Below are 54,581 nucleotides of genomic sequence, written 5' to 3' on the forward strand. Positions count from 1 at the left end.
TGCGGAAGACGCTCTCCGCGTCTGGCAGGTTGACGCTGCCGACGAGGTGGGCTCCCTGGATCGCTTGGGTGTTCACCCGCGCGAGTCTACCGGGAGCCCTCCTCGTTGCCGATCAGTACCAGTTGACGGACTGGGAGTGCGACCACGCGCTGCACGGCGTTCCGTACGAGCGGGAGATGTAGTCGAGTCCCCAGGCGATCTGGGTGGCGGCGTTGGACTGCCAGTCGGAACCGGCCGAGGCCATCTTGTTGCCGGGGAGCGCCTGCGGGATGCCCGTGGCGCCGCTGCCGGCGTTGTATGCCTGGTAGTTCCAGCCCGACTCCTTCTGCCACAGGTTGCTGAGGCAGCTGAACTGGTCGTCGCCCCAGCCGTGCTGGGCGAGCTGCGAGCGTGCGACGGACTTGGCGCCGTCGGGGGTGTTCGCGTTGGCGAGTGCTGCCGCCGCGGCCGCTGCGGCCTGACGGTCGGCCTCCGCTGCTGCCGCCGCGAGGGCGTCGGAGGCGGCCTTCGTGCTGTCGATGGTGCTGCGCAGCTTCGAGTCATCGAGCTTCTGGTAGCTGTCGAGTCCGGCGATGGCGGTCTTCGCGGCGGTCGGGTCCGCCTTGGCTGCGTATGCGGCGACGGTGCGGCTGGCGCCGACGATCGTGGTCTTCGCCTCGTCTTCGAGGCGGTTGCGCACGATGCTCTCGTAGACGCCGAGCTGTTCGTGGTGCATCCCCGTCGATTCGGAGAGTTCGCGGGTCTGCTTCTCGCTCTGCTGCTGGGCGAGCGTCGGGGCGAAGAGCGACGCCGTCATGAGAGCGGCGGTCACCCCGGTGACGATGTGGGTGAGCGAGATCGAGGATTTCTTGAGGGTGAAGAGCATCTGGTTCCTGTGTTCGGGCTTCCCCGACCGCATCCGGGCGCACCTGGGCGCCGGATGCACGGGCCGCGATCTCGGGAGGTCACGGCCCTGGGCGGGCTGACGACCGCGCGTGCACATGCGTGATCCACCGGTGACCGTGAGGTCTGATGGCGTGCGGCGTGCAGCGCGGGTGTGCCGCACGAAACGAAGGCGGGCATCCGAAACGATGGGGGTGGATGCGCAGCAGGCGTGCGACACGACGGCGTACAGTGCCGTCGACCCGACTACGTTAGGCGCTCAGTCTGGACGGTTCAGGCACGGAGCCTGGCAAAGTCGTGTGTGCGGAGGTGCCGGTCAGCGGCCGGCGGGGCCGGACGCGGCCTCCTCCGCCGCCTCGGCGCGGTGCGCTTGATCGGCCGCCTCGTCCGCCGCATCCATGCGCTTGTCGGTGACCCAGAGCATCCCGAGCAGCAGGCAGACGACCACGACGCCCATCGTGAGGAACACCGCAGGGAGGCCGAAGAACTGCGCGATCACGCCGCCGAGGGCGGCACCGAGCGGCATGGTTCCCCAGGCGACGAGGCGGTACGCGCTGTTGAGCCTGCCGAGCAGGCGGTGCGGGGTGATGCGCTGCCGCAGCGAGACGGTGATCACGTTCCAGATCGACACGGTGATGCCGCCGAGGAAGAACGCGGCGCCGATGATCACCGGGTTCGTCGTGAACGCGGGGGTGGCGACCGTGAGTACACTGCCGAGGATGGTGAGAGCGAGCGCTTTGGCGCGCCCGAGCCACCGTTCTGCACCCTCCGCGGCGAACGAGCCGAGGACGCTGCCGAGGGCGGAGGCGGTGAGCAGGAGGCCGTAGCCGGGGTCGGTGAGCTTCATCGCGGAGTTCGGTCCGACGGCGTAGAGCACCAGGACGGTGAAGGTGGCGCTCGACGCCAGGTTGAACACGCCGACCATGATCGCCAGGACGCGCAGGACCGTGTTGCTCCAGAGGAACCGCAGCCCTTCTGCGATGTCGGCGCGGATGGTCGTGGCTCCGGTGTGGCCGGTGCTGAACCGCCCGCGGACCAGCAGGAGCATCCCGATGGCGAGCACCCAGAGCAGGACGGGCGCACCGAACGCCACGGCGATGCCGGACGCGACCAGGAAGCCGCCGAGGGGAGGGCCGACGAACTGATTGGTGGTGAGCTCGGCCGCGTAGAGGCGGCCGTTGGCGCGGGAGAGCGCATCCCGGCTGACGAGCTGGGGGAGGATCGACTGCGAGGAGGTGTCGTAGATCGTCTCTGCGACGCCGACGAACAGGGCGATGGCGTAGAGCATCCAGATGGACCCCGCCCCGATGATCGCGACCACGACGAGCACGGACAGCAGGGCAGCGCGGGCCGTGTTCGCCCAGAGCATCAGGCGGCGGCGGTCGAACCGGTCGGCGAGCGCGCCTGCGGTGAGCGCGAAGAGCAGCCAGGGCAGGGTGAACGCGAAGCCGAGCCCGGCGATGAGCGCCGGTGACTCCGTGTAGCGGATCGCGACGAGCGGGAGGGCGACCTTCATGACGCCGTCGGCCAGGTTGGAGAGGGCGGACGAAGTCCACAGCTTCCAATACGGAGCGCCGAGCCGGATGGTCATGAATGTACGATCGCACATCGATTGAGAAAACTCAATCGATTCGAGAAAGCTGGATTCAGCGATAGACTGCGGGCATGAGCGAGAGCGAGACCGTACCCGGCGTGCACCCCGTCGACGCCAAGCGCCGCCCGGCGACCGCCAAGGAGGCGAAGGCGTTCGCGCATCCCCTCCGGGTGCGGATGGTGCGCCTCTGTGGGCAGTACGAACTCACGAACAAGCAGCTCGCCGACCGGCTGGGCGTCGACCCAGGCACCGCGCACTACCACGTGCGCCAGTTGGTGGATGCAGGCTTCCTCGAGCCGGCGCCGGTGCGCACGGGGGAGAGCGGGGCGCTGGAGAAGCCGTACCGCTCCACCGGCCGCAGCTGGTGGCTGTCGGATGCGCTCGACCTGTCGGACACGAGCGAGGGCTTCGCGCCCGTCGAGGCGTTCCAGCAGGAGCTCGCGGAGGCCGGCCCATCGTCGATCGCGACCTACGCGCGCTTCTCCCTGCACCTGTCTCCGGACGACGTGGCGGAGTTGGACCGCCGCATCGTCGCGGTGATCGACGACTACGTCGAGACCGACGACGAGCGACGCGACCTGCCGGTGCACGGCGGGATGTTCCTTCTGCACCGCTCCGCGGACTGAGCGCGCGACGGCGGCCCTGGATGCGCATCCAGGGCCGCCGTCGTCCGTTCGCCCTCCGTCAGCTCCAGGGCGACGGCGCCGGGGGCGCGACCACCGGAGGCCGGTCGTCGCAGGTGATCGTGTTCGGCAGTTCCCACGGCGCCAGCCACGGGCCGGTGGTGCCGCCGCCGTCGTTGCCGCCGAGGTCCGCGATCGAAAACTCCGACCCTGCGGGGGTGAAGTTGAACGACCCGCAGTTGTTCACTCCGACGGCGCCGACGTTTCGCGCATCCACGTTCTGGAACGACGCGCTGCCTGCGCTGCGCGCGCTGAGCACGGAGGTTCCCGTGCCGTCGACGCGGATGTCGCGGAAGTGCACATTCGTGATCGAGTACTGGTCTTTGACGGGGAAGTCGGTGACCAGCATGATCGCGTTGTACGTGTTGTCGAGGAAGTTGTCCCCGACCACCTGGATGTCCGCGTCGATATTGCGTTCGAGCGCGTAGAACCAGATGGCGCCGAGCCCGATGTTCCAGTTGAGCTCAAACGTGCCGGCGCGAACCGTCGTGTTGTTCGTGATCCAGAGGTGTCCGGTGAACGGCTCTGCCCCGAAGCGCGAGCCGACCTGGATCGCGCTACCCTCGCGGAGCGGGTCGGCGACGAGGTTGTTCGAGACCGTGTTGTCCGCGCCGCCGTAGATCGCGATCCCGTTGGCGAGGGTCGGGGTCTGGACGGTGTTGTGGTCGAACGTGTCGCCCGTGTCCGCCGTCTTCTCCGACCACATGGCGAGCCCGTCGTCCCCGGTGTTGCGGATGAGGTTGTTGCGCACCGTGGATGCGGTAACGCCGGTGTGGAAGTTGATCCCGTCGGCGATCTGGTCGGCGATCACGGAGTTCGTGATGCTGAGGTTGTGCATCGGGCCGTCGAGCCAGATGCCGACCTTGGTGTGGTGCAGGTAGAGACCGTCGATCGTGGAGTCGCTGAGCGCGCCGCCGATGGCGTTCACCTGGTCGATGTCGATGCGTTCGCGCACGTCGCCCTGCACGGTGAACCCGGACAGGTGCACGTTCGTCGAGCCGCCGGCCGACGCATCCTTGCCGTAGAAGCCGACGCCGGTGTGGGTGGAGCCGTCCGGCGCGGGCGTGGCGAGAGCGACCTCGTGGCCCGTGATGATCGTGTACCAGCTGCCTGCGCCCTCGATGGTGACGTCGTCCACGATGATGTGCCTGTTCACCTGGTAGGTTCCCGGCGGCACGTACACCTTCAGGTGCGCCTTCTTCGCGAAGGCGATCGCCTTGTCGAACGCGGCGGCGGAGTCGCGGCGGCCGAACGGGTCTGCGCCGAAGGCGAGCACGTTCGAGGCGATGAGCCTGACGTGCGGGGCTCCGACGAGCTGTGAGTCCAGCAGGTCGATCGTGGTGGTCGCGGCCGGCGTGCCTGCCGGCGCGGTGAGCCTGATCCGGTCGCCCGCCTTGTACGTGCGCCCGAGGAGCAGGCGCTGCTCGTCGTAGAAGTGCATCGGCCGGAACGGCTTCTGGACGACAGGGGAGGGCGTCGTGGCGCTCGGGACGCAGGCGCACTCGGTGATCCACCAGTCCGGATGCAGCAGGTCCGCGTTCGGGTCGTTGGTGAACGAATACTGGTTGTAGAGCCAGGAGTACTGCGAGGTGAGCGTCATCGTCTGCTTCGCGCCGCCGTTGACGGTGACGGCGAGCGGCGCGGTGATCCCGCCGCCGGTCGGGGCGTCGGGGATGCTGTACCGCACCGTGATCGCATTGGTCGCTGCGGGGAGGGTGAACTCGACGTACTGGCCGGGGGTGAGCGACACGGCGGAACGGCCGGACGCCTCCGCGGGGAGCGTGTACGCTGCGCGGTCGGGGCCGATGACCGTTCCGGTGGTGGATGCGTTCTCCGCCTCCTGCTCGGAGATGCCGAGATCGGCGCCGCGGCCGGCGCTGAGCGCAGGGGAGAGCGCGGCGCGCGTGACGGGGGTCGGAGCCGCAGGTGCGGTGGGTGCGGTCTGGGCTGCTGCCGGCGCGGTGAAGCCGACCAGGGAGGCGGCGATCGCGACGGCTGCGGCGGAGGCGAGCATGGTGAGTGGTGGGCGCATCCGGTGCGTGCGGGGCGTGCGGGATGCGGTGGAGGTGCTGGTCATCGTCGACGGTCCTCTCGTTGGATTTGCCCGACGATACGACCTGGCCGGTCGCCGTCACAAGAGAAACATGAGAATTGTCTGAGAAAAGTCGAGAACTTGCAGCAAGAGCGCAAACGGCCGCAATTCTTGCGTCGTGATGGGCGTAAACACGAAACCTCCGCGCTGAGGCGGAGGTTTCGTGTTTACTGCGTGGGGTGAGTAACGGGGCTTGAACCCGCGACCTCCTGGACCACAACCAGGCGCTCTACCAACTGAGCTATACCCACCATGTCTTCGTCCGGAACTCGGTCCCGATCAAAGCAACTCGACGATTCTATTACATCTGAGCCGCCCATTTTTCCACTACGCCCGCCGACACGCTTTGGACGTGCTCCGTGGTGGGTCCAGGTTCGCCCACAAAGGCGGCACGGCGGTAGTAATCGAGCTCCCGGATGGATTCGAGAATGTCGGCGAGCGCGCGGTGTCCGCCGTGCTTCTCGGGCGCGTTGAAGTAGATGCGTGGGTACCAGCGGCGGGAGAGCTCCTTGATGGAGGAGACGTCGACGCTGCGGTAGTGCAGGTGGTTGTCGAGGCGCGGCATGAACTTGGCGATGAACATCCGGTCGGTGCCGATCGTATTCCCGGCGAGCGGTGCCGTGCGCGCGGTCGGTGCGAACTTGAGGACGTACTCCAGCACCTCGTACTCGGCCTCGGCCAGGCTCTTGCCGCCGGGGATCTCCTCCAGCAGGCCGGAGGTGGTGTGCATGTCGCGGACGAAGTCGTTCATGTGTTCGAGCGCGGACGGGTCCGGCTTGATGACGATGCTGAGGCCGGGGTCGAGCACATTCAGTTCGAAATCGGTGATGACCACCGCGATCTCGACGAGTTCGTCGACCTCGAGGTCGAGTCCGGTCATTTCACAGTCGATCCAGACCAGACGATCCGAGGAATTTGCCATGCCGAAAGTCTAGTGCTGGCCTCCGACGGGCCGAGGCACCGGCCGTTTGGCCGGCATCCCGTCCCCGGCGGAGATGCGCCGCATCCGCCTGGCCGCCCAGGGGATGGCGTACACGCGCAGCCAGGTGCGCAGCGGGATCTCCTCCGGCGGAGGCGCCGGTTGCTCCGTCGCGGTGGTCGCCGCGGTCTCCGCGTACGGCACGCCGAGCGTGTGCGCAGCGTGCGCGGCGAGCAGTCGGTGGCCGCGCGCGCTGAGGTGCACGCGGTCGCTCGCCCACATGCTGTTGTCCTGGAACTCGCGGACGCCCCAGACGTCGAGCACGATCGCCTGGTGGTCGCGGGCGATGCTCCAGATGTTGGCGTTGAAGACGGCTGCGCGTCCGCGGAACGGTTTGAGGAAGAACGCGAACTGCGGGTCGAACAGGTTCGCGAGCAGCACCGTCGCGCCCGTGGCTCGCAGCGACCGGATGCCGCTGTCGAGCCGGGAGGCGAGCGCATCCGGGTCGGCGGCGGGGCTCATCAGGTCGTTGCCGCCGACCATCACGGAGACGAGGTCGGGGCCGAGGCGCAGCGCATCCGGCACCTGGTCGTCGACCACGTCGGCGATGCGTCGGCCGCGCACGGCGAGGTTGGCGAACTCGAACGGGTGGCCGGCGAGGCGGGCGTCGCCGTCGAGGATGGCGGCGAGGCGGTCCGCCCAGCCGATCCACCCGCTGGTGGGCGCAATGCCCTGCGGCGGCGGGGCGTCGCACAGGCCCTCGGTGATCGAATCCCCGAGGGCGACGTACCGGGTGAAAGCGGTTCGGCTCACCCTTCAGATTCTGCCGACCGTTCCCGGCCGGAACGCGACGACAGCGGTGGATGCGCGCGATGGTCTCCTGATGTTCCCCGGACGTACACTGAGATCGTGGATTCGACATCGCCCGTTGGCCGTCCCGTCATCGACGAGAAGGCCGTCCGGCTCACCCTGTACACCTCGGCGTTCTGCGAACCGTGCATGCAGACACGTGCGGTGCTCGCCGAGGCGGCGAGGCTGGTGCCGCAGGTGACGGTGACGGAGCTCGACGTCGCCCGCAACATGGAGAGCGCGGAAGCCGATCGCATCCGGGTGACGCCGACCGTGATCGTGAGCACGCCATCCGGGGATGAGGTCTTCCGCGCAGAGGGCGTGCCGACCTTGCAGCAGGTGCTCGTGGCTGCCGCCAAGGCGGTGTGAGCGGAACGGGAGCGCACCAGGCGCGACGAACCGTGAGGCTCCCGACGGGACGTGCACAGCGGTGCCCCCGGCAGGAATCGAACCTGCGACCAAGAGATTAGAAGGCTCCTGCTCTATCCGCTGAGCTACGGGGGCGTGGTTTCCACGATACCGTAGCCGCCTGGCTCAGAGCGTCGCGCCGCTTTTGCCCGCCCTGTTCACGATGGCGATGGTCGGGCGGCGTCCGCGGAGACCGAAGCGGAGCCGCAGGCTCGCGCTCCTGGCGATCAGCAGCGCGATCACGATGGCCGCGATCGTGGGGATGATGCCCGAGATCATCATGGCCGTGTGCGGACCGACCTCTTCCACGACCCACCCCATGAACGGGCCGCCGAGCGCCTGGCCGCCGAGCAGTACCAGGATGTAGAGCGAGATGACCCTGCCCCGGATCTGCACGTTCGACGACATCTGCACGAGCGAGTTCGCGGCCGTGATGAACAGGAGGTTGCCCACGCCGATCCCGATCAGGAGCACGCCGAACGCGATCTCCGACGGCGCGAAGCCCGCGAGCGCCTGCACGATGCCGAGGGCGGCCGCCGTGCCGACCACCATGCTGAGCCGCACGCTGGTGCGACGCGTGGAGGCGAGCGCTCCGACGAGCGCACCGGCGGCGACAAGCGCGTTGAACATCCCGTAGCCCTGCGCGCCGACGTCGAACACGTTGTTCGCGTATGCGGCGAGGAACACCGGCATGTTGAACGCGAACACGGCGAGGATCGCGACCATGACCACCGTCCAGAAGATCACCGGCTTGCGGCGCACGTACCGGATCCCCTCCGCGAGCTGCCCCTTGGCGCGGGGCACGGCGGGGGAGTGGTGGAGCTGGGAGCGGTTGAGCGAGAGGAGCGCTCCGACGACGGCGAGGCAGGCGACGGCGTTGATGACGAACGACCAGCCGCCGCCGACGGCGGTGATGAGGATGCCGCCGACCGCGGGACCGATCAGGCCCCCGAGCTGGAAGATCGAGGAGTTGAGGCTGATCGCGTTGCGGAGGTACATCGGCCCGACCAGCTCGTTCACGAAGACCTGGCGCGTCGGGTTGTCGACGACGGTGACGAGTCCGAGCAGGAACGAGATGAGGTAGACGTGCCACACCTGGGTCACCCCGGTGAGGGTGAGGGTCGCGAGGACTCCGGCGAGGATGGCGGCACAGGACTGGGTGACCACGAGGATCTTCTGCTTGTTGTACCTGTCGGCGATCACTCCGCCGTGCAGGCCGAGCACGAGCATCGGCATGAACTGCATGAACACGGTGACGCCCACCGCGGCGACGCTGCCGGAGAGCTGCAGCACCAGCCAGTCCATCGCGATACGCTGCATCCACACGGCCGTGTTGGCGACCAGGTTGCTCGCGGCGAACTTGCGATAGTTGGGGACTCTCAGCGAGACGAACGTCTCCCGCCACGGCGGGCGGGTGCTGAGGACGGGCATAGGGCCGGTTGGTGGGGCTGCTGCGGTGGAGTTGGCCACGTGTATTCCTGCGTATCGAGTTTCGTATGAGGTTTCTGCACCTTCGACGTTACGCAATCTGAGCTATTCTTGCTGCGAATTGAAGCTATAACTCCTATTGGATTACCGAATGGATGCGTGATGTTCGACCCCGTGCTCCTCCGCACCTTCCTCGCCGTGGCAGACACGCACAGCTTCACGAAGGCGGCCGCCAGGCTCGGCATCAGCCAGCCGACCGTGAGCCAGCACGTGCGCAGGCTGGAGTCGGCGGCCAAGCGGCAGCTGGTCGCCCGCGACACCCGGGATGTGCGCCTCACCGACAACGGGGATGCGATGGCGGGGTTCGCGCGGACCATCCTCGCCGCCCACGCCGAGGCCGATCGCTACTTCAGCGGCTCCGCGATGCGCGGGCGGCTGCGGTTCGGAGCGGCGGACGACCTGGCGATCACGACGCTCCCGCGCATCCTGCGGCACTTCCGGCAGCAGCACCCGCAGATCAACCTGGAGCTCACCGTCGACCAGTCCGGCCCGCTGCACAGGCGGCTGCAAGCGGGGCACCTCGACCTCATCTTCATCAAACAGAACCCCGGCACGACAGAGGGCACCGTGGTCGCGACGGACGAGCTGGTCTGGATGGGGCAGGAGAAGACGGTGCTCGAACCGGAGCAGCCGGTTCCGCTGATCGCCTATCAGGGGCCGAGCATCAGCCGTCAGATCACCATCGACGCGCTGGAGGCGGCTGGCCGCACCTGGCGGATCACCTGCAACACGCGCGAGGTCAACGGGGTGCTCGCCGCGGTGCGGGCCGGCATCGGGGTCGCGGTGTTCCCGCGCTCGCTCATCCCGACCGACCTCATCAAGGTCACCAACCGCTTCGCACTGCCCGACCTCGGCCACGTCGACTTCACGCTCCTCTCCAACCCCGCCGCCGCCCGCGAGCCCGTGGATGCGCTCACCACCGCCATCCTCGCCCGCGCCGTCACCCGCATCCCCTGACCCCTGGACCCCTGACCCCTGATCATCGAGTCCGGACTTATGCAGGCGACACGCCGGCGCGAGGCGTGAACAACTCCCGGCTCGATTGCTGCGAGAGGCGGGAGGCGGGAGGCGGGTCAGCCGACGATGGGGATGCGGTCGGGGTCGGCGGGGCGGATGCCGCCGTCCGTGGAGCGCTTGCGGAGCGCGAGCGCGATGATCGGGAAGGCGAGCACGGAGAGCATCCCCGCGCCGACGAGGGCGGTGGCCGTGCCCTTCTGCAGGTCGCCCTCCGCGAGACCGATGTTGGTCACGGCGACGATGATCGGCAGACCCGTGGCGCTGAACAGGGTCAGCGCGCTGCGGTCGGCGAACGTCGACCCTGCCGGCGCGGCGAGCGAGCCGGGCAGGCCGCGCACGATCAGCATCAGCAGGAGGAAGATCGGCAGCAGGAGCAGCGCGTGCGGGTCGGTCACGAGCGCCCGCAGGTCGAAGCCGATGCCCGTGTTGATGAAGAACACCGGCACGACGACGCCGAACGCCACCGCCTCCAGCTTCCCCTCCACGAGCTTCGCGTCCTCCTTCTTCGCCCCGGAGAGCAGCACGCGGCAGATCACCCCGGCGGCGAACGCGCCGAGCAGCATGTCGAGCCCGAGGGCGAGGCTCAGCCCCACCAGGGCGGCGATCACCATCACGATGAAGCGCACGGCGAACTGACCGCTGGTGTGCAGCGTCGCCCGCACCAGGCCGTGGAACCGCTCGTGCCCTCCGCGCGACGCGAACCACACCGCCGCCCCCGCGATCATGGCGAAGCCGATCAGCACCAGCGCGGCGGCGAGAGGCTTGCGTCCGCTCAGGAACAGCGAGATCGCCAGCAGCGGCCCGAACTCGCCGACAGCGCCGACCGCGGTCACGGCGCGGCCGAACGGGGTCCGCAGCTCGCCGGCATCCCGCAGCACCGGCATCAGCGTGCCGAGCGCCGTCGAGGTGAGCGCGATCCCGACGTAGACGCCGGCAGGCACAGTCGGCGACAGCACGATCCCGAGCACGACGCCCGCGACGAGCGAGATCAGCCAGCCGAGGGATGCGCGTTTGAGCGGCCGACCCTTGATCGACGCGAAGTCGATCTCGTTCCCCGCCATGAAGAACAGGAAGGCGAGCCCGAAGTTGGCGAACGAGTCCAGCGCATCCGATTTCGGCACCCAGCCGAGCACCGCGGGCCCGATGAGCAATCCGAGGACGATCTCGAACACCACGAGCGGGATCTTCGCGACCCTTCCGACCGCCGTCGCCAGCAACGACGCCAGCACAGCGAGGACCGGAACGAGGACGATGCTTGCGACGGCAGGCTCCATGCGCCGATGCTACTCGCGGCGCACCTTCGGCGGTCGTTCACACGGTCGAAACGCACCGGGGATATGGTGATGACCATGCGTGAACTCCAGGCCAGAATCATCGACGAACTGAACGTGAGCCCCACCATCGACCCAGCGGCCGAGGTCGAGAAACGGGTCGGCTTCCTCGTCGAATACCTGACGACGACCGGTGCGTCCGGTTTCGTCCTCGGCATCTCGGGCGGACAGGACTCGTCGCTCGCCGGACGGTTGAGCCAGCTCGCTGTCGAGCGGCTGGCCGAGCGCGGCGTCGACGCCGAGTTCATCGCCGTCCGCCTTCCGTACGCCGTGCAGCACGACGAGGACGATGCGCAGCTCGCTCTCTCGTTCATCAAGCCGCAGCGCACGGTGACGTTCAACATCCAGCGCGGCGTCGACGGCATCGAGGACGAATACCTGGATGCGATCGGCGACGACATGTCGGACTTCAACAAGGGCAACGTCAAGGCGCGCGCACGGATGGTCGCGCAGTACGCCATCGCGGGGCAGCGCAAGCTGCTCGTGGTCGGCACCGATCACGCGGCGGAGGCGGTGACCGGCTTCTTCACCAAGTACGGCGACGGCGGCACGGATGTGCTCCCGCTCTCCGGGCTCAGCAAGCGCCAGGGCCGAGCACTCCTCGAGCACTTGGATGCGCCGGCCCGCCTCTACACCAAGGCCCCCACCGCCGACCTCCTCGACCACAACCCGGGCCAGACCGACGAGGACAACCTCGGGCTCAGCTACGCCGACATCGACGCGTTCCTGGAGGGCGAGGACGTTCCGGACGAGGTCGCATCGGCGATCGAGGCGCGCTATCTCGCGACGGAGCACAAGCGCCGCGTGCCCGCCAGCATGTTCGACGAGTGGTGGCACCGGCGAGGCGACTACTCGCGCTGAGGACCGCTCAACGGCGAATGGTGCCGGATTGCCGCGTGCACAGTGTGCGTACGGCGGTCCGGCACCATTCGTTCGTCTGGATCAGACGCGGTGCTGGGTCAGACGGGCTGGTTGAGCTTCGACGTCGGAGCGGTGTCGGAGCCGACCGTGTCCGTGGCGTCTGATCTGTATGCCGGGTCCGTCGTGTATGCCGGGACGGGCGTGGCGGCGGCGGGGGACGCATCCACTGTGCCGGTGGTCGACGCAGGAACGAACTGCTCGTGGTGCTGCTGGGCGACCCACGCGTCCTGCTGCGCGATCAGCGTGCGGTCGGTGTCGGTGTTCTCGAACCGCCAGCGCTCCAGGTCGCCCTGGAAGATCTTGCGGGCGCGGCGCGGCTTGTTCTGCCACTCGATGAGGCGGTCGCGGAACTCCGCGATGGCCGGGTCGAGCTGGTAGCCGAACGTCGCAGACGCGCGCTTCATCTCGGCGAGCTGGTGTCCAGCCCAGTTCGCGGCGATGCCTGAGCCCTTGATCGGGAGGAGCCGAACCATGATGTCGGCCTGGCCGACGGCGCGGTCGGAGAGCACCTGCTCGCCCGGGGTGAGCGAGTTCCAGACGGAGGCCTCCGTCGCAGCGTCGACGAGCGCCGCGATGGCGGACGCCTTCTGCTGGCGGTCGGTGCGGGAGAGCAACCCTTTGACCGCGCTGCGCGCGATCCAGGCGCCCAGCAGTCCGGCAATGATCACGGCGACGGCGAGGACCGCCGCGTTGAAGACCACCGGCTGCGCGTCGGACGAAGTGAGCCAAGCCACGAAATCATTCCACCACTGCATGTCGTGATGTTAACCTCGACGGACTCTCATCTCCGGCACGCCGCTCCGGGTGTCGCGGACTCGTGACGAAGCCCGTGACCGCATCCAGCGCCCGCTGCTACTCGAGGTGTTCCGTGCCGTGCACCGCGAACGGTTCGATCCGCTCGATCTCGTCCGCACTGAGGGCGGGCGCTTCGAGTGCTGCCACGTTCTGCTCCAGCTGCCCGACACTGGATGCGCCGATCAGTGCGCTCGTGACGCCCGGCTGCCGCAGCACCCAGCTCAGGGCGAGCTGCGCGAGCGACTGGCCGCGGGAGGCGGCGATGTCGTTGAGCGCGCGGGCGCGTTCGAGGTAGACGGGACTGAGCTGCTTCTCCGAGAGGAAGTGGCTGGTCGCCGCGCGGGAGCCGGCAGGCACGGTGCCGTCCAGGTAGCGGTCGGTGAGCATCCCCTGGGCGAGCGGGGAGAACACGATGCTGCCGGCGCCGACCTGTTCCAGCGCGGGGAACAGGCCCTCCTCGATGTGCCTGTCGAACATCGAGTACCGCGGCTGGTGGATGAGGAGGGGCACGCCGTGGGCTGCGAGGGCGTCTGCCGCAGCGAGGGTCTGCTCCGGCGAGTAGTTGGAGATCCCGGCGTAGAGCGCCTTGCCGTGCTTCACGGCGGTGGCGAGGGCCCCCATCGTCTCCTCGATCGGGGTCTCGGGGTCTGGCCGGTGGGAGTAGAAGATGTCCACGTAGTCGAGGCCGAGGCGGCCGAGGCTCTGGTCGAGCGACGACAGCATGGATTTGCGGGAGCCCCACTCGCCGTACGGGCCGTTCCACATGAAGTACCCGGCCTTGGTGGAGATGACGATCTCGTCTCGGTACGGCGCCAGGTCTTCGCGCAGGATGCGCCCGAAGTTGGTCTCGGCCGAACCGGCCGGCGGACCGTAGTTGTTGGCGAGGTCGAAGTGGGTGATGCCCAGGTCGAACGCGCGCCTGACGATCGCGCGCTGCGTCTCGATCGCGCGCTCGTCGCCGAAGTTGTGCCAGAGCCCGAGGGACAGGGCGGGGAGTTTCAGTCCGCTGCGTCCGCTGCGGTTGTACGTCATCGTCTCGTAGCGGTTCTCCGCTGCTCCATAAGCCATGTCTTCATCGTAGGAGAACGCCGGGGTTGCTCCTGCACAGCTCTGCACAGGCGAGGATGCGCGGGACTTCTCCACAGATTCGGGACGCCCCAGCCAATGGGGTCACTCCCCGCCCAGACTCGAACCACCAACCGAGCCACCCTCGTCCATCAGGAGCAGCATGAACGACATCATCACGGTCAGCGGCGTCGTCGCGACCGATCCACGCCACCTCGTCACGGACGAGGGGCTCTCCGTCACGAGTTTCCGTCTCGTCACCTCGAGCATCGCCGACCAGGGGGACGCGCGTGCCAGACCCCGCACGAGTTCCAATTGGTACACGGTCACCGCATACCGCCAGCTCGCCTCCAACGTCGCAGGCTGTGTCAGCCGCGGCGATCCGCTCCTGGTGTCCGGCCGTCTGAGAGTGCGCGAATGGTCGGATGACGAGGAGGAGGGCGATTGCGGGGTCTGCGCGGAGATCGAAGCGGATGCCCTCGGTCACGACCTCGGCTGGGGCAGCGCGGCGTTCGTGCGGACGGTCGACGTTTCCTCAGCCACGGCTGCCTAGAATGAGAGATAACGATTTGAGCGCTGCCGTCAGGCAGCGGCCCGCCAGGGCCGACAGTCCAGCGACGGAGAGCGATGCCCCACCTGACCAGTCCCCACTCGGCCGGTCCACACGACATCCGGCGCGTCGGCACGCAGAGGCGGCTTCTCGGCTCTGCGGCGGGCGCCCTGCTCGTCGCCGGTGCCCTCGCCGGGTGCGTCGGCGGCACGCCGGCGCCCACCACCACCGCCCCGTCCGTGTCGCAGACCCCGACCTCCAGCGCACCCCCTGCCGCCGAGCCGGCCCTCGTTCCCGGTGGCACGGCGGAACAGAACCTGCCGTTCTTCGACAAGGTCAACAAGGCCACCCTTGCGGCCAACCCTGCCGCGAAGGGACGTGACTTCGTCGACGCGCTCGTCGCCGCCGGGTTCGACAAGTCGGCGATGCAGCTCACGGTCGACACCACCACGATCGGCCTGGCCGCCAACTCCATCCAGTTCTCGGTCAAGCTCGGCGACACCTGCCTGATCGGCCAGAACGGCGCGGACGCCGGCGGCTACAGCAGCATGACCACCCCGGTGCTCGGCAACGGCGGCTGCCTGATCGGCCAGACCCGCGCGATCGACTGGTAGCGGCGGGCGCCCTGCCCTCACCCTCGTCATCCTCCGAATAGACTGGACCTCATGGCCGAATACATTTACTCGATGGTGCGCGCCCGCAAAGCGGTCGGCGACAAACTGATCCTGGACGACGTCACGATGGCGTTCCTGCCCGGTGCGAAGATCGGTGTCGTCGGGCCGAACGGCGCCGGTAAGTCGACCATTCTCAAGATCATGGCGGGACTCGACACCCCGAGCAACGGTGAAGCGAAGCTCACCCCCGGTTACAGTGTCGGCATCCTGATGCAGGAACCCGTTCTCGACGAGAGCAAGACCGTGCTCGAGAACGTCCAGGAGGGCGTCGGAGAGATCAAGGCCAGCGTCGACAGGTTCAACGAGATCTCCGCACTGCTTGCCGACCCGGACGCCGACTTCGACACGCTGCTCGCCGAGATGGGCACCCTGCAGGAGCAGATCGACGCCGCGGACGCCTGGGACCTCGACTCGCAGCTCGAGCAGGCGATGGATGCGCTCCGCTGCCCGCCGGGCGACTGGCCGGTCAACACGCTCTCCGGCGGTGAGAAGCGCCGCGTCGCGCTCTGCAAGCTGCTCCTGCAGAAGCCGGACCTCCTGCTCCTCGACGAGCCGACCAACCACCTGGATGCGGAAAGCGTGCTCTGGCTGGAGCAGCACCTGGCGAAGTACCACGGTGCCGTCCTCGCCGTCACGCACGACCGGTACTTCCTCGACCACGTCGCCGAGTGGATCGCCGAGGTCGACCGCGGCCACCTGTACCCGTACGAGGGCAACTACTCCACCTACCTGGAGAAGAAGCGCGAACGTCTCGAGGTCGCAGGAAAGAAGGATGCGAAGCTCGCCAAGCGCCTGTCAGAAGAGCTCGACTGGGTGCGCAGCAACGCCAAGGGCCGTCAGGCCAAGTCCAAGGCCCGTCTCGCCCGTTACGAGGAGATGGCAGCGGAGGCGGAGCGCACCAGGAAGCTCGACTTCGAGGAGATCCAGATTCCACCGGGGCCGCGCCTCGGCCAGGTCGTCATCGACGCGAAGAACCTGGAGAAGGGGTTCGGGGAGCGCAAGCTCATCGACGGGCTCACCTTCACGCTCCCGCGCAACGGCATCGTGGGCGTCATCGGCCCGAACGGCGTCGGCAAGACCACGCTGTTCAAGACGATCGTCGGTCTCGAACCGCTCGACGGCGGCGACCTGAAGATCGGCGAGACGGTCCAGATCTCCTACGTCGACCAGTCGCGTGGCGGCATCGACCCGAACAAGACGCTCTGGGAGGTCGTGTCGGACGGGCTCGACTACATCCAGGTCGGCAAGACCGAGGTGCCGTCGCGTGCGTACGTGTCCACCTTCGGTTTCAAGGGTCCTGACCAGCAGAAGAAGGCCGGCGTGCTCTCCGGTGGTGAGCGCAACAGGCTCAACCTGGCGCTGACGCTCAAGCAGGGCGGCAACCTGCTGCTCCTCGACGAACCGACCAACGACCTCGACGTCGAAACCCTGTCGAGCCTGGAGAACGCGCTGCTCGAGTTCCCCGGCTGTGCCGTGGTCATCACGCACGACCGGTGGTTCCTCGACCGCATCGCCACGCACATCCTCGCCTACGAAGGCACGGAGGAGGACCCGGCGAACTGGTACTGGTTCGAGGGCAACTTCGAGGCGTACGAGGAGAACAAGATCCAGCGCCTCGGGCCGGACGCCGCCAAGCCGCACCGTTCCGCGTACCGCAAGCTCACGCGCGACTGACCCGTTCGATCAGCGCCCAGGGCTCGACAAGCGCCCAGGACTCGACCAGCACCCAGGACTCGACCAGCACCCAGGAAAGGCTGCCCGCGATGCGACTGCATGTTCCGATCAAGCTCAGGTGGAGCGACCTGGATGCGTACGGGCACGTCAACAACGCCGAGATGCTGCGCCTCCTCGAAGAGGCGCGCATCGAGGCGTTCTGGATCACGGACGACGCCGAGGAGGCGGTCGGGGGCTCGACCGCCGTCCTCGACGGCCGCCCTGGCGCCGACACGCTCACGCTGATCGCGCGGCAGGAGATCGAGTATCTCGCCCCCATCCCGTACCTGAGGCAGCCGCTCGACGTCCAGCTCTGGCTCGGGCGGCTCGGCGGGGCGAGCCTGGAGGTCTGCTACGAGGTCCGGTCGCCGGTTGGCACCGAGCCGGACACGCTGTTCTCGCGGGCGGCGACCACGATCGTGCTGGTGGATGCGGCCAGCCAGCGTCCGCGCCGTATCAACGAGCGCGAGCGGGCGGCCTGGACGCCGTACCTCGACGAGCCGGTGCAGTTCACCAAGCGCGCCTAGCGCGTCCCTCCCGCCCTACTTCGTCACGGTCACCGTTGTGCCGGACAGCGTGGCGGTGAGCTTCGGCAGCGGCTTCTGAGCTGGTCCGCCCAGCACATCGCCGGTAGCGGCGTCGAAGCGGGAGCCGTGGCACGGGCAGTCGAACTCCGTGCCCTGCGGGGCGACCGTGCATCCCTGGTGGGTGCAGACCGCGCTGAACGCGACGACCTTCCCCTCCGTCGGCTGGGAGACGACGATCGGCGCCGAGCCCATCTTCGCCGAGACCGCGCCTCCCACCGGGATGGAGGAGAGTGGAACCGTCACCTCGCTGTCCGAGCCGGACGCCACAGGATCGGCGCCTGCGCCGCCCGGGGTGCACGCCGTGAGCAGCAGTGCGCCGGCGCCGACGACGGTGGCGCCGCCGATGGAGACGATGGTGCGGCGGGTGAGCGGTGTCGAGTCGTTCATGCGGGGTTCCTCCCGGTCGGCGTAGCTTTCTCTTACGGTATGCACGATTCGGCTGTGCGTTTCGGTTCAGAGGCCAGTGTCGCCGATGAACCTTTTCGCAGCCTGTCCCGTGTCTGTGGTGGAGGTGTTCATGCCGAACGAGGATGCGCGGTTGCTGCGCGAGCTGCACGACCAGCACGCGCAGGCCGTCTGGCGTTACGTCGTCCACCTCACCGGCGACAGGGCCATGGCCGACGACATCGTGCAGGAGACGCTGCTTCGGGCGTGGAAGAAGCCGTCCGTGCTCGACCAGTCGCAGTCGTCCGCACGCGCCTGGCTCTTCACGGTGGCGCGCAACCTGGTCATCGACCAGAAGCGCAGCGCCCACAACCTGCACGAGTACGGCACCGATGTGCTCCCCGAACGGGCGAACGACACCGCGACAAGCGAGTCCGATGCCGTCCTCGACGCCTGGCTGGTGTCCGACGCGCTGGCCGAGCTGTCCGTCGAGCACAGGGCCGTGATCGTGCACGCATACTACGGAGGACGCTCGATCGCCGAGATCTCGCGCGAGCTGGACGTTCCGGAGGGGACGGTCAAGTCGCGCATCCACTATGGTCTGCGAGCGCTTCGTCTCGCCCTGCAGGAAAGGGGAGTGACGGAGCGATGACGAATCACGAGGAGTTCGCCACCTGGGACGGCGCATACGTGCTCGGCGCACTGTCGCCGGCCGACAGGCGCGCGTACGAGGAGCACTTGCGCACCTGCCCGCTCTGCACAGACTCGGTGTCGGAGCTCGCCGGCCTGCCCGGTCTGCTGCGCCAGGTGACGACCGAGGAGGCGTTCGCGCTGCTCGACACGGCCCCGGAGGCGCAACGACCGTCAGCGCCCGTGGAGTCGGCACCGGATGTGCTTCCGACGCTGCTGAGCGCCGCACGCCGTCGTCGCACGCGCACCCGCCGGTGGACGGCCGGTTCCTTCGCGGTCGCCGCCGCGATCGTCGCCGTCGCCGTGTTCGCGCTGCCCGCCGTGTTCGCGCCCGGCGCAGCGGAGAACGGGACGAACGTTGCGATGTCGCAGGTGGAGCCGAGCGCGCTGTCCGCCGACCTCACCCTCGTGACGGAGCCCTGGGGCACACGGATCGAGTCGCGCTGCAGCTACGCCGAGGTGAGCGGCAGCGAGGACAAGACCTGGGCGTACGCGATGGTCGTCACCGACCGCTCCGGCAAGCAGACCCAGGTCGCCACCTGGAACGCCGAGGCGGGAAGCACCGTGAAGCCGACAGGCACGACGAGCGTCGCGAAAGCGGACATCGCATCCATCGACATCCGCTCGGCCACAGACGGCACGGTGCTGCTGAGGAGCACGTTCGGGTAGCCGGCGAACGACGGTCCAGGCGCCCTACGGCGTCGGCACCCGCACCATCGCCTCCTGCGCCACGCTCGCCACCAGGCGGCCGTCGCGGCTGTAGATGCGTCCGAGCGCGAGTCCGCGGCCTCCGCTGGCGCTCGGCGACTCCTGGGCGTACAGCAGCCACTCGTCGACGCGCGCCGGGCGGTGCCACCACATCGCGTGATCGAGACTGGCGGCCTTGAGCCCTGGCGTCGCCCAGGCGACGCCGTGCCTGCGCATCACGGACTCCATGATCGTGTAGTCGCTCGCGTACGCCAGGGCGGCACGGTGCAGGTCGGGGTCGTCCGGCAGCGTACCGATCGACCGGAACCACACCGCCTGGTGGGCGACGTGCTCGCCTTCCACCTTCAGATAGATCGGAGAGGTGATGTGGCGGATGTCGAACGGCCGCTTGCTCGCCCAGTACTGGGCAACAGGATGCTCGACATCCTCCAGAGAATCCGCCGAGTTCGGCAGCGTGTCGGGGTCGGGGATGTCGGACGGCATCTCCACCTGGTGGTCGAGCCCCTCGTCCTCGTCCTGGAAGGACGCGATCATCGACAGGATCGGCTGCCCGCTCTGGTACGCCTGGGTGCGGCGGGTCGAGAACGACCGGCCGTCGTGGATGCGGTCGACAGAGAACGTGATCGGCAGATTCACGTCGCCGGGGCGCAGGAAGTACCCGTGCATCGAGTGGATGGCGCGCTCGTCGGCGACGGTCCTGGATGCGGCCACGATCGACTGCGCGAGCACCTGCCCGCCGAAGACGCGACCGAGGGGCATCCACTGGGAGGGGCCGGTGAAAATGTCCTCACTGGTCCTCGCTCCGGTGTCCGTCAGATCGAGCGCGGTCAAAAGGGATGCCAGCGGCTCGGTCACAGTGCCTCCATCGAGTTCTCTCTTGGTAGTTTAGACAGCAGAATGAGCCAGTCATTTTCTCTCGTGGATTCCCTTGCCGTCGCCGACCTGCAGACATACCTGTCCAGGGCGGCCAGAGTCGAGGAAGGGTCGGTGCGCCTGATCGGTGGGTCGGGGGTGCTCGCCGTCTATTCGGCGATCCTGTATCCGCGCGGTCTGCTCGACCAGACGCCGACGGTCCTCGGCCTGCGCACCTTCGCGATCGTGCAGGGCGCCGACTTCGACGCCGTCGTTCCGATCCGGTCGCTGCTCGACCGGCTGGCGCGCATCTCGGAGGCGATCGAGCCTGCGCCGGGCGTCGGCCCGGTGGAGATCCGGATGCCGCTCGAGGTGTCAACGGTGACCTGGGCAGGCATCTCGCCACCGCGGGGCGGCTGGCGTCCGGTGGGGGAGACGACCGTCGAGCTGCTGCAGCGCACGGCGCGGGACGGCATCGCCGAGGTGGCGGAGTCGATCCCGACGGGCACGGGCGAGCAGCTCGTCCAGCGGGTGAGGGCCGAGGTGTGGGGCAGGCCGATCGACGCGCTGGAGTACGTGCCTGCCGGTGCGGCGTTCGCCGCCGAGAGCCTCGGCTTCCTGGCGGACGGCGAGCCGGTGAGCATCCTCGAGACAGGACCGTGGACACGCCTCACGACGAAGCGCGGCCACACCCTGGTGCGCCGCCAGGCCTGGAGCCTGCGCGCCTGACCCTGCGCGCCGCCCTCCGTGTGGACGGAGGTGGCTAAGCGGACGCCGCCGCGCGCCCGGCCTGACGGCCGCTGAACAGGCAGCCGCCGAGGAACGTGCCCTCCAGAGCGCGGTAGCCGTGCACTCCGCCGCCTCCGAAGCCGCTCGCCTCTCCCGCCGCGTACAGCCCGGGGATGGGGGAGCCGTCCGCGCCGAGGACCCGCGCATCCAGGTCGGTCTCAATACCGCCGAGGCTCTTCCGGGTGAGGATGTGCAGCTTCACTGCGATCAGCGGCCCCGCCTTCGGGTCGAGGAGCTTGTGAGGGCTGGCCACTCGGATGAGCTTGTCGCCCCTGTACTCCCTGGCGCTGCGGATCGCGGCGAGCTGCAGGTCTTTGCCGAAGTCGTTGTCGAGCTCGCGGTCGCGTTCCCGGATGTGCTTGGCCACCAGGTCGACGTCGAGCGGCACGTCGGCGAGCTTGTGCATCCCGGCCAGCAGCTCGTCGACGGTGTCTGCGACGACGAAATCGGCGCCCTTCTCCTTGAACGCCTCCACAGGGCCGGGCGCGCCAGGGCCGACGCGCTTGGCCAGCAGCCGCACATCCTTGCCGGTGAGGTCGGGGTTCTGCTCGCTGCCGGACAGCGCGAACTCCTTTTCGATGATCTCCTGGGTGAGCACGAACCAGCTGTAGTCCGAGCCGACCTTGCGGAGGTGTTCGAGCGTCCCGAGCGTGTCGAACCCGGGGAACAGCGGCACCGGCAGCCGGTCGCCGCGCGCGTCCAGCCACAGCGACGACGGGCCGGGCAGGATGCGGATGCCGTGCTGCGCCCAGACAGGGTCCCAGTTCTGGATGCCCTCGGTGTAGTGCCACATCCTGTCGCCGTTGATGAGGTGGGCGCCGGCCTGCTCCGCGATCCCGAGCATCCGGCCGTCGACGTGTGCAGGCACGCCGGAGAGCATGTGTTCCGGCGGCGTTCCGAGGCGTTCGGGCCAGGCGGCGCGGACGAGATCGTGGTTGCCGCCGATGCCGCCACTGGTGACGATCACAGCGCCGGCGCGCAGTTCGAAGTCGCCCACCTGGTCGCGGTTGCTCGCTGCGCCCCGCGCCGCGCTGTCCTCCGCGAGCACGGCGCCGCGGACGCCGGTGACCCTGCCGCCCTCGACGATCAGCTCGTCCACCCTGTGGCGGTGCAGCACGGTCGCCGCCCCCGTCGCCACACCGTCCGCCAGGCGGGCGGCGAACGGCGCGACCACGCCAGGGCCGGTTCCCCAGGTGATGTGGAAGCGCGGCACCGAGTTTCCGTGGCCGCCTGCGCCTCCGGAGCCGCGCTCCGCCCAGCCGACGATCGGGAAGAAGCGGACGCCCTTCTCGTGCAGCCAGGCCCGCTTCTCTCCCGCGGCGAACTGCAGGTAGGCCTCCGCCCAGCGGCGCGGCCAGTGGTCCTCGTCGCGGTCGAAGCCGGCGCTGCCGAACCAGTCCTGCCTGGCGAGGGCGAGCGAGTCGTGCACGCCCATCCTGCGCTGCTCAGGCGAATCGACGAGGAAGAGGCCGCCGAACGACCACCAGGCCTGGCCGCCGAGGGACGCCGCAGGCTCCTGCTCGACGATCGTGACGGTCTTGCCTGCGTCGAGGAGCTCACCGGCGGCGACGAGCCCGGCGAGACCGGCTCCGACGATGATGGCGTCCGGCTGCGACGGGGTTCGGGTCATCCTGTGTCTCCTTCGGCACGATTGTTCCGAGAGTACCGAATTCAGTCCTCGAAGGTGTTCACCATCGCGTGTGCGGCGCGCTCCAGATACGACCACAGGGTCTCTTCCGCAAGCGGGGGCAGGTCGAGCTCGTCGACGGCGGCGCGCATGTGCAGCAGCCAGCGGTCGCGCGCATCCGGGTTGACCTTGAACGGCATGTGCCGCATCCGGAGTCGGGGGTGTCCGCGCTGCTCGCTGTATGTGCCAGGGCCGCCCCAGTACTGCTCCAGGAACATCGTGAGCCGTTCGGCGGCAGGGCCGAGGTCGTCCTCCGGGTACATCGGCTTCAGCACGGGGTCGTCGGCGACGCCTCGGTAGAAGGCGTCGACCAGGCGACGGAACGTCTCGCGCCCGCCAACCTGCTCGTAGAACGTGGATGCGGTCTCCGCGCCGGGGTCCGACGTGGGACGCGGGGGAGTCGGCTGGATGGGGATGGTCATGTCACTCCGCCGGTGGCTTGGTCTTGGGGGCGTCGTCGTCTGCGGCTGCCGGCGGCCTGGCGGCCCCCGGTGTCTTGGGCGTCTGGCCAGTGGTGGGCTTGGTGGCACGCGGGGTCGTCGGCGTCTCGCCCGTTGCCGGCTTCGGGGTGCCGGACTTGGCGGCGCCAGTGGACTTCGGCGTCTGGCCGGTGGCGGGCTTGGCCGCCTTCGCGTCGCCCGCCGCCTTCGGCTCCGTCGTGGTCTTCACACCGGCGATCCGCAGCGCGCGCGGATCGGCGGGAGCCACACCGGAGCGCTTCGCCGCCGCGCGCGCCTTGCGGCCCTTGAGCACCGGCGCCTCCGGCACCACCGGAGTCGGTCTGGTGCGCGGCGGGTGGGCTCCCGTGACGCTCGCCGCGCTGTCGAAACCGCTCAGCACGATCGCGTTGAGCGACGGCAGCTTCACGTCCATCTCGTCCAGCGCGTTCTTGAGGCGCACGCGCAGCTCGCGGGACACATCGTCCTTCGCCGTCGTGCGGGTCTTGATGACGATGCGGATCACCATCGCGTCGGCCGAGATCGACTCCAGGCCCCACAGCTCCGGCTTCTCCAGGATGCGCGACCGCCACTTCGGGCTCGTCGCCAGCGCCGTCGCCGTCTCGAGCATCTTCGCCTCGACCGCTTCCACATCCACGTCGTACGGAACGGCCAGGTCGATGATGACGCGCGACCAGCCCTGCGACATGTTGCCGACGCGAAGGATCTCTCCGTTGCGCACGAACCAGAGCGTTCCGTTGACGTCGCGCACCTGAGTGATCCGGATGCCGACCGCCTCCACGACTCCGGTCGCCGACCCGAGGTCCACGACATCGCCGACGCCGAGCTGGTCCTCCATCACCATGAACAGCCCGTTGAGCACGTCCTTCACGATGTTCTGCGCGCCGAAACCGAGGCCGGCGCCGATCGCCGCGGACAGCAGCGCGAACGACGTGAGCGCGTTGGGGGCGAGCACCCCGATCACCATGACGATCGCGATGATGCCGATGGTCACATTGACGATGTTGCTCAGCACGGAGCCGAGCGTCCTGGTGCGCTGCACGACGCGCACGGCGGCCAAGGGGGATGCCGGGAGCGCCTGCGTGTCCGTGACGTTCTGGTTCTTCTTGACGCCCGTGACGATCTGCCGCACCACGCGACGGATCACCAGCCGAAGGATCCAGCTCAGCAGGAACGCGCCGACGATGATCGCCGCCACGTTCAGGAGCACCAGCCCGCTCGCGACGGCCCACGTACCGATGTTCGTCCAGAAATCCATCTTCACCATAGGAGTGCAAGCCTACCGAGGCACGCCTTGGCGCCCCCTGGACCCGGACCTGCTCAGCGCTCCACGAGCCCGTTGTCGTAGGCGAAGATCACCGCGTGCACCCTGTCGCGCAGGTGCAGCTTGGCCAGTACCCGGCCGACGTGCGTCTTGACCGTCGACTCGGTGAGGAAGAACTTCGTGCCGATCTCCCCGTTGGAGAGCCCGTCGGCGATGGCGAGCAGGATCTCGCGTTCGCGCGGGGTCAGCGCCGCTGTCGGGTCGACGCCGCCGCTCTGGGCAGTGGATGCGGCCGGCAGCCGGTCCGCGAACAGCTCCAGCATCGACCTGGTCACCCTGCCTGACACCGCGGCGTCTCCGGCGGCGACGGCCCTGATCGCATCCGTCAGCTCGCTCGGTCTCGCGTCTTTGAGCAGGAAGCCGCTCGCGCCTGCGCGGAGACCGCCGAAGGCGTACTCGTCGAGGTCGAAGGTGGTGAGGATGATGATGCGCGCCTCCGGATTGGCCGCCACGATGCGCCTGGTGGCCTCGATGCCGTCGAGGGAGGGCATCCGCACGTCCATCAGGATGACGTCCGGCCTGGTCTCCACGGCAAGGCGAACAGCTTCGAGTCCGTCCGACGCCTCTCCGACGACGTTCAGGCCGCTGTCCGCTTCGAGCACCATGCGGAAGCCGAGGCGTACGAGCGCCTGGTCGTCGACCAGCAGCACGCGGATCGGGTTGTCGTCGGTCACGGAGTGTTCTCCTCGGTCGGGGTGGTCGGGGTGGTCGGGGTGGTCGGGGTGGCCGGGGTGGCCGGGGCGGTCGGCGTGGTCGGGCTCATCCGTGCGGCCGGCGGGATCGCGTCGAACACCGCCAGCAGGCGCCAGCCGCCTCCCTGTTTCGGTCCTGCCTCCAGTCTGCCGCCGTAGAGCGCAACGCGCTCGCTCAGCCCGAGCAGGCCACGGCCGGAGCCCTGGCCTGTCGCGCCGTGCACGGCCGCGTCATCGTCGACCGTGATCTCGATGGTGTCCGTCCCGAACCGGATGCGCACCTCCACCACCGTCGCGAGTGCTGCGTACCGCAGCGCGTTCGTCAGCGCCTCCTGGACGACACGGAAGATCGTGAGCTGCTGCCCGGTGTCCGTCGGAGGAACGCCGTCGACCGTGACGCGCACGGGCAGCCCTGCTGCGCGGAAACGCTCCACCAGTTCGCTCAGCTCGCTCACGCCCGGCTGCGGGGCGCGCTCGTCGCCGTCGCCGTCCGTCGCACGCAGCACGCCGAGGAGTCTCCGCATGTCGCCGAGCGCCCCTCGCCCCGTTTCTGCGACCATCCGCATCGCCTCCGCAGAGCGCTCGGGCGAGATCGCCGCCAGCCCTGCAGAGCCGTCCGCGAGGGTGATCATCACCGTGAGGCTGTGCGACACGATGTCGTGCATTTCTCTGGCGATCCTGTTGCGCTCGGCCGTCGCCGCGATGACCGCCTGCTGGTCGCGCTCGCGAGCGAGCTGCTGCGCCCTGTCGATGAGCGCCACAAGATAGCGGCGCCGGTTGCCGATGTTGTTGCCGATCAGCACGAAGAACAGCGCGAACGAGATCACCGTGAACGCCGAGGGCACCACCGCCGTCTCCAGCGGGGAGAACAGGGCGGCGTGGTCGATGACCACCGACAGGCTGAGCGTCGCGATGGCGACGGCGGAGAGTACTCCGAATGCGATCCAGGCCGCGCGGGCGGAGCGGTAGACCGCGAGGGCGTACAGCGCGAAGAGCGCTGGGACCACATCCACGTCGTGGCCGAGGAAGACGCTGATCGCCATCACGGCGGCGCCGACCGCGAAGACGGCGACGGGATTGTGCCTCCGCAGGAACAGCGCTGCGCCGGCGATGGCGGCGAGCCCGACGCGCACGCCGAGCTGCCAGCTCGGCTCGACGACCATCCCCACCACTCCGGCGAGGAGCGTCGGGACGAGGTAGATGCCTGCCACCACCGCATCCACGGCCACGGGATGTGCGGCCATCGTGCGCCGGATGACGCCGGGGGGCCGGGGGAGCTGCAGATCACCCCCGGCCGGAGTCGTCCGGCCGGGGGTGAGCTGTTCGTCTGTCATGTGGTGGCGTTACCTGTGGAGGTTGCGCGGCTACGCGTCGCGGCGCTTCAGGATGATCGCGCCGACGATGAATGCCACCGCGGTCCAGCCGAGCACGATGAGCACGTTCGCCCACGGCTCGAATCCGCCGTTGTCCGACCCGGCCATTCCGGCGCCCGCAGCGCTGATCAGGTAGTTGCTCGCCTTGCCGATCCACTCGATGTTGGTGAGAGAGTGCACCAGGTTGACGATGATCGGCAGCAGGAAGACGACGCCGAGCGCAGCGGCGATTCCGCCGGCCCCCGCCCGGAGGATCGTGCCGAGTCCGAGCGCGAACACCGACACCAGGCCGAGGTATGCGCCTGCGCCGAGGATCGCCCAGAGGGTGTCGGCCGACCAGAAGTCGGCCGTGAAGCCCTTGCCGGAGAGCACGGGTGCCGCGATGGCCCAGGAGCCTGCCACGGTCACGACGCCGACGACGAACGAGGCGATGAACAGCACGATCGCCTTGGCCGCGAGCACGGGGAGGCGCTTCGGCACGGCGGCGAACGAGGAGCGGATCATGCCCGTGGAGTACTCGCCGCTGATGGCGAGCACGCCGAGGACGGCGACCGCGAGCTGGCCGAAGGTCACGCCGAACGACGCGGTGTTGACGACGAAGGCGGAATGCTGGGCGGCCGGGATCTGCTTCGCGATCGTGTCAGGGATCGAGAACGCGACCAGGCAGGTCATGCCGAGCCCGAGGATGACGACGATCGCGTACGTCCAGAACGTGGAGCGCAGCGAGCGGAGCTTGATCCACTCCGAGCGGATCACGCGGGCGAAGTTCAGGTGCCCGAGCGAAGTGTGCCTGACGGGCATGGTTGCTGTCGCGGTGCTCATCGGGAGACCTCCGTGCGGTATTCGACCTCGTCCTGTGTCAGTTCGAGGTAGGCCTCCTCCAGGGAGGCGTTGAGGGGGGTGAGCTCGTGGAGGACGATGCCGAACTGTGCGGCGGCCTCTCCGACCTGGGCGCTGGTGAGTCCGGAGACCTCGAGGAGGCTGGCTTCGATGCCGGTGATGGTCACGTCGGCTCCCGCGATGGCGCGGGCGAGCTGCTCGGCCTGCGGAGTGCGGACGCGCACGGCGTTGCGGGTGGCGCCGGCGAGGATGTCGGCAACGGGAGCGTCCGCAAGAACGCGGCCTCTGCCGAGCACGATGATGTGGTCGGCGGTCTGCGCCATCTCGCTCATCAGGTGGGACGACAGGAACACCGTCCTGCCCTCGGAGGCGAGGTGCCTGGCGAACTGACGGACCCAGAGCACGCCCTCCGGGTCGAGGCCGTTGACCGGCTCGTCCAGGATGAGGGTGGCAGGGTCACCGAGCATGGCCGCCGCGATGCCGAGGCGCTGCCCCATGCCGAGCGAGAAGCCTCCGACGCGCTTGCCCGCGACCGCTTCGAGTCCGGCGAGGCCGATGACCTCGTGCACGCGGCGCTTGGGGATGCCGTGCGTCGCCGCCATCGCCAGCAGGTGGTTGTATGCGCTGCGGCCGGTGTGCACGGCCTTCGCGTCGAGCAGGGCTCCCACCTCGGTGAGGGGGGACTTGTGGTCGACGTAGCGCTTGCCGTTGACGATGGCCGTGCCGTGCGTCGGCCGGTCGAGTCCCATGATCATGCGCATGGTGGTGGACTTGCCCGCGCCGTTCGGGCCGAGGAAGCCGGTGACCTTGCCCGGTTGGATGGTCGCCGAGATGTCGTTGACGGCGGTCTTGGAACCGTACGTCTTTGTGAGGCGCTCGAGTTGGATCATGCTACGACCCTATTGAACCCGCGCCGTTTGCGACATCGGCGCGTGGTCCGGTCTCGCATCCACTGCCTGTCGTACCCCGGTACGAGGCGGATGTGCCCGGACACACGAGTGGTCCCCGACGCCGTGCGCAGAGAGGCGCACGGCGTCGGGGACCACGGGATGAGGTCGGCGCTGTCGTTAGCGGGCGTCGCGCTCCTGGGCCGCGAGCGCGCGCTCGACGCCGGCCAGGTTCTCGACCACCAGGCGGCGAAGCGCGGCCGGCTCCGCGTTGGCGGCGAGCCAGGCCTTCGTCGCTTCCCGCAGTTCGGCGTTCGCGAGCGGCGCCGGGTACATCCCGGCCACCAGGTACTCGGCGATCTTGTAGCTGCGCGACTCCCAGACGCCCTGCAGCGACGCGAAGTACGGCTCCACGAACGTGGCGAGCACACTCTTGTCCGCCGCGCGCTGGAAGCCGAGACCGGTGTAGCGCACGATCGTGTTCGGCGCGGTGTCCGTGGCGAACACCGAGTCCCAGGCGGCCTGCTTGCCCTCCTGCGTCGGGATGCTCGCTGCGGCCTGCGCGGCGAACTGCGCGCCGTTGGCGGTGTTGTCGGCGGCGAGCGCAGCGTCGATCTCCTGCGTGCCGGCCTTGCCTCCGGCGGCGAGGGCGATCAGCAGCTCCCAGGCCAGGTCGGTGTCGACCTCGAGGCCGGGCAGCGTCACGCTGCCGTCGCGCAGTGCTGCGACGGTCGCCAGCTGCTCGTCGGTCGAGGCTGCTGCGGCGAAGAACTTGACGAACTGGAACTGCGCGTCGCTTCCCGTCTCGGCCTGCTGGGCCAGCGTCCACAGGGTGGATGCGACCTCCTCCACCGTCGCCTGCTGGCGCTCCGGCGCGACGTACGAACCGGCGGCGAGGAGCAGCTGGCTGAGCGTCGTGCGGATCGTGGTGGACTCGGTCTCCGGCGCGATGTTGCCGAGGACGAGGCGGACGTAGTCGCCTGCCGGGGTCTCCGCGTCCCGCGTCGCATCCCAAGCTGCACCCCAGACGAGCGAGCGGGCGAGCGGGTTCTCGATGGACGAGAGGTGCTCGATGGCGACCTGGAGGGACTGCTCGTCGAGGCGGATCTTCGCGTACGCGAGGTCGTCGTCGTTCAGCAGCACCAGTGCGGGGCGGGCGAGGCCGACGAGCTCTGCGACGTCGGTGCGCTCACCGTCGACGTCGAGCTCGATGCGGTGGTCGCGCACGAGACGGCCGTCCACCAGGTTGTAGAACCCGATGGCGAGGCGGTGCGGGCGGATGGTGGGGTAGTCCGCCGCCGCGGTCTGCAGCACGGCGAACGACGTGATCGTGCCGTCCGCATCCACCTCGATCTCCGGGCGGAGCGTGTTGACGCCCGCGGTCTCCAGCCACTTCTCCGACCAGTCGGTCAAGTCGCGGCCGCTGGTGGCCTCCAGCTCAACGAGCAGGTCGCGCAGCTCGGTGTTGGAGTGCGCGTGCTTCTTGAAGTACTGGGCGACGCCGGCGAGGAAGTCGTCCTGGCCGACCCACGCCACCAGCTGCTTGAGCACGGATGCGCCCTTGGCGTACGTGATGCCGTCGAAGTTGACCTGCACGTCTTCGAGGTCGTTGATGGTCGCGACGATCGGGTGCGTGGACGGCAGCTGGTCCTGCTTGTACGCCCAGCTCTTCTCCATCGCGGCGAAGGTCGTCCACGCCTCGTGCCACTCGGTGGCCTCCGCGGTGGCGAGGGTGGATGCGTACTCGGCGAACGACTCGTTCAGCCAGAGGTCGTTCCACCACTTCATCGTCACCAGGTCGCCGAACCACATGTGCGCGAGCTCGTGCAGGATCGTGACGACGCGACGCTCCTTGATGGCGTCGGTGACCTTCGAGCGGAACACGTAGGTCTCGGTGAAGGTGATCGCTCCGGCGTTCTCCATCGCGCCGGCGTTGAACTCGGGGACGAAGAGCTGGTCGTACTTCTCGAACGGGTACGCGTAGTCGAACTTCTCCTCGTAGAACGCGAAGCCCTGACGGGTCTTCTCGAAGATGTAGTCCGCATCCAGGTACTCGGCCAGCGACTTGCGCGCATAGACGCCGAGCGGGATGACGCGGCCGTCGCGGCTGGTGAGCTCGCTGTGCACCGACTCGTACGGCCCGGCGATGAGCGCGGTGATGTATGAGGAGATGCGGCTGGTGGGCGCGAACGCCCAGGTCTTCTTGCCATCGCCGGCGTCGGTGGGCTCTGGCGTGGGGGAGTTGCTCACGACGGCCCAGTGCGCGGGAGCCGTGACGGTGAAGGTGAACTCCGCCTTCAGGTCGGGCTGCTCGAACACGGCGAACATGCGGCGGGAGTCCGGGACCTCGAACTGGCTGTAGAGGTACACCTCGCCGTCGACGGGGTCGACGAAGCGGTGCAGGCCCTCTCCGGTGTTGGTGTAGATCGCGTCCGCGACGACGGTCAGCTCGTTCTGGGCCTCGAGGCCGTCGAGCTGGATGCGCACGCCGTCGCTGACCCGCGCGGGGTCGAGCTCGACGCCGTTGAGGGTCACAGAGTGGACCGTGCGGGTGATCGCGTCGATGAACGTCGACGATCCCTCTTCTGCGTCGAAGCGCACGGTGGTGGTGCTGAGGAACGTCTCCGGCCCCGTCGTCAGGTCGAGGACGACCTCATACGAGTTGGTGCTGACGAGCGATGCACGCTCCTGGGCTTCGACGCGGGTGAGGTTTTCTCCTGGCAACGCTGACTCCTTGAAGATTCGACGGATTGTGTCCAATGGACAACCCTAGACGCATCGGCGGCGGAGGGTCAGGTGCTGTGATCCTGGTGTGCTGCAGCTGTGCTGCTGCGTCGGTGGCTCTCCCTAAACTGGGTGCATGCGCATCCACATCGCCACCGACCACGCCGGTCTGGACTTCAGCACCCACCTTCAGGCCCACCTCGCGGAGGCCGGTCACGACGTCGTCGACCACGGCCCGCAGAGCTACGACCCGATCGACGACTACCCGGCGTTCTGCATCAACGCTGCCAAGGCCGTCGTCGCCGACCAGCAGGCGGGCGTCGAGGCGCTCGGTGTCGTCTTCGGCGGCTCGGGCAACGGCGAGCAGATCGCGGCCAACAAGGTGATCGGCGCGCGCGCAGCCCTCGTCTGGAACGAGAGCACGGCGCAGCTCGCCCGGCAGCACAACGACGCCAACGTCATCTCCATCGGGGCCAGGCAGCACACGGTCGAGGAGGCGACGCGCTTCATCGACGTCTTCATCGCAGAGCCGTTCTCGCTGGAGGAGCGGCACGTCCGGCGCATCGCCCAGCTCGCCGAGTTCGAGGCGACGGGAGACATCGCGGGCAAGAACGTGGATCACTGATGCCCGAGGGTCACTCCGTCCACCGCATCGCCCGCCAGTTCGCCACCAACTTCGTCGGGCACCGCATCGCCGTGTCGTCGCCGCAGGGACGGTTCACCGAGGGAGCGTCCCGCATCGACGGTCACGTGATGACCGACGCCCGCGCGGTGGGCAAGCAGATGTTCCTGGAGTTCGACAACGGGCTCTGGCTGCGCATCCACCTGGGCATCTACGGCGCGTGGGACTTCGCGGGCGATATCAGCGTCGACCCGACCATCGCGGCGGCGAACGGGCGGATGGGGCAGACCAACCAGCGCGGGACGGTGCTGGAGGATGCGGACGGCGCTGATCTCGATGGCGCCGTTATGGATGGCGCCGTTCTGGACAGTGCTGGGGAGAACTCCCTGCACAGCATCGGCGCGCCGCGGCGCACGCGGCTGCGCATGGCGGAGTCGGAGAAGGTGGAGGACGAGATCACCACGTTCCCGCCGGAACCGATCGGCCAGGTGCGGGTGCGACTGCTGAGCGACACCGCCGTCGCCGACCTCCGCGGACCGACGGCCTGCGAGGTCCTCGATCCCGCCCAGGTGGATGCGGTGATCGCCAAACTCGGACCCGACCCGCTCCTGCAGCACGACCAGGCGGCGGAAGACCGCTTCGTCGCCGCCGTGCGCAAGAAGCAGACGTCGATCGCCCTGTTGCTGATGGATCAGAACGTCGTCGCAGGCATCGGCAACGTCTACCGCGCAGAGCTGCTGTTCCGCGCCCGCCTCAACCCGCACACGCCGGGCAAGCTGGTGCAGGAGGACACGGCGCGAGCGCTCTGGCAGGACTGGGCGAAGCTGCTGCGGATCGGCGTCGAGACCGGCCAGATGATGACCATGGACGACCTCGACCCCGAGAGCTACCGCAAGGCGATGGCGAGCCGCGAGGACAGGCACTGGGTGTACAAGCGCGAGGGCCTGCCGTGCCGGATCTGCGGCACGCACATCGTGATGGAGCTCCTGGGAGGGCGCAAACTGTACTGGTGCCCGAAGGACCAGGCCTGAGCGCTCCGCGTATGGGCGACGAGCTGGTGCTGAACACCGCCCGAGCCTGACCAAGCCGACCCCGACCGGAGACAGCCGATGAGACAGAACCCCAGCTTCGCCCTCGCCGACGTGGAGGAGATCAAGCGGCTGATCCGTCTGAACCCGTGGGCGACGATCGTCAGCAGCACCGCGGAGGGGCTGGTCGCCTCGCACTACCCGATCCTGGTCGACGAGTCGCGCGACGAGCTCTCGATCGTCACGCACGTCGGCCGTCCGGACGACCTGGTGCACGAGCTGGGGCAGCACGAGATCCTCGTGGTGGTGCAGGGGCCGCACGGCTACATCTCGCCAGGCTGGTACGACGCCAACCCGGCCGTGCCCACCTGGAACTTCACGGCAGCGCACCTGAGCGGCGTGCCGGAGATCCTCAGCGACGAGGAGAACTTCGAGGTGCTCGGCAAGCTGGTCGACCACTTCGAGGACAGGATGCCAGAACCGCGAAGGATGCTCGGCGCACCCGCGGACGCGGCGTACGCGCAGCGCATCTCCTCCGGCACCGTCGGGATGCGCCTGACGCCCACGAAGATCGTCGCGAAGAGCAAGCTCAGCCAGAACAAGCCGGCAGAGACGGTCGACAGGATCATCGGCGAACTCGAAGGCGACGGCGTGTACGCCAGCCGCGACCTGGCGGCGGAGATGCGCAGGGTGCACGACCGGATGCGCGCGGCGCGGTGACGCAGCAGGGGAGCAGCGCAGAGGCGGTGCTGCTGCGCGGGGCACGCCTGCCCGGCGTGGACGGCGAGCACGATGTGCTGCTGCGCGACGGGGCGATCGTGGCCGTCGGCGATGCCGGGAGCGTGGCTGCACGGGATATCAGTGCCGCGGGGACCGTTCGGCAGGTGCAGCTCGACGGACGGTGGATCGTTCCAGGGCTGTGGGACCAGCACGTGCATTTCACCCAGTGGGCGCAGACCGCACGGCGGCTCGACATCTCGCGGGCACGATCGGCGGCGGAGGCGGCCGACCTCGTGTGTGCGCGCATCGCAGCGGAGGACGCGGAGCAGCCGCGGAGCCCGGCAGGCGGGTCGCGCCGGGCAGGGGAGCGGGCGGCGGCGGAGCCGCTGGTCGGCTTCGGGTTCCATGACGCGCTCTGGCCGGACCAGCCCACCCGCGCCCTCCTGGATGCGGCAGCGGACGGCCGCGCTGTCGTCCTGATCGCCGGCGACCTGCACTGCTCCTGGCTGAGCACGGCGGCCGCGCGACGGTTCGCGCCCGAGACGGCAGACGATCCGTCCGCAGCTGTGTTGCGCGAGGACGCGAGCTTCGCCGTCACCAGCCTGCTCGCCGCTGCCGACGACGCCACCCTCGAGCGGTGGGCGGCCGAGGCGGCGTCGGCGGCAGCCGCGCGTGGCGTGGTCGGGATCGTCGACCTCGAGTACGGCTGGAACCTGGAGGTGTGGCAGCGCAGGATGGCCGGGGGCGCATCCACCGGCGCCGGTGTGTCCACCGGCTCCGGCGCATCCGGTGGTTCGGCTGCGGCGCTCAGGGTCGAGTTCGGCGTCTACCCCGACGACCTGGAGCGCGCCATCGCGGCCGGGCTGCGCACGGGAGACGTCATCGACGGCACGGACGGCCTGCTCACGGTGGGACCGGCGAAGATCATCAGCGACGGCTCCCTCAACACGCGCACCGCACTGTGCGTCAGCGCGTATCCCGACGGAGGGCACGGCATCGCCAATCTCACGAACGCCGAACTCGTCGAGTGGATGCGGCGCGCAGCCTCCTCCGGCATCGAGCCCACTGTGCACGCGATCGGCGACCGCGCGAACACGCTGGCGCTCGACGCGTTCGAGACGGTCGGCTGCCGGGGACGGATCGAGCACGCACAGCTGGTCTCGGCCGTCGACGTGCCGCGCTTCGCCAGGCTCGGCGTCACCGCGAGCGTGCAGCCGGAGCACGCGATGGACGACCGCGATGTCGCAGACGCGCTCTGGGCCGGCCGGACCGACCGTGCGTTCCCTCTCGCGGAACTGCACGCCTCAGGCGCAACCATCGCCTTCGGCTCGGACGCTCCCGTCGCGCCGCTCGATCCGTGGATCGCGCTGTCGGCCGCCGTCACCCGGTCGCGCGACGGCCGGTCGCCGTGGCACCCTGAGCAGGCGCTGTCCAGGGAGGCCGCGCTGCGCGCATCCACCCGGTCGAGCATCCGGGCGGGCCAGCCGGCGGACATCGCGGTGCTCGACGCCGACCCGTTCACCTGCCTGGCCGCCGACCTGCGTGGGATGCCCGTGGCCGCGACGCTGCTGGCCGGCCGCTTCACGCACGACACGCTCGGCTGGGCGTAGCCCGCGCAGTCGAGGAACCGGCGCCCGCCGAGCAGCGCTCGTCTGCGTGAGGGAGGTGCCGTCGTCGGACGCCACTCCACACGCGCGTCCACAGGCCACGGCACGCTAATCGACGGGATGCCAGTATCTGCGCGCGATATCCGTGCCCTGAGCGCAGTCACTGGCATCTCGTCGGGCATGCGCCGGCCCCGGGACGGCGAATGGCCCCGGATCGTCGGACGATCCAGGGCCATTCGATGCGGGCGTGCCGCGGAAGGCTGCGCTACTTGCTGATGTGCGCGAACAGGAACCAGCGGTCCTTGTCGAGGCCGCGGGCGATCTCGATGGCGATGTCCTGGCTGGTCTGGTCGAGCTCGTCGAGCTCCTTGACGGCGGCGTTCACGTTGGCGAGGGCAGCGTCGATCTGGCCGATGACCTCGGCGATGGTGTCGTTCGACTGGCGGAAGCCTGCGGTGAGCTCGGTCGTGCTGGTCTTGGCTGCGACCGTGCCGAGGCGGGCGTCGACGGGGAGACCGAGGGCGACGATGCGCTCCGCGGCGAGGTCGGCCCACTCCTGGGCGTGGTCGACGATGACGTCGAGCAGCTCGTGCACGCCGATGAAGTTGGCTCCGCGCACGTGCCAGTGGGCCTGCTTGCCGTTGACGACGAGGGCGGTGAGGTCGATGACCACGGGGCTCAGGAACTGGGCGACTCCGGCGGCGACGTCGGGGTTCGAAACACTCTGGGTTGCGGCGATGTCCGTCATGGGTTGGCGTCCTTTCTGCTGACTGAAGACAACGCTACGCGTCCACAGGAATTCCGCAACGAAGCTGAGCCTCCGCTAACTAAGGGTGGGATAACCCCCGCACAGGTCCGGGCGGCCGCTCGATACCAGCGCCGGCGCCGGTTCGGGAGGCTGGAGGAACACGAAGGAGACCAACCATGAGCACAGACACACCTCCCGTCCGCGCCGCCACGACATCTGGCACTCTGGATGCTGTGAGCACCCCCGACATACGGCCAGGCGACGCGCGGCCAGGCGACGTGCGACCAGGCGACGCGCAGCCCGCCGGCGCGCGACCGGCCGACGCGTCCGCCGCATCCACAGTCACCCGCCGGGGTTACGGCGGCCTCTGGCGCGGCGTGCCCCGCGAGCTCGGCTTCCTGCTGCTGACCATGCCCATCGCGATCATCGGCATGTCCGTCGGGCTGACCCTGTTCTGGACGGGCGTCGGCACCATCGTCATCTACGTCGGTCTGTTCGTGCTGATCGCCGCGTTCTACGTCGTCCGTGCGTTCGGGACGCTGGAGATCGTGCGTCTGCGCTGGGCAGGGCGCCCGCCGATCACCGAGCCTCAGTGGTCGGAGCCCGGCACGCCGCAGCCGTTCTGGCGCGCCATGTTCGGGCCGTTCGTCAACGGCCACTACTGGCTGTACCTGCTGCACACTCTGATCATCAACCCGATCGTCAGCATCGTCTCGTGGACGCTCACCATCGTCTGGACCTCGGTCGCCCTCGGCGGCCTGACAGCGTGGTTCTGGGAGCGTTTCACCCCGGATAACGGCAGGGACATCTACCTCTCGCGTGTGGTCGTCGACTGGGTGTTCGGCATCCACTCGACCTTCGACCCTCGGGCAGGGGATGCGATCCTCGAGCTGATCGTCGGCGTCATCTTCGCCGTCACCCTTCCGTTCATCACCCGCGGCCTCACCTCGCTGCACGGCGTCATCGCGCTCGGGATGCTCGGGGCGTGGCGCTCGGAGGCGCTGCAGCGTGAAGTGGCCGACCTGTCCGCATCCCGTGGTGCAGCGGTGGTGGCGGAGGACCAGGCGCTGCGTCGGCTGGAGCGCGACCTGCACGACGGTCCGCAGCAGCGGCTCGTCCGGTTGCAGATGGACATCGCTGCAGCGGAGCGCAAACTCTCCGACGATCCGGATGCGGCACGCGCCATCCTCGCGGAGGCCGGCCAGCAGGCCCACGACACCCTCGAGGAGCTGCGAGCACTGTCCCGCGGTTTCGCCCCGCCGATCCTGCAGGACAGGGGACTCGTCGCCGCCGTCGACTCGCTCGCCGCGCGCAGCCCCATCCCGTTGCGGGTGGAGTCGTCGCTGCAGCAGGGCACGCGGTTCTCGCCGGAGCTGGAGCGCAGCGTGTACTTCGTGGCCGCAGAGCTGTCCGCGAATCTCGCGAAGCACTCCGGCGCGACGGAGGCGCGGCTGTTCCTCGACCGCACGGTCGATCAGGCGACAGGGGCGGCGTGGCTGAGCGTGTGGCTGACGGACAACGGCACAGGGGGAGCGTCGAAGCTCGCAGGGCACGGACTCGCAGGGCTGGACGAGCGCGTGCGCGGGTTGCGCGGCGAGTTCGTGGTGGACAGCCCGGTGGGCGGTCCCACGCGGATCGGGGCGCGCATCCCGGTGTGACTCGGCCAGGGTGCGCGGACGTGCACTGGTGGCTGCTGCGCGCATCCACCGGCTGTGCCCCGCCTCTAGGCTGGTGGGGTGACTTCGAGTGACCCCACCAGCCTTCGCCTGGTCATCGCCGACGACTCCGTGCTGCTGCGCGAAGGTCTGGTGCGCCTGTTCGACGAGGCGGGCTTCGAGACCGTCGGCGCCTACGGGGACGCGGATGCGCTCCTCGCCTCGGTCGGCTCGCTCGCCCCGGACGTGGCGGTCCTCGACGTGCGGATGCCGCCGACGTTCCGCGACGAGGGCGTGCGCGCCGCGCTCACGCTGCGGGCGGAGCATCCGGAGATCGGAGTGCTGCTGCTCAGCCAGTACGTCGAGGGCACGTACGCGCAGGAACTCCTCGCGAGTGGTCAGGGTGGCACAGGCTACCTGCTGAAAGACCGCATCGCCTCGCTCGATGAGCTGCGGGATGCGGTCACCCGCGTGGCGGACGGTGGCACCGTCCTCGACCCGCAGGTGGTGCGCGAACTGCTGGTGCGGCGCACGAACCCGCTGGAATCGCTGACGCCGCGCGAGCGCGAGGTGCTGCAGCTGATGGCGGAGGGCAGGACGAACGCAGGCATCGCCCAGCGGCTGGTGATCGGCGTGGGGGCCGTGGAGAAGAACGTGACCTCGATCTTCCAGAAGCTCGCCTTGGAGGACTCCGGCGACGACCACCGCCGGGTGCTGGCGGTGCTGGCGTTCCTGCAGCGCTGACGCGGCGGCGACCCTTGCCGTCTGCCGGCGGCGGCACCAGAATGAAGGCACTTCGATCCCTCGGATGAAAGAAGGTGCCCCATGGCCGGACTGGACGACATCACCAACAAGGCGAAAGAGTTCCTCGACAGCGACCAGGTCAAGAACGCTCTGAAGAGCGAACAGGCCGAAGACATCAGCGACAAGCTCCTCGACGGCGTCGCCGACGCGGCCAACAAGGTCACGGGAGGCAAGTTCGAGTCGCAGATCGACGGCGCCCGCGACGCGGCCGACAAGGCGGTCGGGACGGAGTAGTCCCCGCGCGCTGTGCACGTGCGAAGCGGTCGGTTCCCGGTGTGGGGACCGACCGCTTTGTGTTGCGCCGTGCGTACAGTGGCTGGATGCACGCCGACGTCGATATCAAGCCAGCCTCAGTGTCCGACCTCCTCGCGGTCGGCGGACTGCGCTGGGACTCGCTCGAGGAGAACGGCGGGGAGCCGGACGACACGCGCGAGTCCTTCGCAGTGCGATTCGCTGCCTGGGCCGCCGATCACGACTCGACCCACACCTGTTTCGTCGCGGTGACGACCGCCGACCGGGAGGTGGTCGGGATGGCGTGGCTCGCCGTCACCCTCCGCGTTCCGAGCGCACGCGCGTTCGACCGCGCCTCCGGCGACCTGCAGTGCGCGTACGTCGTCCCGCGGCTTCGCGACGCGGGGATCGGCGCGCGGCTCGTGCTGGCCGTCCTGGAACGCGCATCCGAGCTGGGCCTGGAACGCGTGACCGTGCATTCGAGCCCGGGAGCCGTGCGCTTCTACGAGCGCGCGGGCTTCGCCTCGGAGGTCGTGCTGCTGCACGCCAAGGTCACCAGCCAACCGCATGCCTGACGAGATGCCATTATCTGCGTGTAAATCTGTGCATCGCCTCGCAGTTACTGGTATCTCGTCGAGGTAGCGGATGCGGGAGGTGGAGACGGCTGTGGAACAGGCCTGAAGCAGGGCTCACGGGCACTCGATGGAGGGGATGACGGGAATCGAACCCGCGTAATCAGTTTGGAAGACCCTCGCCGTGAGTAATCCGGGGAGAACCGAAGCGCACCGAGCTGATCCGCCGTCACCCGTCCTGCCGAGTGTTTTCCTGGGAGGTCGCGAGTTCAGACCCCGTTACTCGGTGCGCTCTGGGGTGCGCCGGTTTGCCCCGGCGGAGCACGGTGACGGGGTTTTCTGGCCTTCAGACGGGGATCGCGCGATCAGTTTCTGACGGGGTTTCCATCCCGACCTGACGGTGGCTTCTGGCATCCTGAGCACATGCTGCAGGCTTACATAGACGAGTCAGGCGTTGCGGGCGAAGCTGCCCGATCCTCGAAGCACTTTGTCTTGGGTGCGTTCATCATCGATGAGGAGCAAAGCGCACAACGTGCGGTCGACTTCCTCGCGGAGTTGCGTGAAGGTACGCATCGGCAAGAAGGCAAGCACCTGCACTGGAACCAGGTGAATCAGCACGGTGCTCGCAAGTATCTGACTCAGAGTCTTGGCGACCAGGACTGGATCAAGCTTTCTGCGGTCGTTGTGTGCAGAGAACACATCACTGACAGTCTTCCGAACGCGCAGGTGCGTTATCAGTTCACGCTTCGGCTGTTGCTCGAACGTCTATCGTGGTTCGCGGCGAGCAAGGGAAAGAAGCTGCACTACACAGTGAGCCACTACAAGGGCATGCAGAAGGATTACTTCCGAGAGTACGAAGACCGACTCCGAAGGGCTCCTGGGGAGATCAAGATGCAGTGGCTCGATCGCGCTGGAGGGTCCGTCGCAAACAACGAAGACATCCAGCTCTTGCAGTTCGGAGACATCGTTGCGTCCTCCACTGCAACCGCGTTTGAGCCCGACAAATGGGGATATGTCGAGCGGGACTATCTGCGCCGCACTGCACCGCGTTTCTACCGATACGAGGACAAGAAGCTCTTGCGGTACGGGCTGAAGCTTCAACCGAACAGCGCCGAATCAATGCCCCACTACTCATGGTTGGGCGACCTGACCTAGCGGTCTCCCGTGCTCAGAAGGATGGGCGCTCGCGTGCGAACGGGGCGGAGCCCTAGGTTGCGTTGAGCACTAGGACCCAGGGCTCCTACCGGGGGCCTAGCGCGTCAGGCCGAGCGCGGCGGACGTACGTTGCTTGGCAGGGTGCTGTCATCGCGCAACATGGCCCGACGAATCGCTCGCGCATTCTCCTGCGCGGTCAACGGTCGTTTGCGACCGTTAGGAAGGATTCGGGAGTCTCGCGGGAGTCCGTACTCAGAGTAGGTCGCCGTATCGGGGCTGTTGTTGGGCATTCGAATAGTCCTTTCGTCCCGTTCAACCTTCGCTAATCCCGAGCCTTGCGCGCTCGATTTTGCTGGACCGACGAGTGCAGAAACCTAAACGTCAATGTGCAGCGCGTATCTCGGATTCTGAGAGACGAGCCGGCCAGCGGCGCGAACCATTCCACGCGTAGAATTCATTTAGCTAACATATGAGAGGCGAGCAAATGAAGTCACGCGGTCAACCCAATCTCGGCAACTCGGTCGATCTCAGAATCGGGATTAGTCCCGGTCTGGACGACGCACTGAACCGGCTTGTCGCGGTCAGCGGGGTGTCGAAAGCAGCCATTGTCCGTGATGCGCTCGTGCGCCATCTCTCGGCGCACGGCGTAGTGCCGCCGTCCGCGTTGCTTGACGTCACGCCCACCCTGACTCGTCGGCCTTCCGAAAGAGCTGAAAGGAACTAACCATGCCAAAGGAAATCCAGTTGCCGCCCTATCCCGCGTCCGGCGGTCCCGCAATCGCAAACCAGACAGACACCTATCGAGGGCGGTACCGGCAGCGCATCTCCGACATCCACGCGGAGCTCGCGGCTTGTGAGGCAGCATTCGAACGCGCCCTCGCGCAAGCCGACGCAGCCGAGATCACCCGCGGACGCATCGACAACCTGGCCGCGCGCGCCAAGCGCAACGCCCGCCGATAGGAGCATGGCCATGACCGAGTACCAGCCCAACCCGAACGACGTGCGCATTGCCGTGCGGCTGCGGACGTACCCCAACACGGCCACCGAAGCAGAGACGGTGTCAGCTATCGACCGCTCTGTGTTCGACCGGGTCCGCACGCACGAACAGAGCCTTGTAGCGGAAGCGCAGGCTGCGCGCGCGGAGGCCAAAATCGACGAGGATGCGGCGGCAGAAATCGCAAGCGCGCTCCGCCGCGAAGTGCTCTACGAGCTTGACCGACCCAAGGTGGACCTGGAAGCGCTTGCTTCTCGGTACAAAGAGCTCCGCTCTGAAGGCGAAAAGGCGATCCGGGCATTGGAGAAGGCCGAAGCAGACGAGGCCTATCGACAGCCGAAGCTCGCTGCTCCCTACGAGGACCTTGTTGCGCTCTGGGACAAGTGGAAGATCGTCCGGCCCACCATCTAACAACGTCGAGAGGCCCACACACCCGGCATACGCGCGTGGGCCTCTCCGTAACGAAGGAGTACAACATGTTCCCTGACAAAAACGCTACGCCAACTGCGCAGTCGGGCGTTCGCTTGCCCGATCGATTGTCCGCACTGGCTGCTAAGCCTAGGGAGCGGATACGGCTTCCTGAGCCTCGCGCATGCCCCACGCGATTCCTCTCGCCGGTCGAACGAGCAACGGTACAAGTCACGTTCGACAGCGATCACACTTTCCCCAACAACGTGCTCGGCGAAGCAGCAATCCGCTTGTGGATTCTCGAACTCCGCGGGCTGCTACCGCATCTCTCCGGCCACTACGTCGCGCAGAGCCTGCAGTACGTGTTCTACGGGTCGCATCCCTCCGGGCACCGCCTTGCGCGCCGCGGATGGGTGATGCTGGGCGCGCTCGACGCGGCCGACATAGGAGTCGAGGTTTGGATCTCAGCAGAGCCGACCGACGACGCGCCGCGTCACTTCCGAAGAATGCGGATGCACACCCGGCTCGCGGAGCTGTCCGACGGCTCCGAGCGGCGCCAACGCTCTCCGAGGTAGACTTACCACGGACCAGGGAGCGCCATGCGCGTCCCGAATCTAGTGCAGTACCCCGCTGTTCCGAAGGCCATGCAGTGTCATGAGAACCGGAGGACGAATAGCGGCCAGCCCTTCGAGTAATCGAAGGTAGCGAAGAAGCAGTCAGAGGGCCGAGGCTATCGGCTCCCGAGTGAGTACGACTCGCGGGAGACGCCTCGTAAGACCAAGCTGTGAACGTCTGGTCGAGCAACGGGAACCCAACCGACAAACATCTGTCGAGTTCGGTTCCTTGCTCGGCATTTGTCGTTTAAGGGACCCTTCTCGACTCTCCGGGAAGAGGAACCCATAATGTCCATCAACATCACACCTCGCAAATGGTTCACGTACGAAGAAGCCGCGGCCTATCTCGGGATGTCAGTCCGACAGGTGGAACGCGCGAAGTCATCAGGGAAACTCGGCGCAACCAAGCTCGGCGGTCTGCACGTGCGCTTCTCGCAGGCGCAGCTAGACGCCTACGTCGAGGCCTGCACCATCGCTCCCGCTGCCAACGCCACTAAGTAGGCGCAGCACAGTGGCTACACACGACTGGACTCCGCCAACTCACGCGGAAAGACTTCTCGCCGATGCAACGGGAGCAGTCCGCGTTAGTGAGACGCAGTGGTCAGACGGTCACTGCCCGAATCCCAACCACGACGACGCAACTCCGTCTTTCGGCTTCACCCGAGGAACGAAGCGCCCCATCGTTGTCAACTGCTTCGGCTGCGACGACTGGGAGGGCCTGACCGAGGGGCTACGGGGCATCGGCCTCAATCCACGCCAAGTGTCGCGTCGTCGCTCTGGCCCGTCCGCGCGCATCGTGAAGCGTGTACGCGGTCCTGAGGCCGTCGTGCAGGGCCTCGCCGACCAGGCTAAGCCGCAGAGGTGGCACAAAGCTCTCCTAGCAGGCCAATTTCCAGACGAACTTGTGTATCTCCAAGAGCATCGCGGCCTCTCGCTCGACACCATCGAACGCTTCACCATCGGCCACGACGGCACTCGGATCACGATTCCAGTCCGCATCGACGGGACAATTGTGAACATCCGTCGGTACGACGCGTCCGCCTCCAAGAACAAGATGCTGAACGAGATAGGTCATGGCACCAACACCCTCGCGTTCACCGAGGTGCTGAGCGGGAACGATCTGCCGGTCATCGTCGCCGAAGGCGAGTGGGATGCCTTGCTGGTCAACCAGATGGGGATCGGTGGGTTCGTCGCCGTTACTGGTACCGCCGGAGCAAAGAGCGTCCCCAAGGATCTCTCTGCTCTGGCTGGACGTGAAGTCTTCATCGGCTTCGACACCGACGACTCTGGCGTTGAAGGCGCGCAGAAGTGGGTCGAGCAGCTTCGACAGAGCGCGTCGGCTGTGCGAATTTTCGACCTTACCGAGTTGGGTATGCCGTTCGGCGACAAGTCGATGAAGGACTGGACCGACTACTTCCAACTTGGTGGCGGGACGGCACAGCGCGTAGTCGTAGAAATGGATCGGCTACGCCGAGGGGACGGGAAGCGTGAGCGATTCCAAGTCGTCTCCGCGGCCGAATTGGCCGAGCCTGTGGCGCCGATGGACTGGCTCGTGAAGGGGGTGTGGGCGCTCGACTCCTTCGGGACGCTCGCGGGCGAGAAGAAGACCCTCAAGACGTACACCTTGTTGGCGTTGGCGTTGGCGGTCGCTAGTGGCGAGCCCTTCCTCGGCCAATTCGAAGTGCCGAAGGCGCGGCCTGTCTTGATGTATCTAGGCGAAGGCGGCCAGGCTCCAACGATACGTCGCCTCCAACGGATGGCGAGTGCGATGGACGTCAGCCTCGCAAGGCTCCCGCTGCGGATGGTGTTCGACTCAGGCGACCTCACCGGAGACGACTTCCTCGAATCTTTGACTGCGGCGGTGCGGGTCGAGAAGCCGGGTCTCATCGTCATCGACCCGCTTTACGCGTTCCATCCTCCGGGCATCGAGGCGCAGAACATGTACGACCGGGGCGCGATGCTCGCAGAAGTTCATGCAAGCATGCCTCCCGGCGTCGCATTCATCCTCGCTGATCACTTCCGCAAGACGGGCGGCAAGGACCTCGACCTCGACTCCATCGCACAGTCCGGCATGGGCGTCTGGGCTGACAGCTGGATCCTTCAGAATCACGCCTCTCCTCCTCGGGTGGACGAGGGTGAGTTCTCCATCGGCATTCAGTTCGGCTCACGACAGTGGGGCGGCCAGCAGTACGTCGTGGATTGGTCGGTGGGTCGCTTCGACCCCGATACAGGAGAGCACCTCGGCGACATCTCCGTTGCGGTTCGGTCAGTCGGCTGGGGCGAAAAGGCGCAGTCGTCGGCTCGTACTGACGCCATCGGCGCTCACATCCTGACTTTGTTGGAGCAGGAGCCTTTGGAGCACACCCAGACCGGAGCGCGGGAAGTCGTGAAGAAGCTCGCGAAGGTGGGCGAGGCTCATTTCAAGGCTGTCTGGGACGAGCTGGTCGAGGACGGACGGATTGTGTCGGAGAGGGCGCTCGGTTCCGACGGCAGAACCCGCCTCCGCTGGCGCGTCTCGACGGACCCTCGACCCAAGCTTTCGGTTTCGGGCGGTGATGCTCGATGAACGGCATTCCGCCTCGGACCGGAGGTGACCTGATTTCGGCCCGTCCAACCCGCCTCGGGTCCAAGGCGGATACGAGGCGGGTTGCCCGAAAGGAATCCCGGTGCCCCTTACGCCGTCTGAGATTTCAAGTCGCCTCGTATCAGCCTCGCCTCCAAGGCGACTTGCCCAGCCGGGAACAGCCCAGGGGCGAGGCCGGGAGGGTCAACCCGACCCGCCTCCGTCCCTTAGGGAGGCGGGTCCGATTGAAAGATGCCCGGAGCACCCACATAAGCCCCCAGCCGGGCGACCGTCTGTTCTTGGTCGTGTCGAGAGTTGCCCGGCTGGGTTCAACGAGAAGAACTGGAGAGTTTGAGATGGCTACGAAGACAGACCCCGTGCATTCGGGTACCCGATGCAGTGCGAGACGGAAGAACGGCGAGCCCTGCCGGAACTGGGCGATTCTCGGTGCGAGTGTGTGCCGGATGCACGGCGGGTCTGCCCCGCAGGTACGCCGCGCAGCACAGGTGCGGTTGGCGATGGCGACCGAGTCGCTGGTGGAGCGTCTGCTGGGGATGGCCGCGTCGGGAGACGTGCCCGCCGCAGTACAGCTCGCTGCGATCCGCGACGCCCTCGACCGGGCCAACGTCGTAGGCACCCAGCAGCTCCAGGTTGAGGTTGGAGTGTCGCAGTGGGACCAGATGAAGGCGAAGTTCGTCCGCACTGTGCACATCGGCGAGCTGGAGGCCAAGGCCCTGGAAACAGTAGTCGACGCTGAGCTGATCGAGGAAGACCCCGAGCACGAGGCAAGGTTGGACGAGCAGATGCGCGAGAACGAACAGCGTCGGCAGCGTCGGAAGCGGAACGGACATCCTGCTTCGCTTCCTTCCGAAGATCCCGCAACGGCACCGGCTAAGCACGGGCAGACATCCGAGGCCGAGCGCGCGGACTTCGCTGTTGAACCGCCCACGCGGAAGACGGATGCGGATTGGCGGGCGGAGGGGTTCGCCAGAGCACGCCGGGGTGATGGCGACGGACTCCGCCCGCTCGGACGCGTGAAGCGGCGGTGAACTCATGCCTACCGCTCACAGGGAGCCTGAAATGCGGCGAGTTGGCCCCGGATCAGTAGACGTGCCTGACCGACCGATTTTGGACGCGTTACGCGGAGGAATCTGGGGGCATGTAGCCAAAGCGTCCGGTTTGGCGTTCGATTCACTCTCACGTCAGTACGCCGAACGAGAGGAACACGACGTGAACAGAGTGATCGGATATACCCGAGTCTCCACCGAGGAACAAGGCAGAAGCGGCCTCGGTCTGGATGCCCAACGCGCCGCTATCGAAGCCCACGCCACCGCGAAGGGCTGGGAGGTGGTCTGGCTCACCGACGAGGGCAAGTCTGCCAAGTCGCTCGACCGGCCTGCGCTCCAGACCGCGCTCTCCACGTTGAAGCGCGGTCAGGCCGAGGCGATCGTCGTCGCCAAGCTCGACCGGCTTTCACGTTCAATGCAGGACTTCTCCTCTCTGTTCGCCAGAGCGAAGAAGGAGCACTGGTCGCTCATCGCCATCGACCTCGGTGTCGACACGACAACCGCGACAGGGAAGCTCGTCGCCAACGTCATGGGATCGGTCGCGGAGTGGGAGCGGGAGATCATCGGCGAGCGAACGTCCGCAGCGCTCAAGGCCGCACAAGCCCGCGGCATCAAGGTCGGCCGTCCGCGCGCGTTGTCTCGCGACGCGGAGACGCGGCTCTACGAGCTACGTGCGCACGGCCTCTCCTTCGCCAAGGTCGCCACCCAGCTCAACGCCGAACGCGTCGAGACAGCACACGGCGGCACCTGGCACGCCTCCACAGTCGCCCGCATCCTCAACCGCGCCGCCTAACACCCCGAACCCGAAAGGCACCACGCATGTCCAACCTCATCAGCATCCCCATCGCAGACCTCGCCGTCGGCGACGTCATCGACTCGCGCAGACGACCCATCGGCCCCGTTCGCCCCGCCACCGTCACTCGACTGCAGCGTCTCCGCCACGGACTAACCCGCGTCTGGGTAAAGCCGCACGCCTCGCGCTGGTCCGTCACGAGCGAGTCCAACTTCGGCACCTATGCCCCGGCCGACATCGTCAAGAAGGTAGGTGAGTAGGCGTGGCCGAGCACCTGAGCGTCGGCCACCTGCGTGGCATCCTCGACCTGCTCTCCGACAACGTCGAGGTCCGAATCGCAGTCAGCCCGACCGACCCCGCCGCATACACAGTGGGCGAGCCGGCCATCACCGGCGACTACGAGAGCGGCACCGTCGTCCTCACCCTGCCCGCAGCCGACCCGAACGGCTCCGTCTCCGCGGACGCAGCCGAGCAGATGGGGTGGACCGCGCCATGAGCCAGATCAACTACACACCCAAGACGAAGTCCGTCCCTGCGTCGAGCATCCGACCTGGACACATCGTGATGGAGAGCTACCAGCACCCAGCAGTCGTCACGCGCATCTCAGCCCGCGGCCAGAGCGTGCACATCTGGGCGCGCTACCAGTGGCAGGCATCTCGCGATCCGGAATGGCTGCTCGGCAGCTTTCTGACCACCGACACCGTACACAAAGCAGTGGAGAAGCGCTGATGGCACACGTAAGAGAGGTAGCCCGGAAGAGCGGCAGAGCCTGGGAGGTGCGTTGGGTCGACGCTGGGCGGGAACGTCAAAAGACCTTCACCGTCAAGCGCGACGCCGAGCGCCACGCGTTCACGGTGGAGAACTCGAAAGCCACCGGAGTGCCAACCGCCGAATTGGCCGGACGTAGCGAGAAGTTCGAAGCTGTGGTGACGGCCTCGCTGGACGCTAGCCGACCGAGGCTGAAGGCGGGCACGATCGTGCAGTACGAGAACCTTTACGCGACGCGGATTCTGCCAACGTTCGGCGCCAAGCGCATCTCAGCGATCACGAGCCAAGAGGTGCAGGGATGGGTGAGCGGGCTTGTCGCGGCGGGTAAGGCACCGAACACGGTCCACAATCACTACGTCGCGCTGAACAAGGTGTTCCGGTATGCGGTCCGCCATCGCCTCATCTCGCATAACCCCTGCGACGCCGTGGAGCTCCCGAAGAACGTGCACAAAGAGACGTTCGCGCCTGTCTTCCTTTCGAAGCCGCAGATGGATGCTCTCGCCGCAGCGCTCGACAACGTTGAGCCTTATGGGCTGCTGGTGCGGTTCTGTGCGCTCACCGGTTTGCGCGCCGCCGAGGTGCAGGGCCTGCGGGTACGGGACGTGGTGCTCGATGCGACTGGCGCGCACGTGGAGGTCCGCCAGACCATCAAACGGATTGGGGGAGCGTGGACGGTCGGTACGCCGAAGTCGAAGCGCAGCAACCGCGACGTGCCGCTGCTGGATCGGTCGCTGATCGCGGAGCTGAAGATATTCCTGTTGACGCACCCGCGCTCCGGCGACCCGGACGCGCTGTTCTGGCCGTCTCGAAGCAACGGCTCTCGTCGGCTCGACTTCTCCCGCAACATCGACTGCGGATCGGTCTTGCAGTACTACATGCGTCCGCTGCTACCGGGGCTCGGGTTACCGCCGCGGATGCGCTGGCACGACCTCTGCCACACCTACGCGAGCCTGATGCTCGCCGCGGGCATCCCGCCGTACAAGCTCAGCCGGTGGATGGGCCACGCCTCGCTCGTCACGACGGACACGGTGTACTCGCACCTTTATCCCACCGACTACAGCGCAGAGATCGCGCAGTTCGAGGCGTTCGCTGCGACCATGTAATCGCGAGTTGTCAAGTTATCTTCCGGTCGAGTACGAAGTCAGGGCCGGCTCACGAGCCCGGATGAGCCAAGAAGCCGATCAGCACAGCCGCCGTGCAGAGCACTCCACATGCGCCGAACATCCAAAGCCCGAATTGAATGCCGCGGTACTTGCGATCGACGATGCTCGAAACAATTACCACCTGGTCGAGCACCCGAGCGTCCGAAGCCTTCGCTGTGGCGATGAGTCGTTCCTTCAGCTCGCTTGGCAGAGTGTTCACGACATCGCCGAAGTACGTCACCACAGCTGGTGCTCGCTGCCCACGGTACTTGGTGCGTGGATAGACCGCGGTAGCGAGTGAAAACAGCCCAGCGCAACCCGAAGCTGCTCCGATCCACCAGAGCCATTGCACGCAGGAAGGCAGCTTTGCAGGTGTCCAATCGCCCGCGATGAATGCGGCCAACAGCGCGCCGACGATTACGCCCGCGGCAGCCAAGAGAAGGGCTGCTTTGTTGTCCGCCCTCGAAAGCTCTTCGCGAGCCTCGCGCAGGATCGCCTCCGCGACTTCGATGTGCCCGTCGACACTGGTCCGCTTCCTCACTTCGACTGAGCCTTAAGCAGCGCAGCAGAATCGCTCGCAACCCGCTGTCGCTCGGTTTCACGTGTCTTGCGGGCCGCAATAAGGTCCGTGCTTCCCGACGCCAACAGATTTCGCTTGCTTCGTTCGTCGACGGCCACATCCTCCCGAAAGGTCTGGCCGTCGAGGATTGCATTGAGGAATGGCTCACCGTGAGTTAGGCACCAGCCGCTCCTGAGCGCTTGGCCGAAGCGCTCGTCATCGGGGATCTTGTTAAGCTCGATGCTCTCCCACAGCAGGCTCGGCGTTCCGCCCGGAATACCGCTGTCGCACCCGCACGAGAATGCGAGAAATTCATTGTCGCCGATCGCGTCCCACACGCTTCCAGTGACGAAGATGTGCTTCGGGTCAGCCTGTTGGGCGGCCTTTGCAGCGTAGTTGACCGCGCGGCCAGCCCATACCGGCTCCTGAAGGTCTAAGTGCCGAGCGAGCCCAACCCGTTTCGCAAGGATCGGGCCACTCGCGACTCCCAATTTGAAGCCGGTTGAGGGCGCCCCTTTCCACTTGGCCTCAAGTTGCTCCGTGAAGTCGTCCGAGAAGGTTCGAATCGTTATTGCGCTTCCCATCGCACGCTCGTAACGCGAGTCTCCCCAAAATAGGCCGAAGCCGCCATCCCCCTGGATATCCACGAAGTCAGCACCGAGTTGTTCAAGTACCTTCACAGCGCCTCCTACGGCCGCGTCGTAGATGCTCGCCGTGCTCGCGGGCGTGCGTCCCCGCTCGAGGTTTGTCGAGGACTTCAGGTCGAACACGACGGCCACCACGTCACTGAGACGGTGCCATCGTGCCGCGTCCACGGGAAGATTGCCTACGTCAAACGACGAGTCCTTTTCAACAACCTCAGGTTGCTTTTCGAGTTTGGTCTTGGTGCGCTGCTTCAGTGTTGAGAGCAGGTCGTATAGTTCAAGCCCCATGCTGAGAGTCCCTTCGAATTGTCCAAAGGATATCCGCCGCTAGCATCCGATGCGCGCGGCGACGTTTCGGTGATCACCCGAAGGCTGCGCGGGGTTTTGACGGGGATCGCGTTCCGGAGCGTTTCGCTCGACGGGCCGCTCGCCCAGTGCTTGTAACAGAGGGGATGACGGGAATCGAACCCGCGTAATCAGTTTGGAAGACTGAGGCTCTACCATTGAGCTACATCCCCGTTCCCATCTCGCGATGGGCACCAGGACATCGTAGTACAGGTTCAGGCCCGGTTCCGACCGCCACGCCAGCGCACGCGGTGACCACGGTGGCGGCGCGCGGCGATGTACGCGCGTGCAGTAGACTCGTGCGTGGTCTTTCGCCCCCGACGGGTTTGCTCGTGTCGGGGTAGCGGACCGGGCGGGTTGTGGTTAGTAACCCGGGGCGTAGCTCAGCTTGGCTAGAGCGCCCGCTTTGGGAGCGGGAGGTCGCAGGTTCGAATCCTGTCGCCCCGACCAGTCATGTACGACGAGACCATCGTTTCAATAATCAGGAGAAGCCAACAACGTGAAGACCACGGTCGAAAAGCTGAGCCCCACTCGCACCAAGCTCACCATCTCGGTGACGCCGGAGGAGCTCAAGCCGTCTATCAAGCACGCTTACGAGCACATCGCTGAGCAGGTCAACATCCCGGGCTTCCGCAAGGGCAAGGTTCCGCCGGCGATCATCGACCAGCGGGTCGGCAAGGCCGCCGTCCTGGAGCACGCCGTCAACGAGGGGCTCGACGGGTTCTACCGTCAGGCCGTCGACGAGAACGACGTCCGTCCGCTCGGACGCCCGGAGGCCGACATCACCGAGTGGCCCAACGAGAAGGACTTCTCCGGCGACCTGCTGCTCACCATCGAGGTGGATGTGCGCCCCGAGATCGAGCTGCCGCCGTACAACGACCTGAAGATCACCGTCGACGCCGCAGACATCTCCGACGCGGACGTCGACCAGGAGCTCGACAGCCTGCGCAGCCGCTTCGGCACGCTCGTCACCGTCGACCGCCCGGCCAAGAAGGGCGACTTCGCGCAGATCGACCTCGTCGCCGTCATCGGTGACGAAGAGGTCGACACTGCCAACAGCATCTCCTACGAGATCGGTTCCGGCGAGCTCATCGAGGGCATCGACGAGGCACTCGACACGCTCACCGCCGGTGAGACCACCACGTTCGAGGCTCCGCTCATGGGCGGAGACCACGAGGGCGAGAACGCGCAGATCACCGTGACGCTCACCGCCGTCAAGGAGCGCGAGCTTCCCGAGGCGGACGACGACTTCGCGCAGATCGCCAGCGAGTTCGACACGATCGCCGAGCTGCGCGAGAGCGTGCGCGAGCAGGTCGAGCGCTCGAAGACCTTCGGTCAGGGCACCGCTGCACGCGACCAGCTGCTCGAGCAGCTGCTCGGCTCCGTCGAGATCCCCGTCCCGACCCAGCTCGTCGAGGACGAGGTGCACCGTCACCTCGAGCAGGAAAACCGCCTCGAGGACGACGTGCACCGCGCAGAGGTCGCCGAGTCCAGCGAGAAGACCTTCCGCACCCAGATCCTCCTCGACGAGATCGCCCGCGTCGAAGACGTCAAGGTCAACCAGGACGAGCTGAGCCAGTACCTCATCCAGGGTGCCGCCCAGTACGGCATGGACCCGAACGAGTTCGTGAAGATCCTCAGCGAGAACGGCCAGATCCCGTCGATGGTCGGAGAGGTCGCCCGTAACAAGGCCCTCACGATCGTCCTCAGCCGCGCCGAGGTCGTCGACTCCAACGGCAAGAAGGTCGACCTCAGCGAGTTCACCATCACGCCGGACGACGACGAGGCAGAGGGCGAAACCCCTGCGGCTGACGAGACCGCAGACGAGGCTCCCGCCGCCGACGAGGCGCCGGCCGAAGAGAAGCCCAAGAAGAAGGCCGCTCCCAAGAAGAAGGCCGCTTCCGAGAAGAAGTAGCACCACACGCGAAGGCCGGGCACGCACAGCGCCCGGCCTTTCGCGTACCCGCGACCGCGCGACCGAGCGACCGAGCGCGGCCGTGACGACGCCACGGCGGACGGAGGAGGAGCGATGGACGACTGGCAGCAGAGGATCGACGCCGTGTGGGATGCGGCGGCCGCCACCTCCGAGGAGGAGACCGTCGCGCGCATCGACGCACTCGTCTCCGAGCGTCCGGCTGACGACCCCTCCGCGCTCTTCGAAGCGGCAGGCGCACGCGACTACGCAGGCCGCGAGGCCGACGCGGAGCCGCTCTACCGCGCAGCCATCGCCGGGGGCCTCGCAGACCCGCAGCGCGCGCAGGCGGTCATCCAGCTCGCCAGCACCCTCCGCAACCTCGGCAGGCCGGGGGAGAGCGTGGAGCTGCTGCATGCGGAACTGACCGCGCACCCGGAGCACGAACTGGCGGATGCGGCACGCGCGTTCCTCGCGCTCGCTCTGCACGACCTCGGCAGGCACGCCGCTGCCGTGGCGACCGCGGTCGGTGCCCTCGCGCCGCACCTCCCGCTGTACCGACGCGCGGTCGCCAACTATGCGCACGAGCTCACCACCCGGTAGCGTTGACCTCGACAGTGCCTAGGGTTCCGTTCCCCGGAAGAGTTCGCGGGAGGTCTGGTCCGAGCGGCACCACGGCGGCGCACAGCGTCGCCGTCATCTGACAGGACAAAAGCCCGGAGGATCCCTTCGTCGTGCCATCGCGGCGAACGAAAGGATCCTCGTGTCACCCGTCGCCCTGTCCCTCGTCGTGATCGCCGCGTTCGCGCACGCCACCTGGAATCTCGCCTCCAAACGGGCGAGCGCCAGCGGGCTGCCGTTCATCCTGCTCGGCGCCATCGCATCCACGGTGCTGTGGCTGCCGATCGCGGGCGTCGACCTCGCGATCAACGGTGCCGACCTCCGCTGGATGCTGCTCGGCTCCGGCGTGTCGGCGGTCATCCACGTGGGGTACATGTGGGTGCTGCAGCGCGGGTACGCGCACGGCGACATCTCCGTGGTGTACCCGATGGCGCGGGGAACGGGGCCGCTGCTGTCCGTCGTGTTCGCGATCGTGCTGTTCCACGAGCATCCATCTGCACTCGCGCTGGCGGGGGCGGCCGTCGTGGTGGCGGGCATCGTCGGCATCGGGCTCAGCACGGGACGGCCAGGCCAGCCCGGGATGCGCGGGCTCGACCAGCCCGGGATGCGGCGAGCCGGGATCCACCGGATGCTCGGCCCCGGAATCCTCTACGGCCTGCTCACCGGCGTCACCATCGCCGTCTACACGCTGTGGGACGCGTTCACGGTCAACGACCTCGGCGTCTCTCCCGTCGCGTTCATGGTGGGATGCAGTCTCGGCGAGGTGGTGCTGCTCGCTCCCGTGCTCGTGCGGCGACGCGCGGAGGTCGTCGCGGTGTGGCGGCGGTTTCGGTGGCAGGTGGTGATCGTAGGGGTGCTGTCCCCGTTGTCCTACATCCTGGTGCTGAGCGCCGTGCAGCTCGCCCCTGTCTCGCTCGTCGCCCCCGCGCGTGAGCTGAGCGTGGTGCTGGTGAGCCTGGCCGGGTGGCTGATCCTGCGCGAGCCGAAGCCGGCGCAGCGGATGGCGGGAGCCGTCGTGGTACTCGGCGGGGTCGCGATGCTCGCCCTGAGCTGATCGCCCAGAGCTGACCGCCCCGCGCGGAGCAGGCGCGCCGCCGAACGCGCCACGCTCGTCTGCCCACGGCGAACAGGCCGGAAATGCGTCACGGGCTCCGATAGATTCATGTTCGAAGCGACAAGGAAATGGAGCGACACATGGCCGACATGGGCATGCAACCCAGTGTTTTTGACCGACTGCTGAAGGACCGCATCATCTGGCTCGGGTCCGAGGTCCGGGATGAGAACGCGAACGAGATCGCCGCAAAGCTGCTTCTCCTCGCCGCGGAGGACGCGCAGCGCGACATCTACCTCTACATCAACTCGCCAGGCGGGTCGATCACGGCCGGCATGGCCATCTACGACACCATGCAGTTCGTGCCGAACGACATCGTCACGGTCGGCATCGGCATGGCGGCCTCGATGGGGCAGCTGCTCCTCACGGCCGGTACCAAGGGCAAGCGGTACATCACCCCGAACGCACGCGTCCTGCTGCACCAGCCGCACGGCGGCTTCGGCGGCACCGCGAGCGACATCCAGACTCAGGCGCAGCTCATCCTCGACATGAAGAAACGCCTCGCAGAGATCACGGCGGCCCAGACGGGCAAGAGCGTCGAGCAGATCAACGCGGACGGTGACCGCGACCGCTGGTTCACCGCGCAGGAGGCCCTCGAGTACGGCTTCGTCGACCACATCCGTGAGACGGCGACCGAGGTCGTCGGCGGCGGCGGAACCGCGGACGAGAAGTAAGACCTCGGAAGGAATAGGAATCGACATGAACATCCCCAACTTCGGCGGTCAAGCGTTCAACGGGGTCCAGGCTCCCGGCTCGCGCTACATCCTCCCGAGCTTCGAAGAGCGTACGGCATACGGCTACAAGCGCCAGGACCCGTACGCCAAGCTGTTCGAGGACCGCATCATCTTCCTCGGCGTGCAGGTGGACGACGCTTCGGCAGACGACATCATGGCCCAGCTCCTCGTGCTCGAGAGCCAGGACC

At 67.5% G+C, this 54,581-nt stretch carries 59 protein-coding genes, 4 tRNA genes and 1 pseudogene (2 of these 64 cut by a window edge); 38 read left to right on the top strand and 26 right to left on the bottom strand.

Going from position 1 to position 54,581, the window contains the following annotated elements:
* The 3 genes from ACIRCZ_RS02915 to ACIRCZ_RS02925 form a co-directional block, all read right to left on the bottom strand.
* Positions 1 to 76 carry the 5' end (the start) of a hypothetical protein gene (locus tag ACIRCZ_RS02915; protein WP_402849446.1) on the bottom strand. Its footprint begins 983 nt before the window's first position, so the window shows 76 of its 1,059 coding nt (coding positions 1-76); its start codon is at positions 74 to 76; the stop codon falls past the left edge of the window.
* 36 nt (positions 77 to 112) lie between these two features.
* Positions 113 to 865 (bottom strand): hypothetical protein, encoded by a 753-nt coding sequence (locus tag ACIRCZ_RS02920; protein ID WP_402849449.1) that lies wholly within the window; start codon positions 863 to 865, stop codon positions 113 to 115.
* 333 nt (positions 866 to 1,198) lie between these two features.
* Complete coding sequence (locus ACIRCZ_RS02925) at positions 1,199 to 2,473, bottom strand: MFS transporter (protein WP_402849452.1); 1,275 nt, start codon at positions 2,471 to 2,473, stop codon at positions 1,199 to 1,201.
* Between the two features lie 74 nt (positions 2,474 to 2,547).
* Between ACIRCZ_RS02925 and ACIRCZ_RS02930 the strand changes: the two genes are divergently transcribed.
* A complete protein-coding gene (locus tag ACIRCZ_RS02930) occupies positions 2,548 to 3,102 on the top strand; it encodes an ArsR/SmtB family transcription factor (RefSeq protein WP_402849455.1) in 555 nt (184 codons plus the stop codon).
* A 58-nt stretch (positions 3,103 to 3,160) separates the two neighbouring features.
* Here ACIRCZ_RS02930 and ACIRCZ_RS02935 read toward each other — a convergent pair whose 3' ends face one another.
* The 4 genes from ACIRCZ_RS02935 to ACIRCZ_RS02950 all read right to left on the bottom strand — a co-directional run bounded on the left by ACIRCZ_RS02935 (position 3,161) and on the right by ACIRCZ_RS02950 (position 6,983).
* A complete protein-coding gene (locus tag ACIRCZ_RS02935; protein WP_402849458.1) occupies positions 3,161 to 5,236 on the bottom strand; it encodes a glycosyl hydrolase family 28-related protein in 2,076 nt (691 codons plus the stop codon).
* Between the two features lie 190 nt (positions 5,237 to 5,426).
* Positions 5,427 to 5,502, bottom strand: a tRNA-His gene (locus tag ACIRCZ_RS02940).
* 50 nt (positions 5,503 to 5,552) lie between these two features.
* Positions 5,553 to 6,173 carry an oligoribonuclease gene (orn, locus tag ACIRCZ_RS02945; protein ID WP_055893298.1) on the bottom strand — a complete coding sequence of 207 codons (621 nt, stop codon included), beginning with the start codon at positions 6,171 to 6,173 and terminating at the stop codon, positions 5,553 to 5,555.
* A gap of 9 nt (positions 6,174 to 6,182) precedes the next feature.
* Positions 6,183 to 6,983 (bottom strand): SGNH/GDSL hydrolase family protein, encoded by an 801-nt coding sequence (locus ACIRCZ_RS02950; RefSeq protein WP_402849462.1) that lies wholly within the window; start codon positions 6,981 to 6,983, stop codon positions 6,183 to 6,185.
* Positions 6,984 to 7,079: 96 nt separating this feature from the next.
* On the opposite strand from ACIRCZ_RS02950, the gene ACIRCZ_RS02955 reads away from it, so the two are divergent.
* On the top strand, positions 7,080 to 7,388 hold the full coding sequence (locus ACIRCZ_RS02955) for a thioredoxin domain-containing protein (protein ID WP_402849464.1): 309 nt from the start codon (positions 7,080 to 7,082) through the stop codon (positions 7,386 to 7,388).
* A gap of 62 nt (positions 7,389 to 7,450) precedes the next feature.
* Here ACIRCZ_RS02955 and ACIRCZ_RS02960 read toward each other — a convergent pair.
* Positions 7,451 to 7,523, bottom strand: a tRNA-Arg gene (locus tag ACIRCZ_RS02960).
* 30 nt (positions 7,524 to 7,553) lie between these two features.
* Positions 7,554 to 8,858: an MFS transporter gene (locus ACIRCZ_RS02965; protein WP_402851634.1), complete on the bottom strand. Its 1,305-nt coding sequence runs from the start codon at positions 8,856 to 8,858 to the stop codon at positions 7,554 to 7,556.
* 159 nt (positions 8,859 to 9,017) lie between these two features.
* Here ACIRCZ_RS02965 and ACIRCZ_RS02970 point away from each other — a divergent pair, with 159 nt between their 5' ends.
* Positions 9,018 to 9,872 (top strand): LysR substrate-binding domain-containing protein, encoded by an 855-nt coding sequence (locus ACIRCZ_RS02970; protein ID WP_055893310.1) that lies wholly within the window; start codon positions 9,018 to 9,020, stop codon positions 9,870 to 9,872.
* A 116-nt stretch (positions 9,873 to 9,988) separates the two neighbouring features.
* On the opposite strand, the gene ACIRCZ_RS02975 is transcribed toward ACIRCZ_RS02970, so the two are convergent.
* Complete coding sequence (locus ACIRCZ_RS02975) at positions 9,989 to 11,206, bottom strand: cation:proton antiporter (protein ID WP_402849468.1); 1,218 nt, start codon at positions 11,204 to 11,206, stop codon at positions 9,989 to 9,991.
* 75 nt (positions 11,207 to 11,281) lie between these two features.
* Here ACIRCZ_RS02975 and nadE point away from each other — a divergent pair, with 75 nt between their 5' ends.
* Complete coding sequence (gene nadE, locus ACIRCZ_RS02980) at positions 11,282 to 12,124, top strand: ammonia-dependent NAD(+) synthetase (RefSeq protein ID WP_055894419.1); 843 nt, start codon at positions 11,282 to 11,284, stop codon at positions 12,122 to 12,124.
* 98 nt (positions 12,125 to 12,222) lie between these two features.
* Here nadE and ACIRCZ_RS02985 read toward each other — a convergent pair whose 3' ends face one another.
* Both ACIRCZ_RS02985 and ACIRCZ_RS02990 read right to left on the bottom strand, forming a co-directional pair.
* The gene (locus ACIRCZ_RS02985; RefSeq protein WP_402849472.1) at positions 12,223 to 12,918 is read right to left on the bottom strand and encodes a hypothetical protein; all 696 of its coding nucleotides are present in this window, start codon (positions 12,916 to 12,918) and stop codon (positions 12,223 to 12,225) included.
* 118 nt (positions 12,919 to 13,036) lie between these two features.
* Positions 13,037 to 14,047 carry an aldo/keto reductase gene (locus ACIRCZ_RS02990; protein ID WP_402849475.1) on the bottom strand — a complete coding sequence of 337 codons (1,011 nt, stop codon included), beginning with the start codon at positions 14,045 to 14,047 and terminating at the stop codon, positions 13,037 to 13,039.
* Positions 14,048 to 14,207: 160 nt separating this feature from the next.
* Here ACIRCZ_RS02990 and ACIRCZ_RS02995 point away from each other — a divergent pair, with 160 nt between their 5' ends.
* The 4 genes from ACIRCZ_RS02995 to ACIRCZ_RS03010 all read left to right on the top strand — a co-directional run bounded on the left by ACIRCZ_RS02995 (position 14,208) and on the right by ACIRCZ_RS03010 (position 17,508).
* Entirely contained in the window at positions 14,208 to 14,597 is a 390-nt protein-coding gene (locus ACIRCZ_RS02995) for a single-stranded DNA-binding protein (protein ID WP_402849478.1), read from the top strand.
* 74 nt (positions 14,598 to 14,671) lie between these two features.
* Positions 14,672 to 15,208: a DUF6993 domain-containing protein gene (locus ACIRCZ_RS03000; RefSeq protein WP_402849481.1), complete on the top strand. Its 537-nt coding sequence runs from the start codon at positions 14,672 to 14,674 to the stop codon at positions 15,206 to 15,208.
* A 51-nt stretch (positions 15,209 to 15,259) separates the two neighbouring features.
* Positions 15,260 to 16,942, top strand: a complete 1,683-nt coding sequence (gene ettA, locus ACIRCZ_RS03005) for an energy-dependent translational throttle protein EttA (protein WP_055893330.1) — start codon at positions 15,260 to 15,262, stop codon at positions 16,940 to 16,942.
* An 89-nt stretch (positions 16,943 to 17,031) separates the two neighbouring features.
* Positions 17,032 to 17,508, top strand: coding sequence for a thioesterase family protein (locus ACIRCZ_RS03010; protein WP_055893335.1), 477 nt, complete (start codon positions 17,032 to 17,034; stop codon positions 17,506 to 17,508).
* 15 nt (positions 17,509 to 17,523) lie between these two features.
* On the opposite strand, the gene ACIRCZ_RS03015 is transcribed toward ACIRCZ_RS03010, so the two are convergent.
* Positions 17,524 to 17,955, bottom strand: coding sequence for a ubiquinol-cytochrome c reductase iron-sulfur subunit (locus ACIRCZ_RS03015; RefSeq protein WP_055893337.1), 432 nt, complete (start codon positions 17,953 to 17,955; stop codon positions 17,524 to 17,526).
* 130 nt (positions 17,956 to 18,085) lie between these two features.
* On the opposite strand from ACIRCZ_RS03015, the gene ACIRCZ_RS03020 reads away from it, so the two are divergent.
* Positions 18,086 to 18,604: a sigma-70 family RNA polymerase sigma factor gene (locus tag ACIRCZ_RS03020; RefSeq protein ID WP_200949590.1), complete on the top strand. Its 519-nt coding sequence runs from the start codon at positions 18,086 to 18,088 to the stop codon at positions 18,602 to 18,604.
* A complete protein-coding gene (locus ACIRCZ_RS03025; RefSeq protein WP_402849487.1) occupies positions 18,601 to 19,311 on the top strand; it encodes an anti-sigma factor family protein in 711 nt (236 codons plus the stop codon). The genes ACIRCZ_RS03020 and ACIRCZ_RS03025 overlap by 4 nt, the downstream gene beginning before the upstream one ends.
* A gap of 24 nt (positions 19,312 to 19,335) precedes the next feature.
* On the opposite strand, the gene ACIRCZ_RS03030 is transcribed toward ACIRCZ_RS03025, so the two are convergent.
* Positions 19,336 to 20,205, bottom strand: coding sequence for an acyl-CoA thioesterase (locus ACIRCZ_RS03030; RefSeq protein WP_402849490.1), 870 nt, complete (start codon positions 20,203 to 20,205; stop codon positions 19,336 to 19,338).
* Positions 20,206 to 20,247: 42 nt separating this feature from the next.
* On the opposite strand from ACIRCZ_RS03030, the gene ACIRCZ_RS03035 reads away from it, so the two are divergent.
* Complete coding sequence (locus ACIRCZ_RS03035; protein WP_055893343.1) at positions 20,248 to 20,931, top strand: hypothetical protein; 684 nt, start codon at positions 20,248 to 20,250, stop codon at positions 20,929 to 20,931.
* Positions 20,932 to 20,965: 34 nt separating this feature from the next.
* Here the strand turns inward: ACIRCZ_RS03035 and ACIRCZ_RS03040 are convergent, their stop codons facing one another.
* From ACIRCZ_RS03040 to pepN, 8 genes are all read right to left on the bottom strand, one after another.
* On the bottom strand, positions 20,966 to 22,621 hold the full coding sequence (locus ACIRCZ_RS03040; protein WP_402849493.1) for an FAD-binding dehydrogenase: 1,656 nt from the start codon (positions 22,619 to 22,621) through the stop codon (positions 20,966 to 20,968).
* Between the two features lie 41 nt (positions 22,622 to 22,662).
* On the bottom strand, positions 22,663 to 23,100 hold the full coding sequence (locus ACIRCZ_RS03045; protein ID WP_402849496.1) for a globin: 438 nt from the start codon (positions 23,098 to 23,100) through the stop codon (positions 22,663 to 22,665).
* A gap of 1 nt (position 23,101) precedes the next feature.
* On the bottom strand, positions 23,102 to 24,403 hold the full coding sequence (locus tag ACIRCZ_RS03050; RefSeq protein ID WP_402849499.1) for a mechanosensitive ion channel domain-containing protein: 1,302 nt from the start codon (positions 24,401 to 24,403) through the stop codon (positions 23,102 to 23,104).
* Positions 24,404 to 24,456: 53 nt separating this feature from the next.
* Positions 24,457 to 25,134, bottom strand: a complete 678-nt coding sequence (locus ACIRCZ_RS03055; RefSeq protein ID WP_055893349.1) for a response regulator transcription factor — start codon at positions 25,132 to 25,134, stop codon at positions 24,457 to 24,459.
* Positions 25,131 to 26,486, bottom strand: coding sequence for a sensor histidine kinase (locus ACIRCZ_RS03060; RefSeq protein WP_402849502.1), 1,356 nt, complete (start codon positions 26,484 to 26,486; stop codon positions 25,131 to 25,133). The genes ACIRCZ_RS03055 and ACIRCZ_RS03060 overlap by 4 nt, the downstream gene beginning before the upstream one ends.
* A 30-nt stretch (positions 26,487 to 26,516) precedes the next feature.
* Entirely contained in the window at positions 26,517 to 27,347 is an 831-nt protein-coding gene (locus ACIRCZ_RS03065; protein WP_402849505.1) for an ABC transporter permease subunit, read from the bottom strand.
* Positions 27,344 to 28,255: an ATP-binding cassette domain-containing protein gene (locus ACIRCZ_RS03070; RefSeq protein WP_055893356.1), complete on the bottom strand. Its 912-nt coding sequence runs from the start codon at positions 28,253 to 28,255 to the stop codon at positions 27,344 to 27,346. The genes ACIRCZ_RS03065 and ACIRCZ_RS03070 overlap by 4 nt, the downstream gene beginning before the upstream one ends.
* Positions 28,256 to 28,432: 177 nt before the next feature.
* Entirely contained in the window at positions 28,433 to 30,976 is a 2,544-nt protein-coding gene (gene pepN, locus ACIRCZ_RS03075) for an aminopeptidase N (protein ID WP_402849508.1), read from the bottom strand.
* Between the two features lie 136 nt (positions 30,977 to 31,112).
* Between pepN and ACIRCZ_RS03080 the strand changes: the two genes are divergently transcribed.
* From ACIRCZ_RS03080 to ACIRCZ_RS03095, 4 genes are all read left to right on the top strand, one after another.
* Entirely contained in the window at positions 31,113 to 31,601 is a 489-nt protein-coding gene (locus ACIRCZ_RS03080; protein ID WP_055893362.1) for a ribose-5-phosphate isomerase, read from the top strand.
* Positions 31,601 to 32,629, top strand: a complete 1,029-nt coding sequence (locus ACIRCZ_RS03085; RefSeq protein ID WP_402849512.1) for an Fpg/Nei family DNA glycosylase — start codon at positions 31,601 to 31,603, stop codon at positions 32,627 to 32,629. Before ACIRCZ_RS03080 ends, ACIRCZ_RS03085 begins: the two co-directional genes overlap by 1 nt.
* Positions 32,630 to 32,707: 78 nt before the next feature.
* Positions 32,708 to 33,346, top strand: coding sequence for an FMN-binding negative transcriptional regulator (locus ACIRCZ_RS03090; RefSeq protein ID WP_402849515.1), 639 nt, complete (start codon positions 32,708 to 32,710; stop codon positions 33,344 to 33,346).
* Positions 33,343 to 34,956 (top strand): amidohydrolase, encoded by a 1,614-nt coding sequence (locus ACIRCZ_RS03095; protein WP_402849518.1) that lies wholly within the window; start codon positions 33,343 to 33,345, stop codon positions 34,954 to 34,956. The genes ACIRCZ_RS03090 and ACIRCZ_RS03095 overlap by 4 nt, the downstream gene beginning before the upstream one ends.
* Positions 34,957 to 35,218: 262 nt before the next feature.
* On the opposite strand, the gene ACIRCZ_RS03100 is transcribed toward ACIRCZ_RS03095, so the two are convergent.
* On the bottom strand, positions 35,219 to 35,701 hold the full coding sequence (locus tag ACIRCZ_RS03100; RefSeq protein ID WP_055893379.1) for a Dps family protein: 483 nt from the start codon (positions 35,699 to 35,701) through the stop codon (positions 35,219 to 35,221).
* A 176-nt stretch (positions 35,702 to 35,877) separates the two neighbouring features.
* On the opposite strand from ACIRCZ_RS03100, the gene ACIRCZ_RS03105 reads away from it, so the two are divergent.
* The 17 genes and pseudogenes from ACIRCZ_RS03105 to ACIRCZ_RS03185 all read left to right on the top strand — a co-directional run bounded on the left by ACIRCZ_RS03105 (position 35,878) and on the right by ACIRCZ_RS03185 (position 48,428).
* Positions 35,878 to 37,359, top strand: coding sequence for a sensor histidine kinase (locus tag ACIRCZ_RS03105; RefSeq protein WP_402849522.1), 1,482 nt, complete (start codon positions 35,878 to 35,880; stop codon positions 37,357 to 37,359).
* 78 nt (positions 37,360 to 37,437) lie between these two features.
* Positions 37,438 to 38,100: a response regulator transcription factor gene (locus ACIRCZ_RS03110; RefSeq protein ID WP_055893382.1), complete on the top strand. Its 663-nt coding sequence runs from the start codon at positions 37,438 to 37,440 to the stop codon at positions 38,098 to 38,100.
* A gap of 81 nt (positions 38,101 to 38,181) precedes the next feature.
* Positions 38,182 to 38,394: an antitoxin gene (locus tag ACIRCZ_RS03115; RefSeq protein WP_055893386.1), complete on the top strand. Its 213-nt coding sequence runs from the start codon at positions 38,182 to 38,184 to the stop codon at positions 38,392 to 38,394.
* Positions 38,395 to 38,480: 86 nt separating this feature from the next.
* Positions 38,481 to 38,966 (top strand): GNAT family N-acetyltransferase, encoded by a 486-nt coding sequence (locus tag ACIRCZ_RS03120; protein WP_402849527.1) that lies wholly within the window; start codon positions 38,481 to 38,483, stop codon positions 38,964 to 38,966.
* Positions 38,967 to 39,386: 420 nt separating this feature from the next.
* Positions 39,387 to 40,118 (top strand): DUF3800 domain-containing protein, encoded by a 732-nt coding sequence (locus ACIRCZ_RS03125; RefSeq protein WP_402849530.1) that lies wholly within the window; start codon positions 39,387 to 39,389, stop codon positions 40,116 to 40,118.
* 726 nt (positions 40,119 to 40,844) lie between these two features.
* A complete protein-coding gene (locus ACIRCZ_RS03130; protein ID WP_402849533.1) occupies positions 40,845 to 41,078 on the top strand; it encodes a hypothetical protein in 234 nt (77 codons plus the stop codon).
* A gap of 10 nt (positions 41,079 to 41,088) precedes the next feature.
* A complete protein-coding gene (locus ACIRCZ_RS03135; RefSeq protein WP_402849536.1) occupies positions 41,089 to 41,523 on the top strand; it encodes a hypothetical protein in 435 nt (144 codons plus the stop codon).
* Positions 41,524 to 41,588: 65 nt separating this feature from the next.
* On the top strand, positions 41,589 to 42,095 hold the full coding sequence (locus ACIRCZ_RS03140; protein ID WP_402849539.1) for a hypothetical protein: 507 nt from the start codon (positions 41,589 to 41,591) through the stop codon (positions 42,093 to 42,095).
* Positions 42,096 to 42,422: 327 nt separating this feature from the next.
* Positions 42,423 to 42,635: an excisionase family DNA-binding protein gene (locus ACIRCZ_RS03145; protein WP_402849542.1), complete on the top strand. Its 213-nt coding sequence runs from the start codon at positions 42,423 to 42,425 to the stop codon at positions 42,633 to 42,635.
* 10 nt (positions 42,636 to 42,645) lie between these two features.
* Complete coding sequence (locus tag ACIRCZ_RS03150; protein ID WP_402849545.1) at positions 42,646 to 44,700, top strand: AAA family ATPase; 2,055 nt, start codon at positions 42,646 to 42,648, stop codon at positions 44,698 to 44,700.
* 353 nt (positions 44,701 to 45,053) lie between these two features.
* A pseudogene (locus ACIRCZ_RS03155) lies at positions 45,054 to 45,164 on the top strand (hypothetical protein); the annotation flags it as partial.
* A gap of 51 nt (positions 45,165 to 45,215) precedes the next feature.
* Entirely contained in the window at positions 45,216 to 45,746 is a 531-nt protein-coding gene (locus ACIRCZ_RS03160) for a hypothetical protein (protein WP_402851710.1), read from the top strand.
* A gap of 181 nt (positions 45,747 to 45,927) precedes the next feature.
* Positions 45,928 to 46,557: a recombinase family protein gene (locus tag ACIRCZ_RS03165; RefSeq protein WP_402849548.1), complete on the top strand. Its 630-nt coding sequence runs from the start codon at positions 45,928 to 45,930 to the stop codon at positions 46,555 to 46,557.
* 26 nt (positions 46,558 to 46,583) lie between these two features.
* Entirely contained in the window at positions 46,584 to 46,817 is a 234-nt protein-coding gene (locus ACIRCZ_RS03170; protein WP_402849551.1) for a hypothetical protein, read from the top strand.
* A 2-nt stretch (positions 46,818 to 46,819) separates the two neighbouring features.
* Positions 46,820 to 47,053 carry a hypothetical protein gene (locus tag ACIRCZ_RS03175; protein WP_402849554.1) on the top strand — a complete coding sequence of 78 codons (234 nt, stop codon included), beginning with the start codon at positions 46,820 to 46,822 and terminating at the stop codon, positions 47,051 to 47,053.
* Entirely contained in the window at positions 47,050 to 47,286 is a 237-nt protein-coding gene (locus ACIRCZ_RS03180; protein ID WP_402849557.1) for a hypothetical protein, read from the top strand. The genes ACIRCZ_RS03175 and ACIRCZ_RS03180 overlap by 4 nt, the downstream gene beginning before the upstream one ends.
* Before the next feature lie 47 nt (positions 47,287 to 47,333).
* Positions 47,334 to 48,428, top strand: a complete 1,095-nt coding sequence (locus tag ACIRCZ_RS03185; RefSeq protein WP_402849560.1) for a tyrosine-type recombinase/integrase — start codon at positions 47,334 to 47,336, stop codon at positions 48,426 to 48,428.
* A 49-nt stretch (positions 48,429 to 48,477) separates the two neighbouring features.
* On the opposite strand, the gene ACIRCZ_RS03190 is transcribed toward ACIRCZ_RS03185, so the two are convergent.
* The 3 genes from ACIRCZ_RS03190 to ACIRCZ_RS03200 form a co-directional block, all read right to left on the bottom strand.
* Positions 48,478 to 49,008, bottom strand: coding sequence for a Pycsar system effector family protein (locus tag ACIRCZ_RS03190; protein WP_402849563.1), 531 nt, complete (start codon positions 49,006 to 49,008; stop codon positions 48,478 to 48,480).
* Entirely contained in the window at positions 49,005 to 49,958 is a 954-nt protein-coding gene (locus tag ACIRCZ_RS03195) for a hypothetical protein (protein ID WP_402849566.1), read from the bottom strand. The genes ACIRCZ_RS03190 and ACIRCZ_RS03195 overlap by 4 nt, the downstream gene beginning before the upstream one ends.
* Positions 49,959 to 50,117: 159 nt before the next feature.
* A tRNA-Gly gene (locus ACIRCZ_RS03200) sits at positions 50,118 to 50,188 on the bottom strand.
* Between the two features lie 199 nt (positions 50,189 to 50,387).
* On the opposite strand from ACIRCZ_RS03200, the gene ACIRCZ_RS03205 reads away from it, so the two are divergent.
* The 6 genes from ACIRCZ_RS03205 to ACIRCZ_RS03230 form a co-directional block, all read left to right on the top strand.
* Positions 50,388 to 50,465 (top strand) — tRNA-Pro (locus ACIRCZ_RS03205).
* A gap of 49 nt (positions 50,466 to 50,514) precedes the next feature.
* The gene (gene tig / locus ACIRCZ_RS03210; RefSeq protein WP_402849569.1) at positions 50,515 to 51,930 is read left to right on the top strand and encodes a trigger factor; all 1,416 of its coding nucleotides are present in this window, start codon (positions 50,515 to 50,517) and stop codon (positions 51,928 to 51,930) included.
* A 114-nt stretch (positions 51,931 to 52,044) separates the two neighbouring features.
* Complete coding sequence (locus tag ACIRCZ_RS03215; RefSeq protein WP_402849572.1) at positions 52,045 to 52,530, top strand: tetratricopeptide repeat protein; 486 nt, start codon at positions 52,045 to 52,047, stop codon at positions 52,528 to 52,530.
* A 160-nt stretch (positions 52,531 to 52,690) separates the two neighbouring features.
* Positions 52,691 to 53,602: an EamA family transporter gene (locus tag ACIRCZ_RS03220; RefSeq protein WP_402849575.1), complete on the top strand. Its 912-nt coding sequence runs from the start codon at positions 52,691 to 52,693 to the stop codon at positions 53,600 to 53,602.
* Positions 53,603 to 53,742: 140 nt separating this feature from the next.
* The gene (locus ACIRCZ_RS03225; RefSeq protein ID WP_055893424.1) at positions 53,743 to 54,333 is read left to right on the top strand and encodes an ATP-dependent Clp protease proteolytic subunit; all 591 of its coding nucleotides are present in this window, start codon (positions 53,743 to 53,745) and stop codon (positions 54,331 to 54,333) included.
* 25 nt (positions 54,334 to 54,358) lie between these two features.
* Positions 54,359 to 54,581, top strand: the beginning of a protein-coding gene (locus ACIRCZ_RS03230) for an ATP-dependent Clp protease proteolytic subunit (RefSeq protein WP_055893428.1). Its footprint extends 446 nt past the window's final position; the window shows 223 of its 669 coding nt (coding positions 1-223); the start codon lies at positions 54,359 to 54,361; its stop codon lies off the right edge, out of view.

Source organism: Leifsonia sp. NPDC102414, assembly GCF_044765685.1.
Classification (GTDB): Bacteria; Actinomycetota; Actinomycetes; order Actinomycetales; family Microbacteriaceae; genus Leifsonia.

Excerpts from the sequence above, each read along its gene's own strand:
- ACIRCZ_RS02920 (WP_402849449.1), bottom strand. The coding sequence starts at position 865 with ATGCTCTTCACCCTCAAGAAATCCTCGATCTCGCTCACCCACATCGTC.
- ACIRCZ_RS02925 (WP_402849452.1), bottom strand. The coding sequence starts at position 2,473 with ATGACCATCCGGCTCGGCGCTCCGTATTGGAAGCTGTGGACTTCGTCC.
- ACIRCZ_RS02930 (WP_402849455.1), top strand. The coding sequence starts at position 2,548 with ATGAGCGAGAGCGAGACCGTACCCGGCGTGCACCCCGTCGACGCCAAG.
- ACIRCZ_RS02935 (WP_402849458.1), bottom strand. The coding sequence starts at position 5,236 with ATGACCAGCACCTCCACCGCATCCCGCACGCCCCGCACGCACCGGATG.
- orn (WP_055893298.1), bottom strand. The coding sequence starts at position 6,173 with ATGGCAAATTCCTCGGATCGTCTGGTCTGGATCGACTGTGAAATGACC.
- ACIRCZ_RS02965 (WP_402851634.1), bottom strand. The coding sequence starts at position 8,858 with ATGCCCGTCCTCAGCACCCGCCCGCCGTGGCGGGAGACGTTCGTCTCG.
- ACIRCZ_RS02970 (WP_055893310.1), top strand. The coding sequence starts at position 9,018 with ATGTTCGACCCCGTGCTCCTCCGCACCTTCCTCGCCGTGGCAGACACG.
- ACIRCZ_RS02975 (WP_402849468.1), bottom strand. The coding sequence starts at position 11,206 with ATGGAGCCTGCCGTCGCAAGCATCGTCCTCGTTCCGGTCCTCGCTGTG.
- nadE (WP_055894419.1), top strand. The coding sequence starts at position 11,282 with ATGCGTGAACTCCAGGCCAGAATCATCGACGAACTGAACGTGAGCCCC.
- ACIRCZ_RS02990 (WP_402849475.1), bottom strand. The coding sequence starts at position 14,047 with ATGGCTTATGGAGCAGCGGAGAACCGCTACGAGACGATGACGTACAAC.
- ACIRCZ_RS02995 (WP_402849478.1), top strand. The coding sequence starts at position 14,208 with ATGAACGACATCATCACGGTCAGCGGCGTCGTCGCGACCGATCCACGC.
- ACIRCZ_RS03000 (WP_402849481.1), top strand. The coding sequence starts at position 14,672 with ATGCCCCACCTGACCAGTCCCCACTCGGCCGGTCCACACGACATCCGG.
- ettA (WP_055893330.1), top strand. The coding sequence starts at position 15,260 with ATGGCCGAATACATTTACTCGATGGTGCGCGCCCGCAAAGCGGTCGGC.
- ACIRCZ_RS03010 (WP_055893335.1), top strand. The coding sequence starts at position 17,032 with ATGCGACTGCATGTTCCGATCAAGCTCAGGTGGAGCGACCTGGATGCG.
- ACIRCZ_RS03015 (WP_055893337.1), bottom strand. The coding sequence starts at position 17,955 with ATGAACGACTCGACACCGCTCACCCGCCGCACCATCGTCTCCATCGGC.
- ACIRCZ_RS03020 (WP_200949590.1), top strand. The coding sequence starts at position 18,086 with ATGCCGAACGAGGATGCGCGGTTGCTGCGCGAGCTGCACGACCAGCAC.
- ACIRCZ_RS03025 (WP_402849487.1), top strand. The coding sequence starts at position 18,601 with ATGACGAATCACGAGGAGTTCGCCACCTGGGACGGCGCATACGTGCTC.
- ACIRCZ_RS03035 (WP_055893343.1), top strand. The coding sequence starts at position 20,248 with ATGAGCCAGTCATTTTCTCTCGTGGATTCCCTTGCCGTCGCCGACCTG.
- ACIRCZ_RS03040 (WP_402849493.1), bottom strand. The coding sequence starts at position 22,621 with ATGACCCGAACCCCGTCGCAGCCGGACGCCATCATCGTCGGAGCCGGT.
- ACIRCZ_RS03045 (WP_402849496.1), bottom strand. The coding sequence starts at position 23,100 with ATGACCATCCCCATCCAGCCGACTCCCCCGCGTCCCACGTCGGACCCC.
- ACIRCZ_RS03050 (WP_402849499.1), bottom strand. The coding sequence starts at position 24,403 with ATGGTGAAGATGGATTTCTGGACGAACATCGGTACGTGGGCCGTCGCG.
- ACIRCZ_RS03060 (WP_402849502.1), bottom strand. The coding sequence starts at position 26,486 with ATGACAGACGAACAGCTCACCCCCGGCCGGACGACTCCGGCCGGGGGT.
- ACIRCZ_RS03065 (WP_402849505.1), bottom strand. The coding sequence starts at position 27,347 with ATGAGCACCGCGACAGCAACCATGCCCGTCAGGCACACTTCGCTCGGG.
- ACIRCZ_RS03070 (WP_055893356.1), bottom strand. The coding sequence starts at position 28,255 with ATGATCCAACTCGAGCGCCTCACAAAGACGTACGGTTCCAAGACCGCC.
- ACIRCZ_RS03080 (WP_055893362.1), top strand. The coding sequence starts at position 31,113 with ATGCGCATCCACATCGCCACCGACCACGCCGGTCTGGACTTCAGCACC.
- ACIRCZ_RS03085 (WP_402849512.1), top strand. The coding sequence starts at position 31,601 with ATGCCCGAGGGTCACTCCGTCCACCGCATCGCCCGCCAGTTCGCCACC.
- ACIRCZ_RS03090 (WP_402849515.1), top strand. The coding sequence starts at position 32,708 with ATGAGACAGAACCCCAGCTTCGCCCTCGCCGACGTGGAGGAGATCAAG.
- ACIRCZ_RS03100 (WP_055893379.1), bottom strand. The coding sequence starts at position 35,701 with ATGACGGACATCGCCGCAACCCAGAGTGTTTCGAACCCCGACGTCGCC.
- ACIRCZ_RS03105 (WP_402849522.1), top strand. The coding sequence starts at position 35,878 with ATGAGCACAGACACACCTCCCGTCCGCGCCGCCACGACATCTGGCACT.
- ACIRCZ_RS03115 (WP_055893386.1), top strand. The coding sequence starts at position 38,182 with ATGGCCGGACTGGACGACATCACCAACAAGGCGAAAGAGTTCCTCGAC.
- ACIRCZ_RS03120 (WP_402849527.1), top strand. The coding sequence starts at position 38,481 with ATGCACGCCGACGTCGATATCAAGCCAGCCTCAGTGTCCGACCTCCTC.
- ACIRCZ_RS03125 (WP_402849530.1), top strand. The coding sequence starts at position 39,387 with ATGCTGCAGGCTTACATAGACGAGTCAGGCGTTGCGGGCGAAGCTGCC.
- ACIRCZ_RS03130 (WP_402849533.1), top strand. The coding sequence starts at position 40,845 with ATGCCAAAGGAAATCCAGTTGCCGCCCTATCCCGCGTCCGGCGGTCCC.
- ACIRCZ_RS03135 (WP_402849536.1), top strand. The coding sequence starts at position 41,089 with ATGACCGAGTACCAGCCCAACCCGAACGACGTGCGCATTGCCGTGCGG.
- ACIRCZ_RS03140 (WP_402849539.1), top strand. The coding sequence starts at position 41,589 with ATGTTCCCTGACAAAAACGCTACGCCAACTGCGCAGTCGGGCGTTCGC.
- ACIRCZ_RS03145 (WP_402849542.1), top strand. The coding sequence starts at position 42,423 with ATGTCCATCAACATCACACCTCGCAAATGGTTCACGTACGAAGAAGCC.
- ACIRCZ_RS03160 (WP_402851710.1), top strand. The coding sequence starts at position 45,216 with ATGGCGACCGAGTCGCTGGTGGAGCGTCTGCTGGGGATGGCCGCGTCG.
- ACIRCZ_RS03170 (WP_402849551.1), top strand. The coding sequence starts at position 46,584 with ATGTCCAACCTCATCAGCATCCCCATCGCAGACCTCGCCGTCGGCGAC.
- ACIRCZ_RS03180 (WP_402849557.1), top strand. The coding sequence starts at position 47,050 with ATGAGCCAGATCAACTACACACCCAAGACGAAGTCCGTCCCTGCGTCG.
- ACIRCZ_RS03195 (WP_402849566.1), bottom strand. The coding sequence starts at position 49,958 with ATGGGGCTTGAACTATACGACCTGCTCTCAACACTGAAGCAGCGCACC.
- ACIRCZ_RS03215 (WP_402849572.1), top strand. The coding sequence starts at position 52,045 with ATGGACGACTGGCAGCAGAGGATCGACGCCGTGTGGGATGCGGCGGCC.
- ACIRCZ_RS03225 (WP_055893424.1), top strand. The coding sequence starts at position 53,743 with ATGGCCGACATGGGCATGCAACCCAGTGTTTTTGACCGACTGCTGAAG.